Genomic DNA, 55,648 nt, shown 5'->3' with positions numbered 1-55,648 from the left:
AGCCGGAGGGGATCGCCGATCCCGGGGCCACGGGGGTGTAGTCGAACTCCTCGGCCCCCACGTCCTTGGGCACGTCGATCAGCACCGGCCCGGGCCGGCCGCTGGCGGCGATCAGGAAGGCCTCCGCCACGATGCGGCCGATGTCGGCGGGGTCGCGCACCACCCAGGAGTGCTTCACGATCGGCAGAGTGATGCCGAAGATGTCGGTCTCCTGGAAGGCATCGGTGCCGATGGCGGCCCGGGGCACCTGCCCGGTGATGACCACCATCGGCACCGAGTCCATCTGGGCGGTGGCGATCCCCGTGACCAGGTTGGTGGCACCGGGGCCGGAGGTGCCGAAGCAGACGCCCACCCGGCCGGTGGCGCGGGCGTAGGCGTCGGCGGCGTGGGTGCCGCCCTGCTCGTGGCGCACCAGGATGTGCTGCAGCCAGCCCCGGGCCTCCGCCTTGTGGAGCTCGTCGTAGATGGGAAGGATGGCGCCGCCCGGGTAGCCGAAGATGTGGCGGACGCCGTGGCGATGCAGGGCATCCATCAGGGCGTAGGCCCCGCTCACCCGCATCGGCGCTGACGACGGCGCCGGAGCCTCAGGGGTGGAGGCACTGGGGCTGCTGGTCCCGGCGGCGGCGATGGCGGAGGGAAGGGGCGTGAGCGTCACGGCGGCGGCTGGGGTCGGGCGAAGGGGAGGGAGTCGTCAGGATGGGAGAGCGGTCGGCCCGGGTGCCAGGCGTCCGGGCAGGGGTCTCGGAACCATCAGCGGAAGACGCCAAGGTTAGGTCGCTGGAGGGGGTTTGGGTTGCGCTGACGGCGGCTCTCCGCCATGGCCCGCAACACTCGGGCTGGATCCATCCAGGCGCCCCGATAACGCATGCCCCAGTGGAGGTGGGGTCCGGTGGTGCTGCCCGTGAGGCCCACATGGCCGATCACCTGGCCGGTGGCCACCCGCTGTCCCTCCCGCAGCAGGATGCCGCCGCTGCGGTAGACCCCGTTGCCGGCCTGGCCCCCGAGGTGGCAGTAGATGTGCTCGTAGCTGCCGGAGCGGATCACCAGCCCGTTGCCGCAGCCGCCGTCGACGATCACCTCGCTCACCGTTCCCGCCCACCAGCTGCGGATCGGCGATCCCAGGGGCGCCGCGATGTCGATGCCGTAGTGGGGTCGGACATCGCCGCTGAGGGGGTGGGAGCGCATGCCGAAGCCGCTGGTGTAGCCCGCGAAGCTCGCCACCGGAAATACCCCCCGGCCCCAGAGGCTGGCGTTGCGGGCCTCGGCGGGCAGCGCCTGACTGCTCAGCCCCAGGGTGGCGGCGATCACCAGCGACCGGCTCCGCAGGCCGGGACGCCTGGGGCGCTCAGAGCAGTCCAAGGGCATGCAGCGGGCCGTGACCGGTGAGCAATTCCAGCAGAAAAGCGGAGAATCCGACCATCGCCAGCCGGCCATTCCAGACCTCGGAGCTGTTGTTCCAGCCCCAGGCCCACTTGTCCTGGGGATAGAGCTTGACCTTCTTGGGCAGCTGGGCCGCCATGTCGAGATTCACCTCCGGGCCCGCCATGGCTTCCTGCACCAGGTCGGCGAGGCCCTGGATGAAGGTGGGGTCGGTGTCGAGGGCCGGCACCCGGCGGAAGTGGCTCACACCGGCTTCGGTGGCGATCTCCCGGTACTCGATGTCGATCTCCTCGAGGGTCTCGATGTGCTCGCTCACGAAGCTGATCGGCACCACCACCAGCTCCTGGACACCCTGCTCACCGAGCTCCCGCAGGGCGTCCTCGGTGTAGGGCTTGAGCCATTCCACCGGACCCACCCGGCTCTGGTAGGCGAGGGTGGAGGGGTTGGGGTGGCCCAGCAGCTGGGCGAGCCGCTCCATCACCAGCGCGGCGCAGGCCTCGATCTCCTTCTGATAGGGGTCGCCGGCCTCCTCCACGTAGCTCTTGGGCACCCCGTGGGCACTGAAGAAGATGTGGGCCGACTCCGGTGCCTCGCAGTGGTGGATCTCGCGGGCGATCAGCCCCGCCATGGCATTGATGTAGCCCGGATGGTCGTACCAGCTGCGGATGCAGCGGATCGGCAGGCGTCGGAAGGCCGGGTCGGCCTGACGCAGGCGCTGCAGCTCCCGGAAGCTGGAGCCGCTGGTGCTGATCGAGAAGTGGGGATAGAGCGGCAGCACCACCACCTCCTCCACGCCGTCGGCCTTGATGTCGCCCACCGCCGATTCGGTGAAGGGGTGCCAGTAGCGCATCGCCACGTAGCTGGTGGCATCGACACCCTCCTGGCGCAGGCGGCTCTGCAGCTCCCGGGCCTGCTGCTCGGTGATGCGGCGCAGGGGGGAACCGCCGCCGATGGAGCGGTAGGCCTCCTTCGACTTGCCGCTGCGGAGCGTGCTGATCAGCCAGGCCAGCGGCTTCTGCAGCGCCGGCGTGGGCAGGCGGATGATCTCCGGATCGGAGAACAGGTTGTAGAGGAAGGGCCCGACGTCCTCGATCCGTTCCGGACCGCCGAGGTTCAGCAGCAGCACGCCGACCCTGGCCATGCCTTCGATCAGAAAGGCAGAGCGTAACCCCGCCTCCCCACCGGCGGCTGCCCGAGGGTCACCGCCCCCTGCCCTGGCGGCTCACGGACGGCAGGGGTAGTTTCCGGCTCAGCTCCCCGATCGCATCGCCATTCCCCCGGCCGCTGATCTGACAGAACTGGTGCGGCAGCGGAACCGGCAGCTGGCGGCCTCCGGCACGGCCCTGCGGCTGGAGATCCGCCAGCAGCGGCTCGGTCTGCGCGGGCCCCTGCCCTGTGCGAAGGGCACGGCGGCGCGGCCCGTGCAGCGGATCAGCCTGGGGCTGCCGGCCACGGCGGAGGGGGTGGCCGCCGCCCTCGACCAGCTGGCCCGGGTGCGGGAGGCGGTCGAGCGGGGCCGCTTCTCCTGGGAGCACTGGCGCCGCCGGCCGGCCGCACCAGCGCCCTCCCCAGCCGCCGGGGCCGCAGGGGAGCCGTGCCCTGCGCCTGCGCCACTGGCCTCGGCTGACGCCCCCGCCGGGGCCGCGGAGCTCACCTCGCTGCTGGCCGGCTTTGAGGCCGCCTTCTTCGCCGATCCCCGCCGCCGGCGCCGGCCCGCCGGCAGCCGCAGCACCTGGAGCGGCGCCTACCGGCCCTACCTGCGGCGGCTGGCGGCGGTGGCCGCCGCTTCGGCGCAAGCGCCGGCGGCCGTGGACGTGCCCCTGCTGGAGCGGGTGCTGGAGACCTACCCCCTGGCCAGCCGCAGCCGCCAGCAGTGCGGCCTCGCCCTGGGGGCCCTCGCCCACCACCTGGAGCTGCCCCTGCCGCCCGACTGGAGCGAGCGCAGCGGCGGCTACGGCCTGCATGTGGCCCGCTTCCGGGGCCTGCCCAGCGACGGGCGCATCCTGGAGCTGGTGGAGGCCATTCCCAACCCCCGCTGGCGCCTGGCCTATGGCCTGATGGCCACCTACGGCCTGCGCAACCACGAGGTGTTCTTCTGCGACCTCTCCGCCCTGGCGCCGGGGGGCGACCGGGTGCTGCGGGTGCTGCCCACCAGCAAGACCGGGGAGCACCAGGTGTGGCCGTTCCAGCCCGACTGGGTGGAGCGCTTCGGCCTCGAGAGCCTGGGGGAGGGCGGCGCGGCGCTGCCCCGGGTCTGCACCGACCTGCGCCGCACCACCCTGCAGCAGGTGGGCCGGCGGGTGGCGGAGCAGTTCCGCCGCTATGGGCTGCCGATCACCCCCTACGACCTGCGCCACGCCTGGGCCGTGCGCACGATCCACATCGGCCTGCCCGACACGGTGGCGGCCCGGATGATGGGCCACTCGGTGGCGATCCACACCCGCACCTACCACCACTGGATCACCCGCCGCGACCAGCAGCAGGCGGTCGACACGGCCCTGGCGCGGCTCCGCCAGAGTGCCCCAAACGGACACGGCTCCCCATGACGGCGAACGCCTCCTCTCCCTCCACCGCCGCCGCGGATGACACCCTGGCCCTGGATCGCCAGGCCGAGGAGCTGGGCCCGGGGGGCGACCTGGCCCCCGAGGTGGACCAGGAGGCCTACCGCCGCCGCATGCAGCGGCGCCGCGAGGTGCAGCAGCAGCGGGTGGGGGAGCGGAACCTGGAGAAGGGCCTGGTGCTCGTGTTCACCGGCGAGGGCAAGGGCAAGACCACGGCGGCCCTGGGCCTGGTGCTGCGCACCCTGGGCCATGGCGGCAAGGTGGCGGTGGTGCAGTTCATCAAGGGCGGCTGGCAGCCGGGGGAGGCCCGGGCCCTGGAGCGGTTCGGCGACGACCTCCACTGGCACGCCCTGGGGGAGGGCTTCACCTGGGAGACCCAGGACCGGGAGCGGGACCGCCAGCTGGTGCAGAGCGCCTGGGAGCGCTCCTGCGCCTACCTCGCCGACGGCGAGCGCAGGCTGGTGGTGCTCGATGAGATCAACGTGGCCCTCAAGCTGGGCTATCTCGACCCCGAGACGGTGCTGGAGGGTCTGGCCCTGCGTCCGCCCCTCACCCACGTGGCCCTCACGGGCCGTGGCGCCCCGGCGGCCCTGCTGGAGCGGGCCGATCTGGTCACGGAGATGAAGGTGGTGCGCCACCCCTTCCGGGAGCAGGGGGTGAAGGCCCAGGCGGGCATTGAATACTGAGATCGTTCTGAAGTCGGGCCAGGCTGCAGACCAGCACCGACAGCCCGCTGACCAGCAGGGCCCGGTGCACCTCCGGCTCGCCCCAGAACCCCGGGCTGCAGCTGGCCCGGTCCAGGGCCGAGAGGGTGAGCCGGGCCATCACGTCACTGCTTCGGGGGCCGCTGGGGACGGGACATCCGGGCGGGTCGACGGCCATGGCGGTGCTCCTTTGCGGCAGTGAAGCGGCTGGCGCCGGCGACGGCAAGCTGGTGGCGGCGCGGGAGGGGTTGCTACTGTTCGGCCGATCGCACGAGTCGATGGCCTACAGGCGCGTTCTCCTCAAACTCAGCGGTGAAGCGCTGATGGGTGACCAGGGCTATGGGATCGATCCCGCCATCGTTCAATCGATCGCCAAGGATGTGGTCGAGGTGGTTTCCGGCGGCACCCAGCTGGCGATCGTCGTCGGCGGCGGCAACATCTTCCGGGGCCTGAAGGGCTCGGCGGCGGGCATGGACCGGGCCACGGCCGACTACGTCGGAATGCTCGCCACGGTGATGAATGCCATCACCCTGCAGGACGGGCTGGAGCGGGCCGGGGTGCCCACCCGCGTCCAGAGCGCCATCTCCATGCAGGAGGTGGCCGAGCCCTACATCCGCCGCCGGGCCATCCGCCATCTGGAAAAGGGAAGGGTGGTGATCTTCGGCGCCGGCTGCGGCAATCCCTTCTTCACCACCGACACCACCGCCGCCCTGCGGGCGGCGGAGATCAACGCCGACGTGATCTTCAAGGCCACCAAGGTGGACGGGGTCTATGACAAGGATCCCGCCAAGCACAGTGACGCGGTCCGCTACGAAACCCTCACCTTCCTCGACGTGCTGAGCGGCGAACTCGAGGTGATGGACAGCACCGCCATCGCCCTGTGCAAGGACAACGCCATCCCGATCGTGGTCTTCGACCTGTTCGGCTCGGGCAACATCGGCCGGGCGGTCGCCGGTGAGCCCATCGGCACCAGCATCGTGCCGGCGGCCCGCCGCTGACGTCCCCTCCCCACCACCCTTCCCCTGCCATGGATCTCGAAGCCAGCATGCGCAAGTCGGTGGAAGCCACCCAGCGCACCTTCAACACCATCCGCACCGGTCGGGCCAACCCCTCCCTGCTCGACAAGCTGACCGTCGAGTACTACGGCTCCGAAACGCCCCTCAAGGCGCTGGCGACGATCTCCACCCCCGACGCCCAGACGATCCAGATCCAGCCCTTCGACAAGGGCTCGATGGCGCTGATCGAGAAGGCCATCGCCATGAGCGATCTGGGCCTCACCCCCAACAACGACGGCCGGGTGATCCGCATCAACATCCCCCCCCTCACCGAGGACCGCCGCAAGGAGCTCTGCAAGCTCGCCGCCAAGTACGCCGAGGAGGGCAAGGTGGGCCTGCGCAACCTGCGGCGCGAAGGGATCGAGCGGATCAAGAAGCAGGAGAAGGACGGCGAATTCTCCGAGGACCAGAGCCATGACGAGCAGGAGAAGGTCCAGAAGCTGACCGATCGCTACATCGCCGAGCTGGAGAAGCACCTGGCCGAGAAGGAAGCCGACATCCTCAAGGTGTGAGCAGCCCTGCCGATGCCGACGTGATCGTCGTCGGGGCCGGCCCCGCCGGCGGCGCGGCGGCGTTCCACCTGGCCCACCTGGGCCGGCGGGTGATCCTGCTGGAGGCCCAGCGCCCGGGGCGCTCCAAGCCCTGCGGCGGCGGCATGGCCGCCTCGGTGCAGCGCTGGTTCCCCTTCGATCTGAGCCCCGCCGTCGACCAGGTGATCCGCCGGGTGCGGTTCACCTGGTGCCTGGAGGATCCGGTGACGGCCGAGCTGCCGGGGGAAGCCCCGTTCTGGATCGTGCGCCGCAGCGTTCTCGATGCCTTCCTGGCCGAGCGGGCCGTCGAGGCCGGCGGCGAGCTGCGCCACGGCTGCCGGGCCGAGCGGATCGAGCGCACTGGCGATGGCCTCTGGGAGGTCGCCGGACCGGGGGACCTGCGGCTGCGGGCCCGGGCCGTGGTGATCGCCGACGGCTCCGGCTCCCGCTTCGCGGCGCCCCTGGGCCTGGGGCCCTCCCGGCCCCGCTTCGCCGCCACGGTGTCGGTGGAGGTGGCGGCCGATCCCGAGCCCGCCGACATGGCCCGTTTCGAGTTCGGCCTGGTGCACCACGGCTTCTGCTGGGTGTTTCCCCGCCGGGGTGGCTACAGCATCGGGGTGGGTACCTTCGTCGGCCAGCAGGAGGCCGACAGCGGGGCGGTGCTCTCCGCCCTGCTGCCCAGCCTGGGGCTGCCGGCGACGGCGGGGGAGCGCCGCCACGGCCAGCTGCGCCTCTGGAACGGCCACCACCCCCTCCATGGCCCGGGCCTGCTGGCCGTCGGCGACGCCGCCTCGCTCTGCGATCCCTTCCTGGCCGAGGGCCTGCGCCCGTCCCTGCTCAGCGGCTGCGAAGCGGCCGCGGCCCTCGACCGCTGGCTCGACGGCGACGGCCCCGCCCTGGAGCACTACAGCCTGCGCATGCGCGAGGCCTGGGGCGATTCGATGGCCTGGGGCAAACGCATCGCCCAGGTCTTCTACCGGGTGCCGCGGGTGGGTTACCAGCTCGGCGTCAAGCGGCCCACCGCTCCGCAGCGCATCGCCCAGATCCTCTCCGGGGAGATGGGCTACGGCGAGATCGCCCAGCGGGTGATCCGCCGGCTGCTGTTCCAGCGGGGCTGAGGGCTCAGGAGCGGCTGGCGCCCTTCAGGTCCCGCAGGCGCTGGTCGATGGAGCCCAGCAGCTCGATGGCGAACATGGGCGCCTCCTGGACGGCGAACAGGAACTTCTCGCGGTTCATCACCAGCAGCCGGCAGGGGGTGAGGGCCGTGGCATGGCCGTAGCGGCGGTGGTCCTGGGTGACCAGGGCCCCGGCCCCGAAGACGTCGCCGGCCTGGATGTCCTCGTGGCCGGCATCGGCGTTCCAGCTCAGCCGCACCGTCCCCTCCAGCAGGCCGAACATGCAGTCACCGGGCTCCCCGGCCCGGAAGATGACGGAACCCGCCTCGACGTCCCGCACCTCACCCTTGTCGGCGAGGGCGCGCATGGTGTCGAGGGCGTGGACGGTGTGGGCCATGCGCGAACAGGGGGGAGGGTCCATCCTTGCCCATCAAGGTGAACAACCGATCAAGGCAGGGGCGGCGGCGGGCGGCCCGGGCTTCAGCGGCTGATCGCCAGCGGCGCTCCCAGGCCGCCGCGCACATCCTCGGGGGCGAGACGGCCGTCGTTGTCGGTGTCGAGGGCATCGAAGACCGCATCGCTGCCGAGCCATTCCTCCCTGGTGATGCAGCCGTCGCCGTCGAGATCGTTGAGCAGGAAGATCTCGTGCACCGCATGGGTGAAGGCGGCCCCGCCCTCGATCACGGCCAGACGATGGGCCAGCTGGCCTTCGAGGGTCTCGATCGCCTTGGAGAAGCCGCGGATGCCCTCATCGAGCTTCTCGCTGGCCATCGCATCCGCGGCCATCATCGTGCGGAAGGTGGCCTCATCGACGTGGATCCGCTCTTCGCTGGCGCCCGGATGGGCGGCATCCAGGCGGCGTTCCAGCGGAGCCTCGCTCTGGCGCAGCTGGTCCATCAGGGTCGGGGAGATGGTCAGAAGGTCGCAGCCGGCCAGTTCGATGATCTCGTCGATGTTGCGGAAGCTGGCCCCCATCACCTCGGTGCCGTAGCCGTGGGTCTTGAAGTAGTTGAAGATCCGCGTCACCGAGAGCACGCCGGGATCCTCCGCCCCGGGATAGCTGTCGCGACCGGTGGATTTCTTGTACCAGTCGAGGATGCGCCCCACGAACGGGGAGATCAGGGTGATGCCCGCCTCGGCGCAGGCCACGGCCTGGGCGAAGCCGAACAGCAGGGTGAGGTTGCAGTGGATCCCCTCGCGCTCGAGCACCTCCGCCGCCTTGATGCCCTCCCAGGTGGAGGCGATCTTGATCAGCACCCGGTCGGTGCCGATGCCCGCCTGGGCGTAGAGGCCGATCAGCTTGCGGGCCTTGGTGATGGTGGCCTCGGTGTCGTAGCTGAGGCGCGCATCCACCTCGGTGGACACCCGTCCCGGGACGATCTTGAGGATCTCCTTGCCGAAGGTGACGCTGATCTCGTCGATGGCCTCGCGCACCACGTCCTCGGCGGGGGCCTCGGCACCGATCACCTGCCGGGATTCGCGCAGGGAGCGGTCGATCAGCTCCTGGTAGGTGGGGATCTGGGCGGCGGCCAGGATCAGGGACGGATTGGTGGTGGCATCCCGCGGTGTGAACTGGCGGATCGCGTCGATGTCGCCGGTGTCGGCCACGACCACGGTCATGGCGGCCAGTTGTTCGAGAAGGTTGGCCATCGTGGAACGGTGTCGGGCGCGATGTCTGCTGGCCTTGACGCTAGCCATGGCCCCCCGCGGCGAGGCACGGGGGTTGTGGGAATGAGGACAGGCTGGCTCAGGAGCGGCTGGCCTTGGCGGTGATCCGGGCCGTGGGCTGGCTGGGGGGCACCTTCTCGATCACCAGCAGGGCCTCGGCGATCTGCCGGGCCACCGGCAGGGCCACGGTGGAGCCGTAGGCATTGCCCCCCTGGGGTTCGTCCACCACCACCAGCACCACGTAGCTGGGATCCTCCGCCGGCAGGATCGCCACGAAGCTGCAGATCCGGGCCCCGGGGATGTACACCCCGTTGCGGGCCTTCTGGGCCGTGCCCGTCTTGCCGGCGATCCGGTAGCCGGGGATCTTCATCCCCTTGCCGTTCTCCACCACCGATTCCATCCACTTGACCACGGTGCGGGTGACGGCCGGGTCCAGCAGCTGGACGCCCGTGGGGGCGGTGGCGCTGGCCAGGGCATCGCCGGAGCGCAGGCCGCGGGTGATGTGGGGGCTCACCAGCCGGCCGCCGTTGGCGAGCATCCCGTGCAGCTGCAGCAGCTTGAGGGGGGTCAGGGAGAAGCCCTGGCCGAAGGCGGCGACCGCCGGCTCGATCGGCGCCGAGGTGAACTCGCTGCGGCTCTTCAGCTGGCCGGCCACGGCCCCGGGCAGGTCGGTGTCCGGCATCTCGTCGATGCCGAAGGCCCGCAGCCAGTGCCAGAAGCGATCGCGTTTCACCTGGGCCATGGCCTTCACCATCGCCACGTTGCTGGACACCTGCAGCACCGTGGGGAAGTCGATCAGGCCGTTGGCGCGGCGATCGTGGTTGAAGATCGGCCAGCCACCGATCGTCAGCTGGCCCACGTCGTTCACCTTGTCGCCGGGGCGGATCGCCTTCTCCTGGAGGGCCAGGGCCAGGTTGATGGGCTTGAAGGTGGACCCCGGCTCGTAGAGATCCTGCACCGACCATTCCCGGAACAGGGCGGGGCTGTAGCTCCAGAACCGGTTGGGGTCGTAGGTGGGGGTGGAGGCCAGGGCCAGGATCTCGCCGTTGCGGGCATTCATCACCAGGGCCCCACCCTGCTTGGCCCGCCACTGCTTCACCTGCTTGGTCAGGGCCTGCTGGGCCACCTGCTGCAGACGGGCATCGAGGGTGAGCTGCAGCCGCAGGTCGTCGCCGTAGAGCGCCCCGGCCTGGAGGCCGTCGGGCAGGGGGGTGCCGTCGGCGCCGCGGCGCATGCTCAGGGTCACCTCCTGGCGGCGCAGGTCCCGGTCGCGGCTCTGCTCCAGGCCGGCCTGGGCCACCCTCTCCAGGTTGAGGAAGCCCACCACATTGGCGAACAGGGACCCCTGGGGATAGACGCGCTGGGGATAGGCCTCCAGATCGAGGCCGCTGATGCCCAGCTCCTTGACCCGGTGCGCCGTTTCCGGATCCAGGCCGGTGGCGAGCTTGACGCCGCTGCGGCGGCTGCCGATGGTCCGCAGCAGGTCGGCCGGCGGCTGGGCCAGCACCTTGGAGAGCTCCCTGACCACGTCGGCGGGGGGACGGATCTGCTGGGGTTCGTCGCCGGGAAGGTTGAAGTAACGGGGGTGGGCCCAGAGGGTGAAGCGCTCCTCATCGAGGGCCACCAGCCGGCCCATCCGGTCGACGATGGTGCGCCGCTTGCCGATGGGCGTGACCGCATGGGTCTGGATGGCCCGGGCCCGGGCCTGGAGCTCGGGGGACTTGACCACCTGCAGCCAGGCCAGCCGTCCCGCCAGCCCGACCAGGGCCGCGCACAGCAGCACATAGACGGTGAGCATGCGGCCGGTGGGGATCGGCTGGATCTCCACCACCCGACGGGTTGCCGTTCCCCTGGGGCGACGCCCACCCCCGGTGGCGGTCACCGGGGGGCGGCCCTCGCCGGGCCCGGAACGGGAGGCGGGGGGCATCAGTAGCCGGCCGGGATGGCCCGCAGCTGGAAGCCGGCGAGCAGCGGCAGGGGGGCGCGGGGGCGGCTGCTGCGGGGTTCGGGCAGATGGATGAGCTTGGCGCTGCTGGTGGGCTCCAGCAGGCCGGGACGCCGCACCAGGCTGAGGTGATGCTGCTCGAGCAGGGCGGACGACTCCTGCATGCGGTGCTCGAGGGTCTTGGAGGCCTCCAGCTTGGCGAAGCTGTACGCCCACTGGTTCTGCCAGTGCAGGGTGAGGGCGCTCAGGCCGAGCATGGACAAGCCCAGTCCCACCAGGGCGCCGCTGCTGATCCGATGCAGGCCGGCCAGCCAGGGGGCCTGCCGTTCGATCCGGCGTGCCGAGAGCGACCCCTCGATCAGCTGCAGGGGCCGCTGCAGGGACCTCGGATTCGGCAGCGGAGACTGGCTGCGTGGGGCGGGGGAGGCGGCCAAGGGACCTGATAGGCACTGCGCAAGTGAACCACCCATCGGGGACCGCAGCAAGCGCCGTCAGTCGGCGAGAAAGAGGAGATTCATGAAGGTCATCCCGTTCCAGAGGGCGTGCATCAGCACGGCGCTCCCCAGCCGGCCGCTGCGCCACCGCAGCCAGCCGAGGCCCAGGCCGAGCACGAACAGCGGGGCCAGTTCCGACAGGCTCAGGTGGGCGATCGCGAACACGGAGGCACTCAGCACCACGGCACCGGCTCCGCCGAGCCTCTGGCCCGCCACCGGCAGCAGCACGCCCCGGAACAGGACCTCCTCGAACAGGGGCGCCACCACCAGGGCGGTGACGGCGAAACAGACCAGTGCCAGCGGGTCGGCGCTGGTGAGCACCAGGTCGAGGAGGGGGTTGCTGCCTCCAGGGTCGGCCCAGACCCGGTCGATCGCCCAGCTCGAGGCCGTCACCACCGGCAGCACCATCAGCAGGCTGGCCAGCGCACCGCCCAGGGCCGAGCGGGCCGGCCGCCACCGCCACTGCAGCCAGCCCCCCGGCGGAGGGGTCCCCCGGCGCGGCAGCATCAGGGCCAGCAGCAGCAGCGGTGCGGCCATCAGGGCGGCGTAGAGCACCAGCACCTCGATGCCCTGGCTGAGGGCCCTGGGGGCGGCCAGGCGCTGCAGGGCGATCTGCAGCGGCGGCTGCACCACCATGGGAACGACGACTTCGCCGAGCACGACGAAGCCGCCGGCGATCAGCAGGGTCACATCGACGGGGCTCAGGGGCGGGCCCACCAGCGGCGGCGCGGCGCCCAGCCGGCCGCGCCAGGCCAGCCAGCCCTGACGCAGCAGCAGGGCGGCCCCCACCAGCAGGAACAGGGCCGGCAGGGTGGTCACCGCCAGCAGCATGAGCAGCAGCCGCAGGGACCGTTCCTCCGCCGGACAGGCCCCCGGGTCCCCCGGCAGCTGTTCGCAGACCAGCTGCTGCACCATCAGCGGCGCCGACCAGGGGGCGAGCAGCTGCTCGCGTTGCTCCGCCGTCACCGGCCGTCCGTCGAGCAGTGCCTGGATCAGGGGACGCCGCCCGGCGTCCACCTGGGTCGCCAGCTGCCCCAGCTCCGTGGCGTCGTCCAGGGCTGCCGCGCTCCCGGCGTCGCGCTCCAGCAGGGCGCTCTCGAGGCGGCGCAGGGCCAGCGGTGGCTCCTCGGCGGCCTCCATCTGCCGCCGCAGCTCATCGCCCAGCTCCCGCCGCGGATCCTCCCCGGTGAGCAGCGGCCGCAGCCCCTCCGGAACGGCCTCGGCCGCCAGGGCGGTCAGCTCGAGCTGCCGCAGGCTGAGGGAATCGACCACCGACGGGCGCTCGAGGCTGTCGATCAGGCCGCCCACCCAGAGCAGGCCGCACAGCGCCAGGCTGAGCAGGGCGAGAAGGCTCTTCCAGCCCGGTGGGGAGGCGGGCGGTCCGGATCGGGAAGGGGTTCCGTTCAACCGGACCACCTCGGCGGCGATGGGTGCTGATTCTCCCCTGCGCCCGTCCCATACGATGGCCGTGCCTGCGCCACAAGCACCTTGCCCCTTCGCATCGTGCTGGTCCGCCATGGGCTGAGCAGCTTCAACCTGGAGCACCGCATCCAGGGCCGTGACGACCTCTCCAACCTCACCGAGGAGGGGCAGCGCCAGGCCCGTCGCACGGGGGAGGCCCTGGCGGAGCTCGCGTTCACCGCGGTCTACAGCTCACCGCTGCAGCGGGCCAGCGCCACCGCGGCCGCCCTGCTGACCCGCCACGGCTCGCCGCAGGCCCCCGTTTTCGACGACGACCTGCTGGAGATCGATCTGGCGCCCTGGAGCGGCCTGCTGCGCAGCGAGGTGCGGGCCGTCGATCCGGAGCAGGAGCGCCGCTGGCGCGAGGCCCCCGAGACCATGGAGCTGCGGCGGGCCGACGGCTCCACCTACCGCCCGGTGCCCGAGCTGCTGGAGCAGGCGGGCCGTTTCGCCGATCGCCTGCTGGCCCGCCACGGCGATGACGACACCGTGCTGGTGGTGGCCCACAACGCCATCCTGCGCTGCCTGGTGCTGCACCTGCTGGGGCTGCCGGCGAGCGGCTTCCTGCGCCTCAGGCTCGACAACGCCTCCATCTCGGTGCTCAACCTGGTCCGCGGCGAGGGCGGGCGCCCCTCGGTGCAGCTGGAATCCCTCAACGGCACCGCCCACCTGGGCACGGCCCTGCCCCCGGCCGGACCGGGGTGCCGGTTGCTGCTGGTGCGCCATGGCGAGACCGACTGGAACCGGGAGGGCCGGTTCCAGGGCCAGATCGACATTCCCCTCAACGCCCACGGCCTGGCCCAGGCGGAGGCGGCGCGGGCCTTTCTGGCCCCGATCCCGCTGCAGCGCGCCTACAGCAGCGACATGGCCCGCCCCCTGCGCACCGCCGAGGTGATCCTGGGCTCCCATCCGGGGGTGCCGCTCACCACCGCCCGGGGCCTGCGGGAGATCGGCCACGGCCTCTGGGAGGGCCGGCTGGAGAGCGAGATCGCCGCCGGCTGGCCCGACCTGCTCGCCGCATGGAAGCGCACCCCCGAGACCGTGCAGATGCCGGAAGGGGAGACCATCGGCGGGGTGTGGGACCGGTCGCTGGAGGCCTGGAACCGGATCGTCGCCGGGCTGGATCCCCAGGAGACGGCCCTGGTGGTGGCCCATGATGCGGTCAACAAGACCATCCTCTGCGCCCTGCTCGGCCTCACCCCCGCCGACATCTGGGCCGTCAAGCAGGGCAACGGCGGCGTGACCGTGATCGACTACCCCCGGGGGGCGACGGCGCCGCCGGTGGTCAGTGCCCTCAATCTCACCGCCCATCTGGGGGGCGTGATCGACCGCACGGCCGCCGGCGCCCTCTAGCCGGCCCATCCCACCGAGGCCCCTGCCATGGTCCGTCAGCTGCTGATCCGCGGGGTGACTCTGCTGGAGGCCCCGGGGCGGCCGCCGCGACGGGCCGACGTGCTGCTGGAGGACGGGGTGCTGCGGGCGATCGACCCGCAGCCGGACGTGGTCCCGGGGGCGGCGGGCGTCGCTCCGTTCGACGCCGAGGGCTGCTGGCTGGCACCGGCCCTGGTGGATCCCCACAGCGTGCTGGAGGACCCCCTGCAGGGGCGTGCCGAAACCCTGGCCAGCCTCCGGGAGGCCGCCGCCTCGGGCGGCTACGGCACCGTGGCCCTGCTCCCGTGGGCCTCCAGCTGGCGCGATCGGCCCGAGCGGCTGGCCTGGAGCTGGCCGCACCCGATGCGCCTTCTCAACTGGGGCAGCTTCAGCGTCGACGGCCTCGACCGGGACCTGGCCCCCCACGGCGACCAGCTGGCCGCCGGCGCCTGCGGCCTGGCGGCCGGGGCGGCCCTGCCGCCGCTCGATCTGCTGGAGCGCGGCCTGCGGCTCGGGGAGATGGGGGACCGGCCGGTGCTGCTGCCGCCCCGGGACGGGGCCCTGGCCCGGCGCGGCTTCGTGCGGGAGCGGGTGGAGGCCCTGCGGGCGGGCTGGCCCCTCGATCCCCCCGGCAGCGAGACCCTCCCCCTCGAGACCCTGCTCTCCCTGGCCGACGATCTGCCCGCGGCGAACCTGCGGCTGATGAATGTCTCCACCGCCGAAGCGGTGGCCCGGCTGCGGCGCCATGGCCAGGCGCCCATGGCCTCGGTGGGCTGGTGGCACCTGGTCGCCGACAGCGGCGGCCTCGATCCCGCCGACGAGGGCTGGCTGGTGGAGCCATCCCTGGGGGGGCCGGCTGATCGGCGCGCCCTGATCGACGGCCTGGCCGACGGGGTCATCAGCGCCGTCGCGGTGCACCACATCGCCCTGGATGCGGAGGAGGAGCTGCTGCCCCTCGACCAGCGCCGCCCCGGCGTGGCGGGTCACGGTCTGGTGCTGCCGCTGCTGTGGGAGGAACTGGTGGGACGGCGGAGCTGGCGGCCGGAGCAGCTCTGGCAGGCCCTGTGCTGGGGACCCGCCCGCTTCCTGGGCCTGCCGGAGCCGGTGCTGGAGGCCGGCACGTCGCAGTGGCTGCTGTTCGACCCCCACCGCCCCTGGCGCTGGGAGGAGGCCCCCGATGGCTCCCTGGCGGCCAACCGGCCCTGCCGGGGGCGACCGCTGCAGGGTCAGGTGCTGGCGTGCGGACTCAGCGATCCGGCGCGCTGGGCTCTGGCAGCGGACCGGCCGAGCTGAACGGGAAGAAGCGCCAGAAGGCCCGGCCGATCAGCTCGCTCTCGGGCAGCAGCGGCCCCCCGGGCCAGAAGCGGGCATCCCAGCTGTTGGCCCGGTTGTCGCCCATCACCACCAGATGGCCGGGGGGCACCACCACGTCGATGGTGCGGCAGGGTCCGACCCCCTGACGGTCGACCGGGCAGTAGTTCTTCACGTAGGGCTCGTCGAGGGGACGGCCGTTGATGCTGACCCGGCCGCGGGGGTCGGCCACCACCCGTTCGCCGGGCAGGCCGATCACCCGCTTGATGTAGGCATCGCAGGCCGGCTGCTGGATCCCGGGCAGGGAGCCGATCAGGGGCAGGTTGACCAGCAGGCAGCGCAGAGCTCCCGGCTTGGTCGGGCCGGTGAGGATCGGATCGAAGTGGTACGGGGAGCGGAACACCACCACCTCACCGCGCCGCGGGGGACGCTGGCGGAAGGACAGCTTCTCGACAAGCAGCCGGTCCTGGAGCTGCAGCCCCGGCAGCATCGAGCCGGAGGGGATGTAGCGGGCCTCCAGCAGGAACTGGCGGATGCCCAGGGCCACCGCCAGGGTGATCAGCACGCTGCGCCAGAAGGCCCAGGGGCTCTCCTCCCGCTCCTCCTGGTGACGCTGCGGCTCCGGGCTGGGCGTCGGCTCGTCGTGGGCGCCGTGGTCGGCCGGTGGATCCGAGGGGCTCAAGGGGTTCGCGCGGCAGGTTCCATGGTCGGGAGGCAGATTAGGCACGCACCCGCCCGCCGCGTCCCCGATGGCACGCCCACGCTGGCACCAGAGCCTGGCCGCGCCCTCGAGCCGGCTGGAGCGGCGCTGGGATCGCTTCGTGGCCCTCTGGGCCGCCCTCAACCTGCTCTGGGTGGCCTTCGACATCAGCTACATCCCCCTGCGCACCTTCTGGCTGCAGCGCAATCTCTACCCGCTGCCGTCGGTGCCCCTGGCGGTGCCGCTCACCTTCATCCCCGACATCACCCCCTGGGTGGATCCGATCAAGGGGATCGAGCCGCACCGCGAGACCCAGGCCTACCTGCGCCAGTTCGACCGGCTGGACGCGGCCCTGGGCCAGGGCCCGACGGGTGCCGTCACCCCGATGCAGCGCCAGCTGCTGGCCGAACAGGCGCGGCTCACCGCCGAGATGATCGACTCCAACCCGATGCTGGCCTCGGGCACCTCCGGCACCCTGGAGAAGATCAAGAACCGCCTGCGCCAGCGCGCCGACCGGGACTCGGCCAAGCAGGCGGCGGCGGTGCTGCTGAGCCCGGAATGGATCGACGCCCATCCCTGGCCGCAGGAGCGGCTGTTCTGGCGCCAGCAGGTGCTGCCGCTGGTGGCCACCACCTACTGGCGCTCGATCGATGAGAACGGCCGCCCCACCGACCATTTCTGGCGCTACGACCTGCTCCTGTTCCAGAGCGTCTTCGCCCTCGACATCCTCCTTCGGGCCATCCGGCTGCGCCGCCGCCTGCCGGGCCTGAGCTGGGGCCGGGCCCTGCTGCGGCGCTGGATCGACCTGCCCCTGCTGCTGCCCTTCTGGCGCTGGCTGCGGGTGGTGCCGGTGCTGGAGCGGCTCCACACCAGCGGCCTGATCAGCATCGAACCGCTGCGGGCCGTGATCAGCCGGGCGGTGGTGGCCCTGCTGGCGGTCGAGCTGTTCGAGGTGCTGGCCCTGCAGCTGATCGACGGGCTGCAGCAGCTGATCCGCTCGCGCCGCTGGCCGATGCGGATCCGCGCCCTGCGCAGCCATCAGATGGTGGTCAGCAACGACGAGCGCGAGCTGGTGGAACTGGTGCGGATCTGGGGCCCCCTGCTGCTGGTGCGGGTGGCCCCGCGCCTGGCCCCCGAGCTCCAGGGGGTGCTCGGCCATGCCCTGCAGCAGAGCCTCCAGAACGCGATCGTGCCGCCGGGCCTGCGCCAGCTCCAGCCCCTGCTGCAGGTGGAGAAGGGGCTCAGCCGCCAGCTGGCCGGCGGGATGGTGGACAGCCTGCTCGACCTCACCCGCACCACCGGCGAGCGCCTCAGCCGCCGCGACGACCAGCAGCTGGAGCTGCTGCAGCGGTTCATCGACCGCTTCTGGGAGGAACTGGCCGATGCCCTGGAGAGCGGACCGGCCCTGGAGCGCTCCCAGCAGCTGCTGTGCACCTTCCTCGAGGAGTTCAAGGGCAACTACCTGAGCCAGATCAGCCGGGCCGGTATCGAGGGCCTGATCGAGGAGCTCGACCAGATCATGGTGAAGGGGGCCCAGGGGCCGGAGGGTCGCAACGACTCCCCTGACCCAGCAGCTCCTCCCAGTCCTGGGGACGGAACCCGGTGAGAATGCGACCGGAGGCGGTGACCAGGAAGGGACGCTTGATCAGGCGCCCGTCGGCCGCCAGGGCGGCCAGGGCCGTGTCCCGGTCCATCGCCTTGACGGTGGCGGCCCCCAGGGCCCGGTAGCTCTGGCCGCTGGTGTTGAACAATCGCCCGTAGCCCCCGGACTGGTCGTGGGCGGCGGCCAGCAGCTCCAGGGGCGGCGGGCTGGTGGTGATGTCGATGGCCTCGAAGGGAATCGCCCGTTCCCTCAGCCAGGCCAGCGCCTTCCGGCAGGTGCCGCAGCCGGCGTACTGGTAGAGAACGAGTGGGGCCCGGTCGCCGGCCATCGCGCCTACTTGCGGCCCACCAGCGCCTTGAGGGCCCCGACCAGGCTGTTGGAGCCCTTGCCCACACCGGCGTCCGGCCTGGTGCGGATGGTCACGTCGCCGTTGACGGTGGTGCGGCAGCTGAGGCGGTAGCTCGCAGGCCGATCCGCCAGGTAGACCTCCTCCACATCGCTGCGGGGGGAGAGGTTGCGGGCCCCCTCCACCACCTCCACCACGCAGGTGCCGCACTGGCCGAGGCCACCGCAGTTGTTGAGGTTGTTGAGGCCCGTGTAGGGATTCACCCCGGCGTCGAGGGCCGCCTTGCGGAGATTGGCCCCTTCGATGCAACCAACCTGCTGGCCTTCCTTTTCGAAACGGATGGTGGGCACGGTCGATCGGGGGTGAGGGGCGCCGCCCAACTTAGGTCACGCCCCGTCGTTTCGATCCCGGTTTCGTTGCCTTGAGAAAGGATCGGGGCGGCCGGGAGGGGCTGCCTACGATGGCCGGGTTGCCCGCAGACCTTGCTCTCCTCCGACCCCTCCCCGGCCCGGCAAGGCACCTACGACCTGGTGGTGCAGCAGCTGATCCCCGGCTACGCCAGCCTCGCCCGTCTCTCCGTGGCCCTGCTCTCCTCCTCCCCCCTGGCCTCGCGCCGGGAGGCCGCCGTGCTGGTGGCGGGATGCGGCACCGGGGCCGAGCTGCTGGAGGCCGACGCCCAGCGGCCGGACTGGCAGCTCACGGCCATTGATCCGTCGGCGGAGATGCTCGCGGTGGCCCGGCAGCGCCTGCAGAACCGCGGCCGGATCGACTGGCATCACGCCACGGTGGAGCAGCTCGGGGCCGAGGCCCGCTTCGATGGCGCCCTGTCGGTGCTGGTGCTGCAGTCCCTGCCCGACGACGGCACCAAGCTGGCCTTCCTCACTGCCCTGGCCCGCAGCCTGCGGCCCCAGGGGCAGCTGGTGCTGGTCGACCTGATGCGTCCGGAGCGCTCCCCCCTCACGGCCCAGGTGACCGAGGCCTGGCGCTGCTTCCAGCGGGCCAGCGGCGTGGAAGGGGGGGCGGTGGGATCCACCGCCCAGATCCAGGGATTCCACCCGATCGGCATCGCCCGTCTCACGGCCCTGGTGGAGGCCGCGGGACTCAGCGATCCGGCGCCCTTCTTCCAGGCCCTGGACTTTCAGGGCTTTCTGCTACAGCGACGGGCCTGAAGCGACGGTCCACCGATTCCTGCTGGCCGGGGAGCAGGGGGCGGTCCATGACCACACCGGCCAGGGGGACCAGCAGGGTGAGCAGACCCAGCAGGACACCCCCCAGGGTCCCGAAGGGCTGGTCGAAGAAGAGGGTTTCCGGATCTTCGGGGCCCGCACCGGGGGTTCTGCCGCCGCGGTTGGAGCCTCCGGACGTGGAGGGACGGGAAAGGGGCGTTCGGGGGCCCGGACTGTCCGGGTCTCCGCTGGAGTCAACCTCGCCGACGTCGGGGGTGGGGCAGAGTCCGGCGGAGAAGGGCCCCGGAGCGCCGGCGGCGGAAAGGCCGGCCGGGGAGGCAAGGGAGGCTGTTCCCCGATGGGAACCGGAGCGGGACTGGGGACGGACGGTTCGGACGTGATCCATGCGTTCGTGCAGCGGAGAGGCCCGGTGCACTGGACGGAGAACAAAGGTTGTTTGCAACGATTGTGCCACCGATCGGCTCGATCGGCCCCCCGGCGACGGCAAAACGACAGGGGGACCGGACGGCGGTGGTCCGCCTCCGTCCGCCCGTCAGGCGGCCGGCCGTGACTGGGAGTGTCTGTGGAGGTGCAGATCGGCGGGAGGCACCTCGGCCCCGTCGAGCCGGGCGCGGATGGCCCGCAGCTCCTCCAGGATCGACGCCAGCAGCTGCTGGGTGGCGGTGGAGGGCGAATTGAGCACCTCGACGGTCACCTCCTTGATCCGCAGCACATCGCGGGCGAAGCGGGCCACCTCGTGGGGGTGGAAGACCAGGGGCTCCTTCTGGTCGCTGCGGTACTCGGGATTGAGCTTGCGGGGATTGAAGGGGGGGTTGAGGTTGCGGGGATCGGTGTTGGTGTAGCGGTACACCGAAGCGCGGGAACGGTTCAGGGAGCGCTGCACCTCATCGATGCCGATCAGGGTTTCGGTGTCGGTGCGGGTCTCAGCCTGCAGGGCCAGCGGCGCGGCCGGCGAAGCGGTGGAACCGCCCGCTGGAGAGCCGACCTGTGCAGGGTGAGCAAGCATGAGACTGGCGTTGGACGCACTGGACTGACGGCTGACCATAGCAGAGTTTTTTCTCGTCAGCCGCCCGCCCACAGGGGCAGGGTCGTTGCGGCGACTCGCTCCCGGCGACAGCCCCCCGGTCCGTCGGGTCGGCGGTGATAGCGTCCAGCGCCGAACCGGACTTTCTCCATGCGCGTCTCCCGCCTGATGCTGGTGACGCTTCGCGACGACCCGGCCGAAGCCGAGATCACCTCCCACAAGCTGCTGCTCCGGGCCGGCTACATGCGCCGTCAGGCGCCCGGGATCTTCGCCTATCTGCCCCTGCTGTGGCGGGGGCTGCAGAAGATCTCCGCCATCGTCCGCGAGGAGATGGCCGCCGTGGACGCCCTCGAAACCCTCCTGCCCCAGCTGCAGCCCGCCGATCTCTGGCGCCGCAGCGGCCGCTGGGACGGTTACACCGCCGGGGAGGGGATCATGTTCCACCTGGTGGATCGCCAGGTTCGGTCCCTCGGCCTCGGCCCCACCCATGAGGAGGTCGTCACCGCGCTGGCGGCCGACCTGCTGCGCTCCTACCGCCAGCTGCCGGTCTGCCTGTATCAGATCCAGACCAAGTTCCGTGATGAGATCCGGCCCCGGTTCGGCCTGATGCGGGGCCGCGAATTCATCATGAAGGACGCCTACTCCTTCCATGCCGACGAGGCCTGCCTGCGGCGCACCTATGCCGCCATGGACGGGGCCTACCGGCGCATCTTCGAGCGCTGCGGCCTGCGGGCCGTGGCGGTCGAGGCCGACAGCGGCGCCATCGGCGGTTCCGCCAGCCAGGAGTTCATGGTCACCGCCGAGGCCGGTGAGGACCTGATCCTGACCAGCCCCGACGGCCGCTACGCCGCCAACCAGGAGCGGGCCGTCTCCCTGCCGGCGCCCGCCGTTCCCCTGCCGGCCGGCCCCTGCCGGAGCCTGGCCACCCCGGAGCAGACGAGCATCGAGGACCTCTGCGAGGCCCACGGCCTCGATCCCACCCAGACGGTGAAGGTGCTGCTGCTGCTGGCCCGCTTCGCCGCGGCCCCCGCCCGCGGGGTGCTGGTGTGCCTGCGGGGCGACCAGCAGCTCAACGACGTCAAGCTGGCCAACGCGGTGACGGCCCGCTGCCCGGACGCCGGCGCCCTGCTGGAGATCGGGCCGCTGCTGGTGGATCACCTTGAGGCCGCCACCGCCGTTCCCTTCGGCTTCCTGGGTCCCCATCTGGGCGAGTTGCCCCTGCGGCAGCCCGATCCCCGGGCGGCCGCCGCTCCCCTGCTGCGGCTCGCCGACCCCTCCGCCGCCGAGCTGGAGGCCTTCGTCTGCGGCGCCAACCGGGTGGATGAGCACCTGGTGGGGGCCCGCTGGGGCGAGCTCTGCCCGCTCCCCGAGGTCGTCGATCTGCGGGCGGCCCAGCCGGGGGAGCGCTGTGTCCACGACCCCTCCCAGCGGCTGGAGGCGGCCCGGGGCATCGAGGTGGGCCACATCTTCCAGCTGGGCCGGAAGTATTCCGAAGCCCTGGAGGCCCGCTTCACCAACGAGGCCGGCGGCGACGAAGCCCTGTGGATGGGCTGCTACGGCATCGGCGTCTCGCGCCTGGCCCAGGCCGCCGTGGAGCAGCACCACGACGCCGACGGCATCCGCTGGCCCGTGGCGATCGCCCCTTACACGGTGATCATCGTCATCGCCAGCAGCCAGGACCCGGTGCAGGTGGCCCTGGCCGAGGAGCTCTACGGCCGCCTGCTCGCGGCCGGGATCGATGTGCTGCTGGATGACCGGCCCGAGCGGGCCGGTGTGAAGTTCAAGGACGCCGATCTGATCGGCATCCCCTGGCGGCTGGTGGTGGGCCGTGGCGCCGGCGAGCGTGCGGTGGAGCTGGTGGACCGCAGCGGCGGCACCGGCAAGCGCGACCTGACGGCGGACGCCGCCTGCGAGCAGCTCGTCCAGTCGCTCGGGCTCCAGGGTGCATCCCCGTAGGATTTCGCCAGACGCCGTTCCTCCCTTGGTCGCCTTCCTGCGCCGCAGCCTGCTCCGTCCCCTTCTGGCCCTCGGCCTGTGCCTCTGCCTCGGACTGAGCGGCTGCAGCCAGGCCCCCGGCGGCCTTAGCGGCAACTACGTGGATGACACCGTCAGCGTGGCCCAGACCCTGCTGACCACCATCGCCCTGCCCCAGGACGACCCCGCCCGCCAGGAGGCGGAGGTGCAGGCCCGCCAGCTGATCAACGGCTACACCGCCCTCTACCGCCCTCGCCAGGACATCCACGGCCTGGCCTCGTTCACCACCATGCAGACCGCCGTCAACGCCCTGGCGGCCCACTACGCCGGCTACGCCAACCGCCCCCTGCCCGATCCCCTGCGCAGCCGCCTGGAGAAGGAGCTCAAGAAAGCTGAAGCAACGGCGGTGCGTGGCGCCTGATTCTTTGACGGAGGGGGCCTTGATCTGAGAAGCTCTCCCCTTGTGCTTAGAAGCGGCTCCGGGCCGCTGTTTCCTTGGCCAATGTTGTCGTCATCGGTGCGCAATGGGGTGACGAAGGGAAAGGCAAGATCACCGATCTGCTGAGTCGCTCCGCCGATGTCGTGGTCCGCTATCAGGGCGGGGTCAACGCCGGGCACACCATCGTCGTCGAGGACCGGGTCCTCAAGCTGCATCTGATCCCGTCGGGGATCCTCTATCCGGACACCATCTGCCTGATCGGCTCGGGCACGGTGGTGGATCCCAAGGTCATGCTGGGTGAGATCGACACGCTGCTGGAGCTGGAGATCGATGTCTCCGGCCTCAAGCTGGCCTCCACGGCCCACGTGACGATGCCCTACCACCGCCTGCTCGACCTGGCGATGGAGCAGCGTCGCGGCGACCGCCGCATCGGCACCACCGGCCGCGGCATCGGGCCCACCTACGCCGACAAGTCCGAGCGCAACGGCATCCGGGTGATCGACCTGCTCGATGCCGACTGCCTGCGCGACCGCCTGCTGGGGCCCCTGGCCGAAAAGAACGACCTGCTCGAGAAGGTCTACGGGATCCCCGGCCTGGATGCCGACGCGGTGATCGAGGAGTACGCCGCCTATGGCCGCCGGCTGGCCCCCCACGTGGTGGACTGCACCCGCACCATCCACGAGGCGGCCCGGGCCCGCAAGAACATCCTCTTCGAGGGTGCCCAGGGCACCCTGCTCGACCTCGACCACGGCACCTACCCCTACGTCACCTCCTCCAACCCGGTGTCGGGCGGCGCCTGCATCGGCGCCGGCGTCGGGCCCACCCTGATCGACCGGGTGATCGGCGTGGCCAAGGCCTACACCACCCGGGTGGGCGAGGGCCCCTTCCCCACCGAGCTGGAGGGCAGCCTCAACGACCACCTCTGCGACCGGGGCGGCGAGTTCGGCACCACCACCGGCCGGCGGCGCCGCTGCGGCTGGTTCGACGGGGTGATCGGCCGCTACGCCGTCCAGGTGAACGGTCTCGACTGCCTGGCGATCACCAAGCTGGATGTGCTCGACGAGCTGGACGAGATCCAGGTCTGCGTGGCCTATGAGCTCGACGGCCGCCGCATCGACTACTTCCCCAGCAGCTCCGATGAGTTCGCCCGCTGCCGGCCCGTCTTCCGCAGCCTGCCGGGCTGGCAGTGTTCCACCGCCGACTGCCGCAGCCTGGAGGATCTGCCCCCCACCGCCATGGCCTACCTGCGCTTCCTGGCCGAGCTGATGGAGGTGCCGATCGCCATCGTCTCCCTCGGCGCCCAGCGCGACCAGACGATCGTCGTCGAGGATCCCATCCACGGCCCCAAGCGCGCCCTGCTCAGCGTCTGAGCCGGCGTCCCCCAGCCCAGGGCCTCAGTCCCTCTCCTCCTCTCCCCGGCCCACCCCTCACCCCCTCCCCGACCCCCTTGACCAGCACCGCCAAGCGCTTCGACGTGGTCGGCATCGGCAATGCCATCGTCGATGTGCTCGTCCAGGCCGACGACGCCTTCCTCGAGGCCCATGGCCTCACCAAGGGCACCATGGCCCTGGTGGACGAGGCGCAGGCCGAGCGGCTCTACGCCAGCGTCGGCGCCGGCCTGGAGACCTCCGGCGGCTCGGCGGCCAACACCCTGGCGGGCATCGCCCAGCTGGGTGGCCGGGCGGGCTTCATCGGCCGGGTCCGGGACGACCAGCTCGGGGCGATCTTCGCCCACGACATCCGGGCCGTGGGGGCGAGCTTCGAGACCCCCCCGGCCACCGGCGGCCCCTCCACCGCCCGCTGCCTGATCCTGGTCACCCCCGATGCCCAGCGCACCATGTGCACCTACCTGGGGGCGTCGGTGGGCCTCGATCCCGCCGATCTCGACCTGGAGATGGTGCGCCAGGCGAAGGTGCTCTACCTGGAGGGCTACCTCTGGGACAGCGAGGAGGCCAAGCGCGCCTTCATCGCCGCCGCCGAGGTGATGCGCGCCAGCGGCGGCGAGGTGGCCCTCTCCCTCTCCGACGCCTTCTGCGTCGAGCGCCACCGCGAGAGCTTCCTGGAGCTGGTCGACGGCCATGTCGATGTGCTGTTCGCCAACGAGATGGAGATCACCGCCCTCTACGGCAGCGACAGCTTCGAGGCGGCGGCCGACCAGGTCCGCGGTCGCTGCAGGGTGGCGGCCCTCACCCGCAGCGAGCGGGGCTCGCTGCTGCTCAGCGGCGACACGACCCTGGCGATCGAGCCCTTCCGCCTCGGCCCCCTGGTGGACACCACCGGCGCCGGTGACCTCTATGCCGCCGGTTTCCTCTACGGCCACACCCGGGGCGAGAGCCTGGAGCGCTGCGGACGGCTCGGCTCGCTCTGTGCCGGCCAGGTGGTCACCCAGCTGGGTCCCCGTCCCCAGGCCTCCCTGCCGGAGCTGGTGGCCCGCCACCTGGGCTGAGCGCCAGCTGCACCAGCAGCCAGCGACCGTAGGGGCCGTCGCTGGCGGCCGGCCAGTGGATCCATTCGGGGGTGTCGTAGCTGTGCAGCTCCCCCAGGGCGCCGCGCAGGGCCGCCAGTTGCCCGGGGGTCGTCTTGAGCAGCAGCTGCACCTCCTCGTTCCGCTCCAGCCGGCCCTGCCAGCGATAGAGCGATACCACCGGGTGCAGGCTGGCGCAGGCCACCAGGCCCCGCTCCACCAGTTCCCGGGCCAGGGCCTCGGCCCGCTCCCGGTCGGCTTCGGTGGTGAGCACCAGGCTCAGGGGGGTGGGTTCAGGTCCAGGCATGGGCGGGGCCGGCTTCAGCCGTCCTGACCACTGTCGCCCAGCCGTGCCAGCAGCGCCTCCAGCGGCAGGGCCTCCACCCGGGCGGGCTCCCCGGGCCGCTCCAGGAGCAGCAGCCGCAGACCCAGGCCGGCGCAGATCCGATGCCAGCGGGCCTCGTTGGCGCCCCCGGAGCGGCGGCAGAGCACGGTGTCGATGCGCCAGTGGCGGCAGAGGGCGCGCTCGATGCGGCCATCGCCCCCGGGGCGCAGGGGGGCCAGCCGCTGCGGTGGTAGTCCGGCGGCCAGGGCCGTCGCCAGGGCCTCCCCCTGGGGCAGCAGGCGGGCGTGGTGCAGCACCCCCGGCGAGGCCGCCACGGCCTCGGCCAGGCGGCGGGCGCCGATCGCCAGCAGCAGCCGCTCCCCAGGCCGGCAGAGGCGCCCCAGGCCGGCCAGATCCTCCAGGGGCTGGGCACCACCGGCACCCAGATCGGGCCGCAGCAGCCGCAGCAGGGGCTGGGAGCGGGCGCTGCAGCCGCGGGCGAGGGCTGCGCTGATGCGGGTGGCGAAGGGGTGGGTCGCATCGATCACCCAGGTGTAAGGGGCGTCCCGCCGGCCGGCGTCGGCCAGCTCGGCGGCGACCCCGGCCTCCGGCCCCTCGCCCCCCCCGATCGCCCCCACGGCCAGCTCCAGGCGGGGATGGGCCCCATAGGCCAGGGCGGCGGCCCGGCTCACCAGCGACACCCTCAGGTGCCAGCCCCGGGCCAGGAGCCGCCGCGCCAGGGCCGGCCCCTCCCCCGTGCCGGCCACCAGCCAGATCCTGCCGCCACCGCCGGCGCTCCCGTCGCAGCCGCCGGCACGACCGGGCGGATCGGCCTGGATCCCGTCGGGCGGATGCATCAGGATGGGTCCTTCCATCCGTTGGTCAGGGCGTGAATCACTGCTTGCTGGAGGTGGAGGTCCTGGAGGCGCCCCAGGTGCGTTACACCCAGGACAACCAGACGCCGGTGGCCGAAATGGCCGTCCAGATCGAGGGGCTGCGGCCCGATGATCCCCCGGGGCAGCTGAAGGTGGTGGGCTGGGGCAACCTGGCCCAGGACCTCCAGAACCGGGTGCAGGTGGGCCAGCGCTTCGTGCTTGAAGGTCGGCTGCGCATGAACACCGTCACCCGCCAGGACGGGGTCAAGGAAAAGCGGGCCGAATTCACCCTGGCACGTCTCCATCCCCTCGGCCCCGGCACCGGCATCGCCCCGGCAGCGGCCGCGGCGCCGGCCCGCAGCCCGGCCCCCCTGTCGACGCCCCGCCCCGCCGCTGCCGCCGCCGGCCCCGCCCCACGGCGGGCCCCGGCGCCGGCTCCTTCCCGCCCGCAGGTTGCCGAACCCGCCGCGCCTGTCTGGGACACCTCCCCGCTGGTCCCCCTGGGGGACGATGACGACATTCCCTTCTGACCCTTCGGCTCAGAGCCGTTCGCCGGCCTGGTCGATCAGCTGGCCCAGTTCCCGCTCCAGGGCCGCCAGATCCAGCCGCCATTCGCTCCAGCGGCCGCTGTCCAGCTGGCGCAGCAGCCAGAGGCGGTCCTCCCCCAGCTGGGTGAGCAGCTCGGCGGTGCTGGGGGCCTCTGGCCCGCCCCAGGGCGTGTCCGTGCCGGCTTCGGCCCCCACGGGGCTGGCGGAGACGCCGTCTTCGGTGCTGGTATGGGGGCTGGCTTCTGAGCTGGCCATGGGGCGGCGGGGCGGAGCCTTGGACCGCCATCCTGGCCCCCGCTGACGGAGAATGGGGCGATGCAAGCGTTTCTCTCCCCCGGCAGCCTGGTGACCGTCGCCGGCGCCGTTCTCACTGTGATCGGATCGATCGCCTACGCCACCGACAGCCCCAACATCAGCCTGGCCGGGGTCTTCTACGGCGTGCCGATCCTGCTGGGGGGGCTGGCGCTGAAGTCCTCCGAGCTGCCCCCCGCCGAGCGGCTCACCCCAGCCTCCCGCCTGCGCGACCTGCGCCAGCAGCCCGGCAATGAACCGCTGCGCAAGCTGCTGGCCGACGTCACCCGCTGGCGCTACGGCCAGAAGGCCCACCTGGAGAGTTCCCTGGAGGCCCTCAGGCTCTGGGACGAGGACGCCCCGCCCCAGCTGGTGGCCGTCGAGGAGCTGGAGGCCGGCGGCGGCTACGGGCTGCGGCTCACGATCGAATGCCATGGGGTGGCCTTCGAGCGCTGGCAGGATCGGCGGGAGCGCCTCGGCCGTTTCTTCGGTCCCGGCCTCACGGCCGACCTCCGGCAGGACGGCCCCGGGCGCCTGCAGCTCAGCCTGCTGCCGGCTGCCGCCCCCTCCGATCCGTCCCTCGCCGCCCCCGTCCCTTGAGTCCCGATCGGTACATCAGCACGGAGGACACCCTGCGGGTGTCCGTGCTCAGCGAAGCCCTGCCCTACATCCAGCGTTTTGCCGGCCGTCGCATCGTCATCAAGTACGGCGGGGCGGCCATGGTGCGGGAGGACCTGCGGGAGGCGGTCTTCCGCGATCTGGCTCTTCTGGCCTGCGTCGGTGTCCAGCCCGTGGTGGTGCACGGCGGCGGCCCGGAGATCAACCAGTGGCTGGGGAAGCTGGCGATCGAGCCCCGCTTCCAGGACGGCCTGCGCGTCACCAGCCCCGACACCATGGACGTGGTGGAGATGGTGCTGGTGGGGCGGGTCAACAAGCAGATCGTCAACGGCCTCAACCGGGTGGGCGGCCGGGCCGTGGGCCTGTCCGGCAGCGATGGCGGCCTGGTGCTGGCCCGCACCATGGGTGACGGCACCCTCGGCATGGTGGGCGATGTCGCCCGGGTCGACCCCTCGGTGCTCGCCCCCCTGCTCGCGGCCGGCTACATCCCGGTGATCTCCAGCGTCGCCCCCAACGCCGATGGTCTGGCCCACAACATCAATGCCGACACCGTGGCCGGCGAGCTGGCCGCGGCCCTGCAGGCGGAGAAGCTGATCCTGCTGACCGACACGCCCGGAATCCTGCGCGACCGCCATGACCCCGCCAGCCTGATCCGCCAGCTCACCCTCTCCGAGGGCCGCCGGCTGATCGCCGACGGGGTGGTGGAGGGGGGGATGACCCCCAAGACCGAATGCTGCATCCGGGCCCTGGCCCAGGGGGTGAAGGCGGCCCACATCGTCGATGGCCGGGTGGCCCATTCCCTGCTGCTGGAGGTGTTCACCAACGCCGGCATCGGCACCATGGTGGTGGGCAGCCCCGGCCTGGTGCATGGTTGAGGAGGACCCCCTCGCCGAGGCCCGCCGGGCGCTGGATCGTGGTGAGTACGGCCAGGTGCTGCGGTTGCTGGAGCCCCTCCAGGAGGAGCGCTCCCCCCTGACGGCCGCCGGCGCCGAGCTGCGATTGCTGATGGCCACCGCCCTGATGGGCCAGGGGCGCACCGACCAGGCGGCGGCCTGCTGCCGCGGCCTCGTCCGCTGCCGCGATGCGACGCTGCGGGCCCAGGCCAAGGCCCTGCTGCTGGTGCTGGAGGCCCCGGAACTGCGCCGTCCCAGCAACTGGTCGCTGACCCTGCCGGACCTTGCCGGCACCACCCCCCTCGAAGGGGTCGGGGGCGGCGTCAGCCGCCGCTCCCGCCGCCGCCCCGAGCCGCCGCCGCCGCCGCCGGTGGGGCCCACCCGGGCGCCGGTCGGCTTCGCGCTCGTCGTGGCGGTGGTGCTGCTGCTGCTGGCCACCCTGCTGGGGGGCTGCATGCAGGTGCGCACCGAACTGCGCTTCGAGGGCCCCGGCCGGCTCCAGGTCAGCCACCAGCTGCGCAGCGACACCGGCACCGACAGCCCCTGGCAACGGCGGTTCGTCGCGGCGCTGGCGGGCCAGGCCGAGGGGATCGCCGCCCCCGGTCCCTTCCGCCCCTCCGGCGGCAGGGGCGACCGGCTGGTCTCCACCCCCGTGCTGCCCGCCGGCGAGGCCCTCGCTGCCCTGGTGGGCAGCCTGGAGCTGGCGGGCCGGCTGAGCGGCGTCCCCCTGGCGGCGCCGGTGGTGGTCTGGGAGGAACGCAACTGGCTGCTGGGGGTCCGCCAGCGCCTGCAGCTGGAGCTCGATCTCCAGGCCCTTGAGACGATTCCCGGGCTGGATCTGGCGATCGTGCTCGACCCGGTGCGGCCGGCGGCTGTCCTGCGGGCGAGCCCCGCTGCCGTCGCGGCGGCCCCACCGGCCGACGGCGGCCATCGCCGCCTGCTCTGGCCCCTCACGCCCGGCCAGGTCAATGTGCTGCAACTGCGCTGCTGGCGCTGGAGCGCCCTGGGGCTGGGGGCGGCGGCCGTGGGCCTGGCCCTGCCGCTGGTGCTCGGCCTGCAGGCGGTCCGGCGGCGGCTGGGTTTCGGCCTGCCGGAGCTGCCGGCCTGACCCCCCGCCCCTGGGGCCGGCCCCGATCTCAGAGTTCCAGGGGGTCGGGATCGATCGTCAGGCTCACCCCCGGGGGCAGGGCCCGGCGCAGGTCGGCTTCGGGGGGAAGGGGCAGCGCCGCATCACCGTCCGGCGCCCCATCGGCGGCGGCGTCCGCCCCGGGGCCGCTGCCGTGCAGCAGCAGCTGCCAGCGGCTGCGGCCCGCCACCCTGGCCACGGGGGCGGGGGCCGGGCCGATCACCACCCAGCCGGCCGCCTCCACGGCGGGACGGATCCGTTCGGCCAGGGCGGCGGCGGCCGTGGCCGTGCCGCTGGCGGATGGACCGGCCAGCCGCAGCAGGCAGGCCCGGCCGAAGGGCACCATGCCCCCCTGGCGGCGCAGCTCCAGTTCCTCGGCCAGGAAGGCCGCATAGCGGCCGTCCACCAGGTGGCGGATCACCGGATGCTCGGGGCTGTAGGTCTGCACCAGCACCTCGCCGGGGCGTTCGCCCCGCCCGGCGCGCCCGGCGAGCTGCAGCAGCAGCTGCAGGCACTGCTCGGTGGCGCGCAGATCGGGCCGGTGCAGCAGGCCGTCGGCCGCCAGCACCGCCGCCAGGGTCACCCGGGGCAGGTCCATGCCCTTGGCCAGCATCTGGGTCCCCACCAGCACGTCCGCCTCGCCGGCCGCGAAGCGCTCCAGGAGGCGGCGGTGGCCATCCCGGCCCCGGGTGGTGTCCCGGTCGAAGCGGATCAGCCGCAGACCCTCCAGTTCCGTCGCCAGCTGCTCCATCACCCGCTGGGTGCCGGCGCCGAAGGGCTTGAAGGCGGTGGACCCGCAGTGGCCGCAGCGATCGCCCATCTCCTGGCGGTGGTCGCACCAGTGGCAGCGGAGCCACTCCCGACCCTCCCGGCCGCCGGCCCGGGGGCCGCGGTGGACGGTGAGGGGCACGTCGCAGTGGGGGCACTGCACCACCTCGCCGCAGCTGCGGCAGCTCAGGAAGGAGCGGTAGCCGCGCCGGGGCACCAGCACGACGGCCTGCTCGCCCCGCTCCCGCAGGGTCTCGAGCCGGGCCATCAGGGGGCGGCTGATCAGGCGGCGGTGCCCCTCCTCCAGCTCCAGGCGCATGTCCACCAGCCGCACCGGCGGCAGGGGGCGTTGGCCGATCCGCTCCGGCAGGGGCAGCAGGCGGGTGTCGGCGGGCTGGCCCCCGGGGCGCGGCTGGCAGCGCCACCAGGTCTCGACGGAGGGGGTGGCAGTGCCGAGCACCAGCCGGGCCCCCGTCTGGCGGGCCCGCAGCCGGGCCACCTCCCGGGCGTGATAGCAGGGCATGGGACTCTCCTGCTTGTAGGAGGCATCGTGTTCCTCGTCGAGCACGATCAGGCCCAGCTGGCCCAGGGGCAGAAAGACGGCGGAGCGGGTGCCCACCGCCAGGCAGGGCTCGCGCCGCCGGGCGGCCTCGAGGCAGCGCCGCCAGGCCACGACCCGTTCCCCATCCCCCATGCCGCTGTGGTACTCGATCACCGCCGGACCGAAGCGGCGCCGGCAGCGGTCCAGCAGCTGGGGGATGAGACCGATCTCCGGCGCCAGGATCAGCACGCTGCGCCCCGCCGCCAGCTCCCGGGCCGCCGCCTGCAGGTAGACCTCGGTCTTGCCGGAGCCGGTCACGCCCCAGAGCAGCAGGTTCTGGCCCGGTGGCGCCCCGGCGATGGCGGCCATGGCCGCGGCCTGGGCCGGACTGGGTGGCCGGGCGCCCTCCAGGGGGGGCGATCCAGCGCCCGCCCCGCCGCCGGGGAGGCCCGGGGCGCCGCCGGCCCTCGACGGGCCGCGGCCCGCCTCCCTCAGGAGCAGGCCCCGTCGCTCCATCGTGGCGATCAGGGTGCGGCCGAAACCGGCCTCCTGCACCAGATCGCGCAGCAGCCGCGTCCCCCCGTGGCTGGCCAGGTGGTCCAGCAGTTCCTGCTGGCGGGGGGTGATGGACGCCATGGCCGCGGCCGGGTTGGGCCGCACGGTCCAGAGGGTCCGTCCCTGGCCGGGGGGACGGCGGGCCTGTCCCAGCCAGCCCGGCGGCAGCGCGCTCTTGAGGGTGCGGAACAGGCCGCTGTGGCACTGTCGGGCCACGCCCTCCAGCAGGGCCTGCCAGAGCGGATCGATCGCGGCGCTCTCCAGCACCGCGTCCACCGGCAGGATCGGCCGACCCTCCATCGCGCTCGGACAGACCGCCGCCGTTGCCACCACCAGACCGGTGTGGGGCCGCCCCTGCAGGCGGACCCGCACCAGATCTCCCGCCCCGATGGCCAGGCCCGAGGGGTTGGCGTAGGTGAAGGCCCGCCCCTCCCGGCCGGCCTCCAGCCACACCTCCAGCCAGCCCGGGGGGGCGGGTTCGGGTGGCGATGGTGAGGAGGTGGCTGGCAATCTTGCAAAGATCTCATGCCATTCCTAGGATGACGCTGTTGGGCCGCCCGAAAGGCTGCCGTCGGAACCGCGCAGAGTTCCGTCCACAGGGAAGACCCGCTGAGGATCCAGGGATTCACTCCCTCTTCATTCCTCCGGTCTGAGACCACCCGTGACAGCCCTGCACCGGCTCTGGCCGACTTCCACCATCCCAATCACGCTCCTGGAGCGATCCATCCACCATCCATCGGCATCGGCTCCGTGAGCGGGGTCCTTCCATCCCCCCACGTCCTGTTGTTCTCCTGGCCCTCCCGCCCGGCTCCGTACCGGCAGCATGGAGGATGGGATCGGGAGTCACGGACCCGGAGGGTAGGTACCGGCTGATGGAATTACGCCCCTGACCATCTGCGGGCCCCTCGCCCCACCCGCCTTTCCCTCGCCCGCTTCATTCCTCCGCACCCCCTCCCTTTCGCGTCGTTTCCATGAGCCCAGTCGCCGCCAAGGCCAAAGCCGCCGTTCCCGAGATCCTGGCCACCGTCACCGCCAACGGCGACGTGCTGCCCATCGAACCGACGGCGGCGACGGCCAGGAAGACCGCGGCCCGGGTCCGAACGGCGGCGCCCAAGGCTGGGGCCGCCAAGCCTGCGGCCAAGGCCGGCTCCCGGACGACCGCCAAGCCCGCCGCCGCCAAAGCCGCAGCCGAGAAGCCCCCGGCGGTGGTCCTCGACGACGGCCTCGACGGGGATGAGGATCTGCCCGAGACCGGCGGCGATCTCCGCAAGGACGCCAAGGGCGCGAAGGCCCTCGCCAGCATCAAGGTGGGTCCCAAGGGCGTCTACACCGAGGATTCGATCCGCGTCTACCTCCAGGAGATCGGCCGCATCCGCCTGCTGCGGCCCGATGAGGAGATCGAGCTGGCCCGCAAGATCGCCGATCTGCTGGAGCTGGAGGAGAAGGCCGCCGAGTTCGAGGCCGACAAGGGCCATTTCCCCGACACCAAGGAATGGGCGGCGATCTTCGACATGCCGCTGATCAAGTTCCGCCGCCGGCTGATGCTGGGGCGTCGGGCCAAGGAGAAGATGGTCCAGTCGAACCTGCGGCTGGTGGTCTCGATCGCCAAGAAGTACATGAACCGGGGCCTGTCGTTCCAGGATCTGATCCAGGAAGGCAGCCTCGGCCTGATCCGCGCCGCTGAGAAGTTCGACCACGAGAAGGGTTACAAGTTCTCCACCTACGCCACCTGGTGGATCCGCCAGGCGATCACCCGTGCGATCGCTGATCAGAGCCGCACCATCCGGCTTCCCGTTCACCTCTACGAGACGATCTCCCGGATCAAGAAGACCACCAAGACCCTCTCCCAGGAGTTCGGCCGCAAGCCCACTGAGGAGGAGATCGCTGAAAGCATGGAGATGACGATCGAGAAGCTGCGCTTCATCGCCAAATCCGCCCAGCTGCCCATCTCGCTCGAAACTCCCATCGGTAAGGAGGAGGATTCCAGACTCGGCGATTTCATTGAGGCCGATATCGAAAATCCTGAGCAGGATGTCGCCAAGAACCTGCTGCGTGAGGACCTGGAGGGCGTGCTAGCCACCCTCAGCCCCCGTGAGCGGGATGTGCTCCGCCTGCGCTATGGCCTCGATGACGGCCGCATGAAGACCCTGGAAGAAATTGGCCAGATCTTCGACGTCACCCGTGAGCGCATCCGACAGATCGAAGCCAAGGCCCTGCGCAAGCTGCGCCACCCCAACCGCAATGGCGTTCTGAAGGAATACATCAAGTAGCCTTCTTCCGCTGCAGGAGACTCAAAAAACAGTTCGGCGAGTGCATGGTCATCCTCTTCAGCGGCTCGCCGGGATTCCGATGACGGAACACGATCCGATGCTCCGCCTGACGGTCGTGCTGCCCACCTTCAATGAGTGCTCCAACGTGGAGCCCATCGTCGAGGAGCTGCTGCCCCTGAGAGACCGCTTCGACCTTGAACTTCTGTTCGTCGATGATGACTCCAGTGATGGAACAGCCGAAAGGGTGCGGATGCTGGCCCACCGCCACGGCTGCGTGCGGCTGATCCGTCGCGTCGGGCGCTTCGGCCTCTCCAGCGCCATCAAGGAGGGAATCCTGGACGCCACCGGCGATGTGGTGGTGGTCATGGACAGCGACGGGCAGCACGAACCCGCCTCGGTGGCCCATGCCGTCTCCGCCCTGCTCGACAGTGGCGGCGATCTCATGGTCGGCAGCCGCTTCCATCCCGCGGCCACGATCATGGGTCTGAGCGAACGGCGGGAGCGGAACTCCACCTGGGCGAATGCGGTGGCCCGCTTCAGCCTGCCCCGCTACCGCCATCTCACCGACTACATGAGCGGTTTCTTCGCGCTGCGCCCCGAGCGCTGCCTGCCTTATGTGCGGCAGGTGGATGTTAACGGCTTCAAGTTTCTCTATGAACTGCTGGCCCTCAGCCACGGCCATCTGGCGGTGGCCGAGGTGCCCCTGAGTTTCCAGCCCCGCAGCGCCGGCGAATCGAAGCTCAACCTGGCGGTGATCTGGGATCTGGGGGTCTCGATCCTTCACACCCTGCTGCTGCGCATGGTGCCGCGCCGGGCCGTCAGCTTCGCCCTGGTGGGCGCCACCGGCATCGGCATCCACCTGCTGGTGTTCGCCTGCAGCCAGGACCTGCTGGGTCTCGGTTTCGAGCAGGCCCAGGTGGTGGCGGTGGTCAGCGCCGGCTGCTCCAACTACCTGATCAACAATGTGCTGACCTTCCGCTCCCAGCAGCTCAGCGGCATCGCCCTGGTGTTCGGCCTGATCCGCTTCCTGCTGGTCACCTCCCTGGGGATGGCGGCCAACGTGGGGGTGTCTTCGGCGTTCTACCGCCAGGTCACCCCCCAGCCGCTGCTGGCCCTGCTGGCCGGCATCGCCGTCGACTTCGTCTGGAAGTACGCGGCGTCCTCCCGCTTCGTCTGGAACACGCCCTAGGGCCGCCCAGCCCGGGGCCCCGGGACCGGTCGGCGTGCCCTGGCCTTAACTTCGCCTTGATCTCGTCGTTGACCCAGCATGGCGTCTGCTGCCCGGGGGGCCCAGCCGGAGAGTGTCCGCGCCCGAAGCCACCGGCAACTGGTCTGGGTGCTGAGCGGCCTCTGGCTGCTGCTGATCTGCTGGCTGGCCTTCTTCCAGGGGCTGGGGAGCGTCGGCCTGATGGACAAGACCGAGGCCCTGTTCGTGGAGGTGGGCCACCAGATGCTGGAGCGGGGGGACTGGATCACCCCCTGGTGGAACGGCGAACGCTTCTTCGACTACCCCGTCTGGGGCTACTGGATGGTGGGGCTGAGCTTCCGGCTGTTCGGGGTCAGCGAATGGGCCGCCCGGCTGCCGGTGGCCCTGGCCGCCAGTGCCGTGGTGGTGGCGGCCTTCGGCCTGATGCTGGCCTGGTCGCCGGCGGGCGAGGCGGGACGGCCGAGGCTGCTCAGGGGCGTCGTGGCGGCCGGGGTGATCGCCACGACCCCGGGCTGGATCGGCTGGGGACGGACCTCCACCACCGACATGTTCCTCTCGAGCGCCATCAGCCTTTCGCTGTTCGGCTTCCTGCTGGCCCATCGCCATCGCTCCGACCCCTGGCGGGCCCCCCTCGGCCGGGTGGCCATGGCCCTGTTCGCCGGCATCGCCGTGCTGGCCAAGGGTCCGGTGGGCCTGCTGCTGCCGGGTCTGGTGGTGGTGGTCTTCCTGCTGCTCACCGGCCACTGGCGAGCCTGGCTGCGCTGGCGGCCCCTGCTGGCCATGGTGGCCCTCTTCCTCGGGGTGAGCGCCCCCTGGTACGCGGCGGCGGCCGCCGTCAACGGCGGCGACTTCCTCGGCGGCTTCCTGGGCTTCAGCAACCTGCAGCGTTTCACCACGGTGCTCTACGACCACCCCGGCCCCCCCTGGTTCTACCTGCCCTGGCTGGTGATCCTGGTGCTGCCCTGGTCGCTGTTCCTGCCCCTGGCGATCGCCGCCCAGGGCTTCTGGCGGCCCAGCCGCTGGCGAACGGCGGCGGCCGACCCCTCCGGTGACGGCTGCGCCCCGGCGGAACTGGGGCTGTTCCTGCTGCTCTGGCTGGTGCTGGTGGTGGCCTTCTTCTCCGCCGCCGCCACCAAGCTGCCGGGCTACATCCTGCCGGCCCTGCCGGCGGCGAGCCTGCTGGTGGCGCTCCTCTGGCGCCCCCTGCCGGAGGCGATCACCCCAGCAGCGGCGGCCCAAGGGCGGACGGGGGTGCGGATCGCCGCCGGCCTCGAGGTGCTGCTGCTGGCGGCCATGGCCGTGGCGGCCGCCCTGGCCCCGGGCTGGGCGGCGGGGGATCCCGCCTACCCGGAGTTCGGCGCCGCCCTGTCGCGCTCAGGGCTGCCCCTGGTGCTCTCCCTGTGCCTGGGGCTGACGGCCCTGGCCCTGCTGCTGCTGCTGCTGCTGCGGCCCAAGGCCACCGACTGGCTGTGGCTGCCCAGCCTGGCGGGTTTCCTGGCGGTGCTCGGACTGGTGATCGCCCCCCTCGCTCCCCTGCTGGACCGGGAGCGTCAGGTGCCCCTGCGCCAGATGGCCCGCACCGCCCAGGCCGCCGCCCGGCCCGAGGAGCCGTTGCTGATCGTCGGCACCTTGCGCTACAGCCTGCTGTTCTACGGCGAGCCGGAGGCGGTCTTCGTCTCCGACCGCCACCACATCAACCAGCTGGCCGTGCAGGGTCCCGCCGCCCTGGCCCTCTCGCCGGGGAGTCGTTCGGTGCGCCTGGTGGGTGACCGCCGCGATCTGGAGGCCCTGGCCCTGCCCCCGCAGGGGATCGAACGGCTGGCCCGCACCGGCGAGCTGGCCCTCTGGCGGGTGCCCCGCCACCACCTGGTGCCGTGATGGGGTTCCACCTGCTGCCACGGGAGAGGATCCTGCTGCCCGGCTGCCTGATCGTGCTGGTGGGGCTGTTCGTGGCGGTGGCCCCGGGCCGGCCCCTGGCCCTGCTGGACGCGGCTGTCCTGGACTGGCTGGGCAACCACTTCCACGGTCTGGTGGGCGGGGTCCTGACCCAGGTGTACCGGGCGACCGGCGTCGGCTTCACCGCCGTCCTGGTGGCGATGGCCCTGGTCCACCTGCTGCGGCGGCGCTGGTGGAAGGACCTGCGCCTGCTGGTGATGGCCACCGGCGGCATCCTGATCCTGGTGGATCTGGTGTTCAAGCCCCTGTTCAGCCGCCAGCGCCCGCCGGGCAGCCTGCTGCCGCTGGATGGCCACAGCTTCCCCAGCGGCCATGCCGCCGGGGCCGTGGCCTTCTACTTCGCCATGGTGGTGATCCTGGGATCCCACCATCCCCGGCAGCGCCGCACCCTGGCGGTAGTGGCCTGCGCCCTGGTGGGTCTGGTCTGGCTCAGCACCCTCTACGTGCGGGCCCACTGGCCCACGGATCTGCTGGCGGGTGCCGCCGTCGGGCTGGCCTGGCTGACGGTGTGCCTGGCCTGCTGGCGCGATCCGCCCCCCGCCGACCCCCAGAGTGGAACGGCCCGACCGCTGCGATCCCCTTGACCACCGACCTGCCCAGCTCCGGCCTGGCCGCTCTGCGGGGCCTGCGCACCGCCCCGGCCCTCGACGGCGAGGGAAGAGCGCTGCTGCGCCAGGAGCTCACCCCCCGGCTGCAGGCCTGTGGGTGGTTCACGATCGGGATCATGGCGCCCTCGGCGGCGGCGGCCCTGACGGCCCTGCGGCAGCTGGAGGCGGCCCAGTGCTGGACGGCCCTGCAGCCGGGGGAATCCGGCGCGGGGGAGCCCGGCCCGGTGTTCCTCAAGGGCAACCAGCGAACGGGACTGTTGCATCTGCGCCACGAGGAGGGCCTCGGCGAGGGCCTGCTGATCACCGGCCATGGCGCCGCCGATCCGGAGGCCGAGGACACCTGGGGGCCCCTGCCCCTCGATCTGTTCGCCTGATCCCATCAGCTGATCACGTTCCGTCCGCGGGCTGGGGACCGGGACGGGCCGATGCCTAGGCTGGGCGGCTGTTGCCTGGCAGCGGTCGCTGCCGCCCGAAGCCGCCGATGACCAGCTCCACCCTGCGCATCGCCTCCCGCCGCAGCCAGCTGGCCATGGTCCAGACCCACTGGGTGCGGGATGAGCTCTCCCGCGCCCACCCCGAGCTGGCGATCACGATCGAGGCGATGGCCACCCAGGGGGACAAGATTCTCGATGTGGCCCTGGCCAAGATCGGCGACAAGGGCCTGTTCACCAAGGAACTGGAGGCCCAGATGCTGGTCGACCGGGCCGACATCGCCGTCCACAGCCTCAAGGACCTGCCCACCAACCTCCCCGAGGGGCTGATCCTGGGCTGCATCACCGAGCGGGAGGATCCGGCCGATGCCCTGGTGGTGCATGGGCGGCACCGGGACCGCACCCTGGCCACCCTGCCCGAGGGCAGCGTGGTGGGCACCAGCTCCCTGCGCCGCCTGGCCCAGCTGCGTCACCATTACCCCCACCTGGTGTTCAAGGACGTGCGGGGCAACGTGATCACCCGGCTGGAGAAGCTCGACGCCGGCGTCTACGACTGCCTGATCCTGGCGGCGGCCGGCCTCACCCGCCTCGGCCTGGGCGACCGCATCCACGAGCTGATCGACCCCGCCATCTCGCTCCACGCCGTGGGCCAGGGGGCCCTGGGCATCGAATGCCGTGACGGCGACACGGCCGTGCTCGAGACGATCGCCGTGCTGGAGCACCAGCCCACCGCCCGCCGCTGCCTGGCGGAGCGGGCCTTCCTGCGCAGCCTGGAGGGCGGCTGCCAGGTGCCCATCGGCGTCAACACCCACTTCGAGGCCGACGAGCTCGTGCTCACCGGCATGGTGGCCAGCATCGACGGCCAGCGCCTGCTGCGCGAGAGCTGCCGCGGCCCCGCCAGCGATCCCGAGGCGATCGGGGTGGCGCTGGCGGGCACGTTGCGGTCCCAGGGGGCCGGGGAGATCCTGGAGGAGATCTTTGCCAGCGTCCGCCCCGAAAGCTGAGGCCTCCGGCCCTCGGGCCTCCGGTCCCCGGACGGCCGGGGCCGAAGCCGACCTGCGGGGGCTGCCCTTCCAGTGGAACCTGCTGGCCTGGGCGGCCCTGGTCGGCACCCTGACGGGCCTGGCGGTGGTGGCGTTCCACGAGCTGCTGGGCTTCATCAACAACTTCCTGTTCGGCCCGTTCGTGGAGGGGCTGCTGGTGATCGGCCGCTCCTCGCCCGCCACCCCCGCCGACCTGCCGCCGATCGACCTGCCCCCGCTGGCCCCCGACAGCGGCACCCCCCTGCGGGCCCTGCTCCAGCTCGGACTCGACGGGATCGGCCTGCTGGCGGCGGCACCGCCGCCGCCCCCACTGCCCGAACCCCCGCCCATCAGCCTGCCCACCCCGCCGGACTGGCTGGCCCTCTGGCCCGTGGTGGTGGTGCCGACCCTCGGCGGCCTGGCGGTGGGTCTGCTGCGCCATGTGGCCGGCAGCATCGGTCCGGGGCTGTCGAGCCTGATGGCGATCGCCGACGGCCGCCAGGGGGGCGAACCGCGTCTGCCCTGGCTGCGGCTGGTGGCGGCCTCCCTGAGTCTGGGCAGCGGCGCCTCCCTCGGCCCCGAGGGCCCCAGCGTGGAGGGCGGCGGCAACATCGGCCTCTGGGTGGCCCTGCGGGGCCGCCTCTCCCCCCAGGCCCAGAAGGCCCTGGTGGGGGCCGGGGTGGCGGCGGGCCTGGCGGCCGGCTTCAAGGCCCCCATCGCCGGGGTGTTCTTCGCCTTCGAGGGCAGCTACAGCGCCATTCCGGGTCGCCCCAGCCTGCGGGCGGTCCTGGTGGCGGCGGTGGCCTCGGCCCTGGTTACCCAGCTCTGCCTCGGCGACACGCCCATCCTGCGCCTGCCCGCCTATGAGGTGCGCTCCCCGCTGGAGCTTCCCCTCTACCTGGGGCTGGGGCTGCTGGCCAGCCTGATGTCGTGGCTGCTGATCCGCCTGCTGGCCGCCGGCCGCGACGAGCGGATCCAGGCCGTGGTGCGACGGTTGCCGCCCGGGCTGCCCACGGCCCTGGGCGGGGCGGCCCTCGGCGGGATGGCCCTGGTGTTCCCCCAGGTGCTCGGGGTCGGCTACGACACGATCGAAGCCCTGCTGGGCCGGGACGGCGGCATTCCCCTGCTCACCCTGGTGGCCCTGATCGGCGTCAAGCTGGTGGCCACCACTGTCAGCAACGCCACGGGCTTCGTGGGGGGCGGCTTCGCCCCCTCCCTGTTCCTGGGGGCGGTGCTGGGCAGCTGTTACGGCCAGGCGCTGGGCAGCGGCGGCCTGAACCTGCCGGTGGCCGAACCCCCCGCCTACGCGATGGTCGGCATGGCGGCGGTGCTGGCCGGCAGCGCCCGGGCACCGCTCACCGCCCTGCTGCTGCTGTTTGAGCTCACGCGGGACATCCGCATCGTGCTGCCGCTGATGGCGGCGGCCGGCCTCAGCGCCGCCCTGGTGGAGCGCTGGCAGGGCATTCAGGATCCGGGTCTGATGGGGCCGGATCCCCAGGAGGAGCGTCGCCGCGGCGAGCTCGCGGCCATTCCGGTGGAGGAGGCCTTCGACCCGGAGGCGCCGCTGGTGCTGCCGGCCGCCATGGCGGCCTCAGCGGCCCTGGCCCGGCTGATCGACAGCCATGGCCATTGCCTGCTGGTGGAGCGGGCCGGTCTGGCCCTGGGGCTGGTGACGATCGGCGACCTGCAGCGTGGCCTCGCCTCGGAGCTCAGCCGTTCGCAACCGCCGCGCCTCGAGGATTGCCTGCGGACCGACCTGGTCTGGCTGCCGGCCGGGGTGCATCTGGACCGGCTGGAAGACCAGCTCAGGCCCAATGGCCTGCGGCAGCTGCCGGTCTTCGCGGTGCCGGAGGGAGCGGGGGGCCATCTGCCCCATGGTCTGCCCCCCGGGGGGCTCGCCGTCGAGCTGCTGCGGGGGGTGGCCAGCCGCGACGGCATGGCCCGGGCCCTGGCCCGGCGCCTTCAGGCCGCTTCGGAGCGGCCCTCCATCAACGCCTCGGCGACGGGATCGACCTGAGAGAGGAGACCCAGAATCCGCTGCAGGTCCAGTTCGGAGAGCTCACCGTCATGGCCCCACTTCAGCGACGTGCTGTTGAGCTGGTCGGTGGTGGGTTCGTGAGTGGAATCGAACATGGGAAGGAAATCGGCGGTTCTGGAGCGCGCCGCTGTTGATCGAGTTTGAAGACATTAGGTGTTTGCACCGAGACATCAAACCCTTCCTGAACAATCTCCAGAATCTCTTCGGTCGCTCCCTGTGTTGCCGCAAACGCCCTTCGGCGCTCAGGGTTTGATCACCACCGGTGTGCCCACCTCCACCTGGTCAAACAGGGCGCGGACATGGGGCGTGAGCATCCGGACACAGCCGTTGGTGACGGCGGAGCGGGAGGTGACGGTCCAGGCCCAGGCGCTCGGGGTGCCGTGGATGCCGTACTGGTTGGGGCCGCTGCGCTTGAAGCCGATCCAGCGGTCGCCGAGGGGACCATTGGGCCCCTTGGTGGGGCTGATCTTGCCGCTCACCGTGCTCTGGTACTGGGGGTTGACCACCTTGGTCTCCACCAGGAACCGCCCCTTGGGGGTGGGGGTGCGGGCGTCGCCGATGGCCACGGGCCAGCTGCCCAGCACCTTGCCGTTGTCCCGCAGGCTGATCGTGCGCTTGCCCAGCTCCAGCACGATCTCACGGGTGCTGGTGACGGTGGCCTTGGCCGGAGCCGGAGCAGGGGCCGGACCCGGGGCGGCGGTGGCGGGGGCCGCCACGGCGGGGGCAACCGCAGCGGGGGTCGCCGGGACCGTCACGCTGGCGGGTGCGGTCGGCGCCGCGGCGCTGGGAAGGCCTGTGGTCGCAGGCGCCGGGGCCGGCGCTGGCACCGGGGCCTCGACGGCTCCGGCGGCCTCCGCCATGGCGGCCCCCCAGCCGGCGGTCAGGAGCAGGGACAGGACCAGGGAGCGCGACATGGGCGGAACGGGATCGGAGGGACCGCGGCGGGGCGGCTGCCGGTGGAGGTCAGTCGACCAGGCGGGGATCGACGACGGAAAGATAGCGATCTTCGCATTCCTTGATGATGCGAACCGCCTCGCCACTGTCACGGAATCCGTTCACCTTGCAGGTGCCGGGCTTTTTCAGATCCTTGTAGTGCTCCCAGTAGTACTGGGTTTCCTTGAGCCAGTGCTCTCCGAGCTGGGTATAGCTGGTGATGTGGTCCATGCGCTTGTCGTCGGCCAGGACGGCGATCACCTTGTCGTCCACCTCGCCGCCATCGTCGAAGCACATGATGCCGATGATGCGCGCCTCCACCAGGCTGCCGGGCACCAGGGGCTCGGTGACGCCGACGATCTCGATGTCGAGGGGATCGCCGTCCTCGTCCCAGGTGCGGGGAATGCAGCCGTAGGCGAAGGGGTAGGCGAGGGAGGAATAGCCCACCCGATCCAGCTTCAGGTGGCCGGTTTCGGTGATCAGCTCGTACTTGTTGATCGTGTTCGAGTTGAGCTCCACGATGGCGTTGAGCCGCAGCTCGGCCTCATCGGCGAAGGCCGGCAGCACATGCAGCAGGTTGAGCATGGTGCGGCTGGGGGCGTGGTCGATGTTCGCCATGGTGGGGGCTTTTCTGCGGCGGCATCTTAGGCATCGGGCCCCGGCTGGCCTGCTCAGCCCTCTCCGCTCAGCTGGCCGACCTTGGCGCGCAGGTAGGAGAGGAAGGGCCGCGCACCCAGGGGCCGGCCGGTGACCCGCTCCACCAGCTCCTCGGCGTTCACCGAGCGGCCGTGGGGCCAGATGTGGCTGGCGAGCCAGCCCTGCAGGGCGGCCGTCTCCCCCGCACCGATCAGCGTCTCGATGGAGCCGATCTCCCTTTCCAGGGCCTCCGAGATCTGGGCGCTGATCAGGTGGCCGAGGGCGTAGGAGGGGAAGTAGCCGAACAGCCCCTCGGCCCAGTGGATGTCCTGGAGGCAGCCTTCGGCGTCCGTGGCCGGCTGCAGCCCCAGCAGCTCCTTCATGCGTCGGTTCCACGCGGCGGGCAGCTCCTCCACCGGCATCCCCTGCTCCAGCAGGGCCAGCTCCAGCTCGAAGCGCATCACGATGTGGAGGCTGTAGCTCAGCTCATCGGCCTCCACCCGGATGAGCCCCGGCCGCAGGGGATTGAGGGCCCGCCAGAAGCCGAAGGCGCCGCCCCACGGGTCGGACCCCAGGCCCCGCTGGAAGCGGGGATGCCAGCGCTCGGCGAAGGCCCGGCTGCGGGCCACCCGGCACTCCCAGAACAGGGACTGGGATTCGTGCACCCCCATCGAGGTGGCTTCCCCCAGGGGCCAGGGGAAGTAGTGGTCGTCGCCGCGGGGCAGGCCCTGCTCGTAGAGCGAGTGGCCCCATTCATGGGCGGTGGCCAGGAAGGCCGAGAAGGGTTGGCCCTCCACCACCCGGGTGGTGATGCGGAAGTCCTGGGGGCCCACCGTGCAGGAGAAGGGGTGGGCGGATCGGGACCGCTGACAGCGGGCCGCGTCGTAGCCCCAGCTGTCCAGCAGTTCACCGCACAGCTGCTCCTGCAGGGGCTCCGGCACCGCATGGGGCTCCACTGGGGTCGTGGCGGGCGCGGCCGCCACCGACTCCAGCAGTCCGGGCAGTTCCGCCGCCAGGGGGGCGAACAGCTCCGTCAGCCGGGCCTTGCTGATGTCGGGTTCGAACGGCTGGGCCAGGATCTCCCAGGGGCTGCGGGCCACGGGTTCGGCGTCCGCCAGCTGGCCGGCCTGCTCGCGGCGCAGCCGGATCAGCTCCCGCAGCGCCGGGGCGAAGGTGGGGAAGGCGTTGGCCGCCCTCGCCTCCTGCCAGACGGCGTTGCCGTGGGACTGGGCCCGGGCCAGGGCGGTGACCAGGTCCGGATCGAGGCAGCGCTGCCGGTTCAGCTCCAGCCGCAGCAGCTGCAGGTTGCGGCGCCGCTGGGGCGGGGCGGTGCCATCGAGCTCGGCTTCGGCGGCGGCCACCAGATCGGCGTAGGCGTCACTGCTCTGGCGCTCGTGCAGCTGGGCGGCCAGCAGGGCCAGCTGCTCGCCGCGCCAGGGGGCCCCGGCGGCGGGCATCACCGTGTTCTGGTCGTAGTAAAGGGTGCTGCTGATCGAGCCCAGCAGGCGAGTCGTGTGCAGGTGCCGCTGGAGCTGGTCGAGGGCCGGAGCCGCTGCAGACATGGGATCGGTGGAGCCGGTGCCGCCATGCTGCCCCCACCGCGGCCCCGATACGGATCGCACCACGGCTGTCCCGGCCGGCCGCCGGCGGCGCCATGGTGGAGGTCGACCCTTCCGGCGCCGGATCGATGCATCCCCCCTCCCCGGAGCAGGCCCTGGTGCTCGCGGCCATCGAACGGTTCATGGCTGACCCCGACCTGGCCCTGGAGGGGCAGCCCGCCGGCAGCGGATCCGGCGATGTGCTCAGTGCGATCCTGCACGCCCTGGCCAGGGTGCTGCCGCTCGAGGAGATCGAACTGGCGGTGACGGGCCTGCTCACGGTCCACTGCGACCAGCTCGATGACGACACCCAGCTGGTGCTGGAGGCCCTGCTCACCGCCATCGAGCGCGACGACGACGAAATGGCCCTCGACAGCCTGCTGGCCAGTGAGGCCAGCCTGCTGGAGGCCAATGCCCTCGACGGCAACGACCTGCTGGTGTGGGATCCGACCGAAACCCCGCCGCTGCAGGAGGTGGAGATCCTCGACGTGCTCGAGCGCTACCCCTGCCGCGGCGAGGGGGCCCGCTGGAGCTGCGACGACTTCGTGGCCCTGCTGGAGGGCAAGATCCTGCAGTGGCGCAAGACCATGGTGGCCCTGGACATCCTCCAGGAGCAGCCCGGCACCCGGCCGTCCGCCAGCACCATGGTGCTCCTGGTCCCGCAGGATCCCGCCGCCCCCATCGAGCAGCTGGAGGTGGGCGTCACCCTGCGGCCGCCGCCACCGGAGTCCAGTGGAGACGCATCGGCACGCAGCCTTCCAGACTGACCTTCACGGGGCAGCGCTCGCCGGCGCTGATCAGCAGGTCGCGCTGGTCGGCCCCGAGGCCGTCGGGCAGATCGATCCAGGCCTCCAGCAGGGCGATGCGGCGCTCGCCGCTGCTGCTCATGCCCTTCTCCACCCGCACCCGGGCGCCCTCAAGGGGAATCCCATGGCGTTCGGCCACGATGCCCATCACCGTGAGCAGGCAGGTGGCCAGGGCCGTCGCCACCAGATCGGTGGGGGAGAACGCCTCCCCCAGGCCCTGGTTGTCCACGGGGGCATCGGTGATCAGCCGCGACCCCGACGGGGCGTGCTCCGCCGCGCAGCGCAGGGCGCCCTCGTAGCGGCAGGTGATCGTGGTCATGGCGGGCGATCGGATAAAGGAAGGCAGCGCCAGGGTGGCAGGGATCCGGGCCCTACATTCGTCCCCCTCGCCGCGGATCCTTGTCCCTGATCCCCATGGTGGCCACCCAGCCGGCCGGGGCGCTGCCGGAGACGATCCGGCTGGCGGTCACACCGGTGTTCCTGCTGGCGGGCATCAGCGGTCTGCTCGGGGTGATCACCACCCGGCTGGCCCGCATCGTCGATCGGGCCCGCCTGCTCAAGGAGCGCAAGGGGGCCGCCACGGTGGCCCAGGAGCGGGAGCTGCAGGAGGAACTGATGCTCCACCGCCGGCGGATGTTCATGGCCTCCCGGGCCTTCGCCTGCGCCACCACCAGTTTCCTGCTGGTGGCCACCGTGGTGGTGGTGCTGTTCGTGAGCACCCTGGCCACGGTCGATCTCACTCCGCTGGTGGCGCTGCTGTTCGTGCTGGCGATGGGTTCGCTGATGACGGCGGTGGTGCTGCTGCTGCGGGAGGTGCAGCTGGGCAGCCTGGCGCTGCGACGGTTCTGAGGGCCGGGCCCCTCGCTGGACGCCCCGGCTCAGGGGGCCGCCAGGCCCATCTCCTCCAGCAGCCGCCGCTGCTGCCGCGCCTCCACGAAGCGGTGGGCGGCCATCGCCCCGCTCACCGCCACCGGCGGCACGCCGATGCCCGGGAACACGCCGGCCCCGCAGAGCACCAGCCCCTCGACCGGGGTGGAGCCACCGGGGAAGGGCCCGCCGCTGGCCGGCCAGGCGGGGCCGTAGCTGCCCTGGTGCATCCGCAGGTAGTGGCGATGGGTGAGAGGGGTGCCCTGCAGTTCCAGCACCACCCGCTCGCGCCAGTCGGGCAGCACCCGTTCGAGCGCCTCGCCGAAGACGGCGCAGCGTTCCCGCTTGAGGCTCTCATAGGCGGCACTGCCCCGCTCCAGCCCCTGCCACAGCTCCCAGGGCTCGTTCGCCGGGGTGTAGCCATGCAGCACCTGGTGGCCCGGCGGCGCGCAGGACGGATCGAGCCGGGAGGGCATCGAAAGCACCACCATGTTGCGCTCGGCCCCGATCCCCCGTTGCCAGTCGCCCACCCAGACGTGGTGGATGGGCAGGTGGTCGAGGTCGTCGCCCCGCAGGGCCAGGTGCCAGTGCAGGAAGCCGGCGCAGGCCGGCGTGGCCGTCTGGCGCCGCCGCCAGCGGGACGGCACCGCTTCCTCGGGCAGCAGGGCGAGCAGGTCCCAGGGGCTGGTGTTGGCGATCACCCCGCGGCCCGCCTCCAGGCGCTCCCCGTTGGCGAGGCGGACGCCCACCGCCCGGCCCTGCTCCACCAGGATCTCCTCCACCGCCGCGCCCGTGCGCAGCCGGCCGCCGTGGCGCTCCATGCCGCGCACCAGGGCCGCCGCCACGGCCCCGCTGCCGCCGATGGGGTAGTCGAGGCAGGCATCGGTCTCGAACCACTCCCCGAACAGGGTCGCCATGGCGGCGGCGCTGGTCTGGTCCATGGGCAACCCGGAGATCAGGAAGCAGAGCAGGTCGACCCAGTGGAGCAGGAACGGATCGCTGAGGTGGCGGCGCGCGATCGGCCCGAAGGCGCCCCCCAGGGCCGCCAGCCGGCCCGCCTGGCCCAGCAGGCGCAGGGCGTTGCCGCCGCCGAGGGTGGTGGCCAGACCCGCCCCGGGCCGCAGGGCCAGCAGGGGCAGGGAGCGGGCCGCTTCGCAGCTGGGTCGCAGGGCCGTGAGGAAGCGGTCCCACTCGGCCGCCACCGCCGGGCCGCGGAGATCCCTCAGCAGCTCCAGGAAGGGAGCCTGGCCCACCCCCACCCGCAGGGACCCCTCGGGCAGCAGCAGGCCCCAGTCGCGGTAGGTGGCCACCGGCAGGGATTCCCCCACCGCCCGCAGCACCTGGGCCAGGGGATTGGTGCTGGGCCACCGGCCCAGACCGCTCCAGAGCGACGGACCGGATTCAAAGTGGAAGGGACCGCGCCGGAACCCGTGGGCCGCCCCACCGGGGGTGGTGTGGGCCTCGAGCACCAGCACCTCCAGCCCGTGACGGGCGGCGATGGCCCCGGCGCAGAGGCCGCCCAGACCGCTGCCCACAACAATCAGATCCACCTTGGAAGGCCCGGGGCCGCGCCGCAACCATGCTGTGGATGTGATTCTATTCAGATTCCCTTCGGATTGAAGCCAATCGCTGGCGCCGATCTCTGACTAGGATTTTTCGAGAAATCAAAGGTTTTGCATTGTCGCAGGGTTTTTCCACCACCACCCTGCCCGAGAGCTTTCCGGCGCTTCCGAACGCCACACCGCCTGGGGCGGAGGCCGGGATGGCAGAGAACGCAGCCACGACCTCACCTGAGGGGCCACCGGTTCGTCAGCCCATTCGGGGTGATTTCGAGCTGAAGCCGTTCATGGACAGTTCGGATCTTCGGGCTTCCTGGCAGATCGCCAACACCGTCCTCCCCTATGCCGCCCTCTGGTGGGTCGCCGACTGGAGCCGTCAGCACGCGCCCCTGCTGCTGATCCCCACCCTCGGGCTGATGGTGCTGCTGCTGGCCCGCTGCTTCTCCCTGATGCACGACTGCGGCCACGACTCCCTGTTCCGCCACCGGCGCGCCAACCAGGTGTTCGGCTTCCTGCTGGGCGTGCTCAGCGCCATCCCCCAGTACCCATGGTCGCGGGGCCATGCCTACCACCACCGCCACAACGGCGACTGGGAGAAGTATCAGGGCCCCTCGGCCCTGGTCACCACCGGCGCCTTCGCCGCCCTTCGGCCTGGGCAGAAGCGGGTCTACCGCTGGCTCCGCCACCCGCTGATGCTGTTTCCCGGCGGTTTCTTCTACCTGGTGATCAAGCCCCGCCTGGCCCTGCTGCTGGGGCTGGGGGGCTTCTTCCCCCATCTGGCGGCCTGCCTGCGCGCGCCGGAGCCGATGGGTCCGGGCCGGATCCTCAGCAGCTACCGCTCCCGCCACTGGTACACCCAGGGGGAATTCCGCCACCTGCTGGCCAACAACGTCGCTGTGATCGGCTCCTGGTGGCTGATGGCCCACTGGCTGGGCGCCGGCGTCTTCTGGTCGCTCTACGCCCCGGTCATGGCCTGCGCGGCGGCGATCTTCATCTGCATTTTCTTCGTGCAGCACAACTTCCCCGGCTCCTATGCCCATGCCACCGCCGGCTGGAGCGAGATGACGGGGGTGCTGGAGGGCACCAGCGACCTGGAGCTGCCGCCCCTCCTCAACTGGTTCTCCGCCGACATCGGCTGCCACGCGATCCACCACCTCTCCTCGAAGATCCCCAATTACCGGCTGCGGGCCTGCCAGGAGCGCAATGCCCACCTGCTGCAGGGCGTCCGGCGCCTGTCCCTGGCTGACATCCCCGGCTGCTTCAGCTACATCCTCTGGGATCCCCAGGCCTGCCGCCTGACCACCATCGAGGGGCTGGCCACTGCGCCGGTGGCTCCCGCTGCGGCCTGACCGCCCGTTCCCTGGCTAGGGATGGGTGCCATTGACAGCCGCGCAGGCGGGGCCGGCATGCTGCGTCAGACCCTGAGCCGCCTTCAGGTCACCACCCGGGGGGAGGGCTTTGATGACATCACCGGAGCGGTCAACGGCCTGATCGCCGCCAGCGGCCTGGTGCTCGGTACCGCCACCCTCGCCAGCCTGCACACGTCCTGTTCCCTGACGGTGAATGAGAACGCGGACCCCGGGGTGCTGGTGGATCTGGCCGCCTTTCTGCGGGCCCTGGTGCCCCCCGAGGGGGTGCGGTCCCTGAGCGGCCAGGGGGAGCGGCGCCCCTGGGTGCACGATGACGAAGGGCCCGACGACATGCCGGCCCACATCCGCACCGCCCTGACCTGCACCAGCCTGGTGCTGCCCTTCGAATCCGGCCGCCTGCTGCTCGGCACCTGGCAGGCGGTGTATCTGTGGGAGCACCGCGCCCGACCCCACCACCGCAGCCTCAGCCTGCATCTGGTCGGCGAATGACACTGACTGCCACCCACTGCCCCCCACCGCCATGGCCGCTCGACCGCTGACCCCCGCCCAGATCGCCGCCCTGCCCGGTGACCTGCCTCACTGGACGCTGCGGGAAGGCAAACTGCACCGCGAACTGCGCTTCAGCGATTTCTCCGCCGCCTTCGGCTTCATGGCCCGGGTGGCCCTGGCGGCCGAGGCGATGGGCCACCACCCGGAATGGTGCAACGTCTGGAACCGGGTGACGATCAACCTCACCACCCATGACACCGGCGGTCTTTCGAACCTCGATGTGGATCTGGCCCGCCGCATCGATGCGTTGGTGGGCTGACCCAAACGGCGTGTCTAGCTCCCCTGGGTGCACCCCCGCCGCACCCATGGGATTTCGCTACCTCGATCGGATCGCCACCAAGGAGAACATCCAGGCGTTCCTTGAACTCGCCGATCTGGCCGCCGGCGCGGGTGCCTCGGCCAACAACGTCTTCCTGCTCTCCCATCGGCTGCGCCAGTCCCGTCCGATGCAGGTGTGCCGGGCGCTGCTGGGACGGGACTCGGCCGCCGCAGCCCTGATCGAGCAGCGGCGGCTCAGTGGCCCCTACGACGCGGCCGCCCTGCGCGCGCTGCCGAAGGGAACCCTGGGGCACACCTACGCCACGGTGCTGGAGACGATGGGATACGACATCAACTTCTTCCCCGCTCCTGAGTTCTACGCCAATCTGGAAACCGACGCCGATTACATCAACTACCGCGTCTACGCCACCCACGACATTCATCACATCGTCAGCGGCTTCAGCCTCGATACCTTCGGGGAACTCGGCGTCATCAGCATGAGCGTGGCCCAGTTCTCGCATCCCGGGCTGGCCTTCACTGATCTGATGGCCCTGCTGCTCAACTGGTTCCGTAACGACACCCCGATCGACGAACTGACGACGCCGGCGGAGCAGGCCCGTACCGCCAGCTACGCCTTCGGCATGATCAGCAAGGGTCTGCACATCGGCGTCGAGGCCCAGCCGCTCTTCCCGGTGATCTGGGAGGAGCGGATGGGCCAGGACCTGGAGGAGCTGCGGGCGGAACTGGGCATCGTGGCGGCGCGGGAGGGGACCTGGAGCTGGTACTCCGACCCCTCCCTCATGGCAGCCCTGGCTGCCTGAGGCCTCAGACCATCGCCGGCGCGGCTGGCTGGATCTCGGCCGGCTCGGCCTGGCGGAAGCGCAGCCGCTCCAGTTCCACATCCACCGCGATGGTGCTGCCGGCGGGGAAGGTGCCCGCCAGGATCGCCTTGGCGATCGGCGTCTCCAGTTCCCGCTGGATCGCCCGCTTCAGGGGCCGAGCCCCGTACACCGGGTCGTAGCCGACGGCGGCCAGCCAGTCGAGGGCCTCGCCATCGACGCGCAAGGCCAGCTTGCGTTCCTCGAGGCGTCGGGCCAGGCGCCGCACCTGCAGCTCCACGATCTGGCGCAGCTCCTCTTCCCGCAGGCTGCGGAAGATGATCGATTCGTCGAGGCGGTTGAGGAACTCCGGCCGGAAGTGGCCCCGCAGGGCCTCGTTGACCCGCTTCTCCATCTCGCCGAAGCGGGCCGGATCGCCGGCCAGATCGAGGATCGAGGCACTGCCGATGTTGCTGGTGAGGATCAGCACCGTGTTGGTGAAATCCACCGTGCGGCCCTGGCCATCGGTGACACGGCCGTCATCGAGGATCTGCAGCATCACATTGAACACATCGGGGTGGGCCTTCTCCACCTCATCGAACAGGATCACGGCGTAGGGCCGCCGCCGCACCGCTTCGGTGAGCTGGCCGCCCTCCTCGTAGCCCACGTAGCCGGGAGGGGCTCCGATCAGCCGGGACACGGCGTGCTTCTCCATGTATTCGCTCATGTCGATGCGCACCATCGCTTCCTCGCTGTCGAACAGCTGGGAGGCCAGGGCCTTGGAGAGCTCGGTCTTGCCCACACCGGTGGGGCCGAGGAACAGGAAGCTGGCGATCGGGCGGTTGGGGTCGGACAGGCCGGCCCGGGAGCGCTGGATGGCATCGGCCACCGCCGTCACGGCCCGCTCCTGGCCGATCACCCGGGTGTGCAGTTCGTCCTCGAGATGCAGCAGTTTCTCCATCTCACTCTGGACGAGCTTGCTGACCGGAATCCCCGTCCACTTGGCGATCACCTCGGCGATGTCGTCCTCGGTGACCTCTTCGCGCAGCAGGTTCTTCTGGCCGGCATGGGCGCTCAGCTCGGCCTCCTTGGCGGCCAGCTTCTTGTTCAGTTCCGCCAGGGTGCCGTACTCCAGTTCGGCGGCCTTGTTGAGGTCGTAGTTGCGCTTGGCCTGCTCCACCTGCAGCTGCACCTGCTCGATCTCCTCCTTGATGGCGGAGAGTTCGTCGATCGAGCCCTTCTCCTTCTGCCACTGGGCGTTGAGGCTGCTCTGCTGCTCCGCCAGGTCGGCCAGTTCCTTCTCCAGCCGTTCCAGACGATCCTTGCTGGCGGGATCCGATTCCCGGCCCAGGGAGAGCTTCTCCATCTCCAGCTGCAGGATGCGGCGGTCGAGCTCGTCGATCTCCTCCGGCTTGGAGGTGATCTCCATCTTCAGCCGGGCCGCCGATTCATCCATCAGGTCGATGGCCTTGTCCGGCAGGAAGCGATCGGCGATGTAGCGGCTGCTGAGCACGGCCGCCGCCACCAGGGCGTTGTCGGCGATGCGCACGCCGTGGTGCACCTCATAGCGCTCCTTGAGGCCCCGCAGGATCGAGATCGTGTCCTCCACGGTGGGCTGGTCGACGAACACCTGCTGGAAACGGCGCTCCAGGGCCGGGTCCTTCTCGATGTGCTGGCGGTGCTCGTCGAGGGTGGTGGCGCCGATGCAGCGCAGCTCGCCGCGGGCCAGCATCGGTTTGAGCAGGTTGCTGGCGTCCATGGCCCCGCCGCTGGCGCCGGCGCCCACCACGGTGTGGATCTCGTCGATGAACAGGACGATTTGGCCCTCGCTGGAGGTGACCTCCTTGAGCACGGCCTTGAGACGCTCCTCGAACTCGCCGCGGTACTTGGCACCGGCGATCAGGGCGCCCATGTCGAGGGCGATCAGCTGGCGGTTCTGCAGGGCGGTGGGGACGTCGCCGTTGACGATCCGCTGGGCCAGCCCTTCGACGATGGCGGTCTTGCCGACGCCGGGTTCACCGATCAGCACCGGGTTGTTCTTGGTGCGGCGCGAGAGGATCTGCACGGTGCGGCGGATCTCCTCGTCGCGACCGATCACCGGATCGAGCTTGCCTTCCCGGGCGGCGGCGGTGAGATCACGGCCGTACTTCTCGAGGGATTCATAGGTGCCCTCCGGGTTCTGGTCGGTCACGCGTTGGCTGCCCCGCACGGCCAGGACAGCCTCGCGCAGCCGGCGCTCATCGGTGCCGGCCTGGGAGAGCAGCTGGCGGCCGCAGCGGTCATCACCGGCCAGGGCCAGCACCAGGTGCTCGACGGCGATGTAGCTGTCCTGGAACTCCTTCTTCAGGGCCTCCGCCCGGTCCAGCACGGCGTTCAGTCCCTTGCCCAGGTAGACGTTCTCAGGGGCGGCGGCCAGGCTGGGCTGGGCAGCGATGAAGGCCTCCAGCTTCTGGCTCAGCACCCCCAGGTCCACGCCGGCCTTCTCCAGGATCCGACTGGCCAGGTCCTGCTGGGCCAGCAGGGCGGCGAAGAGGTGCTCGCTGTCCATCTGCTGCTGGCGCTTCTGCTGGGCCAGTTGCTGGGAGGCCACGACGGCGCCCCAGGCCTTCTCGGTGAACAGGTCGGCGGTGGGATGCATGGGTGACGTTCTCCTTGCGGGCAGTGACTGAAGCCAACGTATGAATCCCGTCGGGATCGGCCGAGTGGGAGGACCGAACCGCGGCGTTCGGCCCTCCTCCCCGGTGGCGGGCGGGCCGTACCGCCGGGTGGGGCGAACCGACCTGCGAGGGGCTCAGCCGCTCAGGGTCCCCCCAGATCGGGCATGGGCACCTGGAAGCCGCGCTGCTGACCGCAGAGCTGGGTGGGGCAGCCGTCCGGGCCGTAGAGCGCATCGGCCGCCGAAAGACAGCCCATGCCGTTCTTCTGGGCCACCTGGGACGGATGGATCCGCAACGGCTGGAGCACGGCCTCGCTTCTGGGCACCACCAGTCGACAGGGGGGAGGTGAGAGACCGGGCCTGGCCTCGATGGCCAGGGGCTGGTTGGGGGTCTGGCCCTGGGCCCGGGCCGGCGCCGCGAAGGGCACCACGATGGCGGTCATCAGGGCCAGGGGCACCCCTGCCGAGGACAGGCCCCCCAGCAGGCCCGGCCGCAGCCCGGCAGAGGTGGGGATCGCCATGATGGGAACTCGGCTGTGCCCCATTCTCGCCTCTGCAGCCCTTCCGTCTCCGATGTCCTCCCCCGCCGACGACCAGGCCCTGGTGGCCGACCTGGCCAGAGCATCCCTCAGCCTTGGCGGGGCCGGGGAGCCGGAACGGGACTGCTGGCGGGTGGTGCACCGCCACGTCCATGGAATGTTGCCCAGCGAGTACGACATCCGTGAAATCGACGAGGATCTGTTCCTCGCCGTCCTGGCCAGGCGCAAAGCCGACTCTGCTGCTGCAGCAGACGATCCGGCCTGACCGTCGACCCTGCGGAAGGTGACAGCAAGGGACAGCAGATGACCCCATGCACGTACGTTATGCACCGCCCGTCCATCGGGCACCTCCGGGCCGTTTGTCGTTTTCGTATTCGCCATGGCCAGCGTGAACATCGCCCGCGGCCGCCTCTACCTCCTGGCCAAGGTGCCCAGACGCGACGGTTCCCCGGGCCTTCACCAGACCCGCATCGCCCTGCGGCTTGATGACACCCCGATCAACCGGCGCACGGCCGCCAAGCTGTTGCAGACCCTGGAGAAGCAGCTCGCCTCAGGATCCTTCGACTGGTCCTACTGGAGCGACGATGCCGCTGTCGGCGTGACGTGGCGGGAGGCGATCGCCAGGCTCTACAGGAAGAAGGTCGTGCTGGGTCGCACGTCAGAGAGCACCTGGGAGGTGAGCTACATGGGCCGGCTGCGGCAGATCCCCCAAGGCAGCACTGTCACCACCGACTCGATCGCCGCAGCGCTGCAGCGGTACGACCGGGGCAGCTGCTCCTACAAGGAGCTCTGGTACCTGCTGCAGCACCTCGCCGGACTGGTGGGCGTGCCGTTCCCCGAGCTGCCGGTGCCCACCTACGGCCAGGCCGAACTGGTGGCGGTGCCGACCGATGAGGAGATCATCAGCTGGCTTGAGGCCACCCCACAGCCGGCGCGGTGGTACCTGGCGATGGCCGCCACCTACGGCCTCCGGCCACATGAGATCGAGGGGGCGGTACTGATCGATCGGGACTACTGTCAGGTGGCCGAGCGCACCAAGACCGGATTCCGCACCGTGGTCCCGTTACCGCGAGAGTGGGTGGAGCGGTTCCAGCTGCACGACCGCCAGCACCGCTCCGGGCCCAGGGTCAGCAGCCGGCCTGATGCCGTGTCGAAGTGGCTGTCGAAAGCTTGCAGGGGCGTACCGTGGCGGCCGTACTCGCTGAGGCACGCCTACGCCGGGCGGCTCTGGCGCGAGGGTGGCTCGCGGCTGGACCTCTACACGGCGGCCAGGTTGATGGGCCACACCCCGCAGGTCCACGCCAGGACGTACAGATCCCACATCCAGCCGCATCAGGTGGCCGAGGCGGCGGAGAGGGCGTTAGGGGGTGGGTGAGCTGGGAGGTGCTACTCGTTGCCCCATGCTTCCAGTTCATCGGCAATGGCCAAAATGTCGGCTTGACGAATAAACAAGCCATCGCCGTCACTACTGCCGCGAAGCAGATCCTTGCTGTTGGCAAGTGCCCGCAGGCCAGCGGCAGCGGGATCAGTGATCTCCGAGCGGAACCAGGGCCTGGTGCGAAGCTGACCAAAGCATGCGGAATGGATCGCGTCAGCGGTTGGGCTTAGGTCGCTCATCGTTGGTCTCCAGCTGGTGCCGGCACCACCGCCGCCAC

The 55,648-nt window shown here is 71.5% G+C and carries 57 protein-coding genes (1 of these 57 cut by a window edge); 32 read left to right on the top strand and 25 right to left on the bottom strand.

Annotation, left to right across the window (positions count from 1 at the left end):
* The 3 genes from ilvB to hemH all read right to left on the bottom strand — a co-directional run.
* Positions 1–559, bottom strand: partial view of a biosynthetic-type acetolactate synthase large subunit gene (gene ilvB, locus L107_RS13040; protein ID WP_159819713.1) — the start only. 1,241 nt of this gene lie to the left of the window's left edge; 559 of the gene's 1,800 nt are visible here — the first part of the coding sequence; it begins with the start codon at positions 557–559; its stop codon lies off the left edge, out of view.
* 191 nt (positions 560–750) lie between these two features.
* Positions 751–1,308: a M23 family metallopeptidase gene (locus L107_RS13035; protein ID WP_236550688.1), complete on the bottom strand. Its 558-nt coding sequence runs from the start codon at positions 1,306–1,308 to the stop codon at positions 751–753.
* Between the two features lie 37 nt (positions 1,309–1,345).
* Positions 1,346–2,521 carry a ferrochelatase gene (gene hemH / locus L107_RS13030; RefSeq protein WP_159819507.1) on the bottom strand — a complete coding sequence of 392 codons (1,176 nt, stop codon included), beginning with the start codon at positions 2,519–2,521 and terminating at the stop codon, positions 1,346–1,348.
* A gap of 160 nt (positions 2,522–2,681) precedes the next feature.
* Here hemH and L107_RS13025 point away from each other — a divergent pair, with 160 nt between their 5' ends.
* The 5 genes from L107_RS13025 (at position 2,682) to L107_RS13005 (ending at position 7,348) form a co-directional block, all read left to right on the top strand.
* The gene (locus L107_RS13025; protein WP_201295895.1) at positions 2,682–3,926 is read left to right on the top strand and encodes a site-specific integrase; all 1,245 of its coding nucleotides are present in this window, start codon (positions 2,682–2,684) and stop codon (positions 3,924–3,926) included.
* Entirely contained in the window at positions 3,923–4,627 is a 705-nt protein-coding gene (gene cobO / locus L107_RS13020; protein ID WP_159819505.1) for a cob(I)yrinic acid a,c-diamide adenosyltransferase, read from the top strand. The genes L107_RS13025 and cobO overlap by 4 nt, the downstream gene beginning before the upstream one ends.
* A gap of 296 nt (positions 4,628–4,923) precedes the next feature.
* On the top strand, positions 4,924–5,643 hold the full coding sequence (gene pyrH / locus L107_RS13015) for a UMP kinase (protein ID WP_159819709.1): 720 nt from the start codon (positions 4,924–4,926) through the stop codon (positions 5,641–5,643).
* Between the two features lie 29 nt (positions 5,644–5,672).
* Positions 5,673–6,212, top strand: a complete 540-nt coding sequence (gene frr, locus L107_RS13010) for a ribosome recycling factor (RefSeq protein ID WP_159819503.1) — start codon at positions 5,673–5,675, stop codon at positions 6,210–6,212.
* Positions 6,209–7,348 (top strand): NAD(P)/FAD-dependent oxidoreductase, encoded by a 1,140-nt coding sequence (locus L107_RS13005; protein ID WP_159819501.1) that lies wholly within the window; start codon positions 6,209–6,211, stop codon positions 7,346–7,348. Before frr ends, L107_RS13005 begins: the two co-directional genes overlap by 4 nt.
* A gap of 4 nt (positions 7,349–7,352) precedes the next feature.
* Here the strand turns inward: L107_RS13005 and L107_RS13000 are convergent, their stop codons facing one another.
* The 5 genes from L107_RS13000 to L107_RS16935 all read right to left on the bottom strand — a co-directional run bounded on the left by L107_RS13000 (position 7,353) and on the right by L107_RS16935 (position 12,868).
* Positions 7,353–7,742: a Crp/Fnr family transcriptional regulator gene (locus L107_RS13000; protein ID WP_015107737.1), complete on the bottom strand. Its 390-nt coding sequence runs from the start codon at positions 7,740–7,742 to the stop codon at positions 7,353–7,355.
* Between the two features lie 83 nt (positions 7,743–7,825).
* A complete protein-coding gene (locus L107_RS12995) occupies positions 7,826–8,995 on the bottom strand; it encodes a transaldolase (protein ID WP_159819499.1) in 1,170 nt (389 codons plus the stop codon).
* 97 nt (positions 8,996–9,092) lie between these two features.
* Positions 9,093–10,940, bottom strand: coding sequence for a penicillin-binding protein 2 (locus L107_RS12990; RefSeq protein ID WP_159819497.1), 1,848 nt, complete (start codon positions 10,938–10,940; stop codon positions 9,093–9,095).
* A complete protein-coding gene (locus L107_RS12985; RefSeq protein ID WP_159819495.1) occupies positions 10,940–11,392 on the bottom strand; it encodes a hypothetical protein in 453 nt (150 codons plus the stop codon). Before L107_RS12985 ends, L107_RS12990 begins: the two co-directional genes overlap by 1 nt.
* Before the next feature lie 57 nt (positions 11,393–11,449).
* Positions 11,450–12,868 (bottom strand): CPBP family intramembrane glutamic endopeptidase, encoded by a 1,419-nt coding sequence (locus L107_RS16935; RefSeq protein WP_304523562.1) that lies wholly within the window; start codon positions 12,866–12,868, stop codon positions 11,450–11,452.
* 72 nt (positions 12,869–12,940) lie between these two features.
* On the opposite strand from L107_RS16935, the gene L107_RS12975 reads away from it, so the two are divergent.
* Together L107_RS12975 and L107_RS12970 are read left to right on the top strand one after the other, a co-directional pair.
* Complete coding sequence (locus L107_RS12975) at positions 12,941–14,266, top strand: histidine phosphatase family protein (RefSeq protein ID WP_159819491.1); 1,326 nt, start codon at positions 12,941–12,943, stop codon at positions 14,264–14,266.
* A 27-nt stretch (positions 14,267–14,293) separates the two neighbouring features.
* Positions 14,294–15,577 carry a dihydroorotase gene (locus tag L107_RS12970; RefSeq protein WP_159819489.1) on the top strand — a complete coding sequence of 428 codons (1,284 nt, stop codon included), beginning with the start codon at positions 14,294–14,296 and terminating at the stop codon, positions 15,575–15,577.
* On the opposite strand, the gene lepB is transcribed toward L107_RS12970, so the two are convergent.
* Positions 15,531–16,277 carry a signal peptidase I gene (gene lepB, locus L107_RS12965; protein WP_159819487.1) on the bottom strand — a complete coding sequence of 249 codons (747 nt, stop codon included), beginning with the start codon at positions 16,275–16,277 and terminating at the stop codon, positions 15,531–15,533. The genes L107_RS12970 and lepB overlap by 47 nt on opposite strands.
* Before the next feature lie 67 nt (positions 16,278–16,344).
* Here lepB and L107_RS12960 point away from each other — a divergent pair, with 67 nt between their 5' ends.
* Positions 16,345–17,901, top strand: coding sequence for a hypothetical protein (locus tag L107_RS12960; RefSeq protein ID WP_159819485.1), 1,557 nt, complete (start codon positions 16,345–16,347; stop codon positions 17,899–17,901).
* Here the strand turns inward: L107_RS12960 and L107_RS12955 are convergent.
* Positions 17,813–18,226, bottom strand: coding sequence for a Spx/MgsR family RNA polymerase-binding regulatory protein (locus L107_RS12955; RefSeq protein ID WP_159819483.1), 414 nt, complete (start codon positions 18,224–18,226; stop codon positions 17,813–17,815). The two genes, L107_RS12960 and L107_RS12955, sit on opposite strands and share 89 nt — an antisense overlap.
* Positions 18,227–18,231: 5 nt before the next feature.
* Positions 18,232–18,594, bottom strand: a complete 363-nt coding sequence (locus L107_RS12950; RefSeq protein ID WP_015107747.1) for a 2Fe-2S iron-sulfur cluster-binding protein — start codon at positions 18,592–18,594, stop codon at positions 18,232–18,234.
* 132 nt (positions 18,595–18,726) lie between these two features.
* Between L107_RS12950 and L107_RS12945 the strand changes: the two genes are divergently transcribed.
* Complete coding sequence (locus tag L107_RS12945; RefSeq protein ID WP_159819481.1) at positions 18,727–19,413, top strand: class I SAM-dependent methyltransferase; 687 nt, start codon at positions 18,727–18,729, stop codon at positions 19,411–19,413.
* A 550-nt stretch (positions 19,414–19,963) separates the two neighbouring features.
* Here the strand turns inward: L107_RS12945 and L107_RS12940 are convergent.
* Complete coding sequence (locus tag L107_RS12940; RefSeq protein WP_236550687.1) at positions 19,964–20,437, bottom strand: resolvase; 474 nt, start codon at positions 20,435–20,437, stop codon at positions 19,964–19,966.
* Positions 20,438–20,605: 168 nt separating this feature from the next.
* Between L107_RS12940 and L107_RS12935 the strand changes: the two genes are divergently transcribed.
* The 4 genes from L107_RS12935 (at position 20,606) to L107_RS12920 (ending at position 25,314) form a co-directional block, all read left to right on the top strand.
* Positions 20,606–22,411, top strand: a complete 1,806-nt coding sequence (locus L107_RS12935; protein ID WP_159819477.1) for a proline--tRNA ligase — start codon at positions 20,606–20,608, stop codon at positions 22,409–22,411.
* Positions 22,412–22,436: 25 nt separating this feature from the next.
* Positions 22,437–22,850, top strand: a complete 414-nt coding sequence (gene psb27 / locus L107_RS12930) for a photosystem II protein Psb27 (protein WP_094587393.1) — start codon at positions 22,437–22,439, stop codon at positions 22,848–22,850.
* A 74-nt stretch (positions 22,851–22,924) separates the two neighbouring features.
* Entirely contained in the window at positions 22,925–24,238 is a 1,314-nt protein-coding gene (locus L107_RS12925; protein WP_159819475.1) for an adenylosuccinate synthase, read from the top strand.
* A gap of 77 nt (positions 24,239–24,315) precedes the next feature.
* The gene (locus tag L107_RS12920; RefSeq protein WP_159819473.1) at positions 24,316–25,314 is read left to right on the top strand and encodes an adenosine kinase; all 999 of its coding nucleotides are present in this window, start codon (positions 24,316–24,318) and stop codon (positions 25,312–25,314) included.
* On the opposite strand, the gene cutA is transcribed toward L107_RS12920, so the two are convergent.
* Together cutA and L107_RS12910 are read right to left on the bottom strand one after the other, a co-directional pair.
* A complete protein-coding gene (cutA, locus tag L107_RS12915; RefSeq protein WP_159819471.1) occupies positions 25,250–25,639 on the bottom strand; it encodes a divalent-cation tolerance protein CutA in 390 nt (129 codons plus the stop codon). The two genes, L107_RS12920 and cutA, sit on opposite strands and share 65 nt — an antisense overlap.
* Before the next feature lie 14 nt (positions 25,640–25,653).
* Positions 25,654–26,514, bottom strand: a complete 861-nt coding sequence (locus tag L107_RS12910; protein WP_159819707.1) for a precorrin-6A/cobalt-precorrin-6A reductase — start codon at positions 26,512–26,514, stop codon at positions 25,654–25,656.
* Between the two features lie 32 nt (positions 26,515–26,546).
* On the opposite strand from L107_RS12910, the gene L107_RS12905 reads away from it, so the two are divergent.
* On the top strand, positions 26,547–27,062 hold the full coding sequence (locus tag L107_RS12905; protein WP_159819469.1) for a single-stranded DNA-binding protein: 516 nt from the start codon (positions 26,547–26,549) through the stop codon (positions 27,060–27,062).
* A 9-nt stretch (positions 27,063–27,071) separates the two neighbouring features.
* Here the strand turns inward: L107_RS12905 and L107_RS12900 are convergent, their stop codons facing one another.
* A complete protein-coding gene (locus L107_RS12900) occupies positions 27,072–27,275 on the bottom strand; it encodes a hypothetical protein (protein ID WP_159819705.1) in 204 nt (67 codons plus the stop codon).
* A 120-nt stretch (positions 27,276–27,395) separates the two neighbouring features.
* On the opposite strand from L107_RS12900, the gene L107_RS12895 reads away from it, so the two are divergent.
* From L107_RS12895 to L107_RS12885, 3 genes are read left to right on the top strand one after another with little or no spacing between them, the layout of a single operon-like run.
* Positions 27,396–27,971: a DUF2854 domain-containing protein gene (locus L107_RS12895; RefSeq protein WP_159819467.1), complete on the top strand. Its 576-nt coding sequence runs from the start codon at positions 27,396–27,398 to the stop codon at positions 27,969–27,971.
* Positions 27,968–28,864 carry an acetylglutamate kinase gene (gene argB / locus L107_RS12890; RefSeq protein ID WP_159819465.1) on the top strand — a complete coding sequence of 299 codons (897 nt, stop codon included), beginning with the start codon at positions 27,968–27,970 and terminating at the stop codon, positions 28,862–28,864. The genes L107_RS12895 and argB overlap by 4 nt, the downstream gene beginning before the upstream one ends.
* Positions 28,857–29,990, top strand: coding sequence for a DUF3153 domain-containing protein (locus L107_RS12885; protein WP_159819463.1), 1,134 nt, complete (start codon positions 28,857–28,859; stop codon positions 29,988–29,990). Before argB ends, L107_RS12885 begins: the two co-directional genes overlap by 8 nt.
* Before the next feature lie 28 nt (positions 29,991–30,018).
* Here the strand turns inward: L107_RS12885 and priA are convergent, their stop codons facing one another.
* Positions 30,019–32,382, bottom strand: coding sequence for a primosomal protein N' (priA, locus tag L107_RS12880; RefSeq protein ID WP_159819461.1), 2,364 nt, complete (start codon positions 32,380–32,382; stop codon positions 30,019–30,021).
* A 461-nt stretch (positions 32,383–32,843) separates the two neighbouring features.
* Between priA and rpoD the strand changes: the two genes are divergently transcribed.
* From rpoD to L107_RS12845, 7 genes are all read left to right on the top strand, one after another.
* Complete coding sequence (gene rpoD, locus L107_RS12875) at positions 32,844–34,142, top strand: RNA polymerase sigma factor RpoD (RefSeq protein ID WP_159819459.1); 1,299 nt, start codon at positions 32,844–32,846, stop codon at positions 34,140–34,142.
* Positions 34,143–34,221: 79 nt separating this feature from the next.
* Entirely contained in the window at positions 34,222–35,331 is a 1,110-nt protein-coding gene (locus L107_RS12870) for a glycosyltransferase family 2 protein (RefSeq protein WP_159819457.1), read from the top strand.
* Positions 35,332–35,409: 78 nt separating this feature from the next.
* Entirely contained in the window at positions 35,410–37,227 is a 1,818-nt protein-coding gene (locus L107_RS12865) for a glycosyltransferase family 39 protein (RefSeq protein ID WP_159819455.1), read from the top strand.
* Positions 37,227–37,889 carry a phosphatase PAP2 family protein gene (locus tag L107_RS16930; protein ID WP_159819453.1) on the top strand — a complete coding sequence of 221 codons (663 nt, stop codon included), beginning with the start codon at positions 37,227–37,229 and terminating at the stop codon, positions 37,887–37,889. Before L107_RS12865 ends, L107_RS16930 begins: the two co-directional genes overlap by 1 nt.
* Positions 37,886–38,287 (top strand): DUF1824 family protein, encoded by a 402-nt coding sequence (locus L107_RS12855; protein WP_159819451.1) that lies wholly within the window; start codon positions 37,886–37,888, stop codon positions 38,285–38,287. The genes L107_RS16930 and L107_RS12855 overlap by 4 nt, the downstream gene beginning before the upstream one ends.
* A gap of 107 nt (positions 38,288–38,394) precedes the next feature.
* Complete coding sequence (gene hemC, locus L107_RS12850; protein WP_159819449.1) at positions 38,395–39,348, top strand: hydroxymethylbilane synthase; 954 nt, start codon at positions 38,395–38,397, stop codon at positions 39,346–39,348.
* Positions 39,323–41,383 (top strand): chloride channel protein, encoded by a 2,061-nt coding sequence (locus L107_RS12845; RefSeq protein WP_159819447.1) that lies wholly within the window; start codon positions 39,323–39,325, stop codon positions 41,381–41,383. The genes hemC and L107_RS12845 overlap by 26 nt, the downstream gene beginning before the upstream one ends.
* Here L107_RS12845 and L107_RS16390 read toward each other — a convergent pair.
* From L107_RS16390 to L107_RS12830, 4 genes are all read right to left on the bottom strand, one after another.
* Entirely contained in the window at positions 41,329–41,499 is a 171-nt protein-coding gene (locus tag L107_RS16390) for a hypothetical protein (protein ID WP_015107769.1), read from the bottom strand. The genes L107_RS12845 and L107_RS16390 overlap by 55 nt on opposite strands.
* A 147-nt stretch (positions 41,500–41,646) precedes the next feature.
* On the bottom strand, positions 41,647–42,318 hold the full coding sequence (locus tag L107_RS12840) for a L,D-transpeptidase (protein WP_159819445.1): 672 nt from the start codon (positions 42,316–42,318) through the stop codon (positions 41,647–41,649).
* Between the two features lie 49 nt (positions 42,319–42,367).
* Positions 42,368–42,955, bottom strand: coding sequence for an inorganic diphosphatase (locus L107_RS12835; protein WP_159819443.1), 588 nt, complete (start codon positions 42,953–42,955; stop codon positions 42,368–42,370).
* 53 nt (positions 42,956–43,008) lie between these two features.
* On the bottom strand, positions 43,009–44,535 hold the full coding sequence (locus L107_RS12830; RefSeq protein WP_159819441.1) for a carboxypeptidase M32: 1,527 nt from the start codon (positions 44,533–44,535) through the stop codon (positions 43,009–43,011).
* A 125-nt stretch (positions 44,536–44,660) separates the two neighbouring features.
* Between L107_RS12830 and L107_RS12825 the strand changes: the two genes are divergently transcribed.
* Positions 44,661–45,338, top strand: a complete 678-nt coding sequence (locus L107_RS12825; RefSeq protein WP_159819439.1) for a hypothetical protein — start codon at positions 44,661–44,663, stop codon at positions 45,336–45,338.
* On the opposite strand, the gene L107_RS12820 is transcribed toward L107_RS12825, so the two are convergent.
* Positions 45,274–45,696: an OsmC family protein gene (locus tag L107_RS12820; RefSeq protein WP_159819437.1), complete on the bottom strand. Its 423-nt coding sequence runs from the start codon at positions 45,694–45,696 to the stop codon at positions 45,274–45,276. The two genes, L107_RS12825 and L107_RS12820, sit on opposite strands and share 65 nt — an antisense overlap.
* 80 nt (positions 45,697–45,776) lie before the next feature.
* Here L107_RS12820 and L107_RS12815 point away from each other — a divergent pair, with 80 nt between their 5' ends.
* Positions 45,777–46,226, top strand: a complete 450-nt coding sequence (locus tag L107_RS12815) for a DUF2721 domain-containing protein (RefSeq protein WP_236550686.1) — start codon at positions 45,777–45,779, stop codon at positions 46,224–46,226.
* A 29-nt stretch (positions 46,227–46,255) separates the two neighbouring features.
* Here L107_RS12815 and L107_RS12810 read toward each other — a convergent pair whose 3' ends face one another.
* On the bottom strand, positions 46,256–47,794 hold the full coding sequence (locus L107_RS12810; RefSeq protein ID WP_236550685.1) for an NAD(P)/FAD-dependent oxidoreductase: 1,539 nt from the start codon (positions 47,792–47,794) through the stop codon (positions 46,256–46,258).
* Positions 47,795–48,090: 296 nt separating this feature from the next.
* Here L107_RS12810 and L107_RS12805 point away from each other — a divergent pair, with 296 nt between their 5' ends.
* Genes L107_RS12805 through L107_RS12790 form a run of 4 tightly spaced genes read left to right on the top strand, consistent with a single transcriptional unit; the run spans position 48,091 to position 50,801 of the window.
* Positions 48,091–49,152 (top strand): fatty acid desaturase, encoded by a 1,062-nt coding sequence (locus L107_RS12805; protein WP_201295894.1) that lies wholly within the window; start codon positions 48,091–48,093, stop codon positions 49,150–49,152.
* Between the two features lie 57 nt (positions 49,153–49,209).
* Positions 49,210–49,662 carry a secondary thiamine-phosphate synthase enzyme YjbQ gene (locus L107_RS12800; protein WP_159819432.1) on the top strand — a complete coding sequence of 151 codons (453 nt, stop codon included), beginning with the start codon at positions 49,210–49,212 and terminating at the stop codon, positions 49,660–49,662.
* A gap of 31 nt (positions 49,663–49,693) precedes the next feature.
* Positions 49,694–49,981, top strand: coding sequence for a 4a-hydroxytetrahydrobiopterin dehydratase (locus L107_RS12795; protein ID WP_159819430.1), 288 nt, complete (start codon positions 49,694–49,696; stop codon positions 49,979–49,981).
* 46 nt (positions 49,982–50,027) lie between these two features.
* A complete protein-coding gene (locus L107_RS12790; protein WP_159819428.1) occupies positions 50,028–50,801 on the top strand; it encodes a Coq4 family protein in 774 nt (257 codons plus the stop codon).
* A gap of 4 nt (positions 50,802–50,805) precedes the next feature.
* Here the strand turns inward: L107_RS12790 and clpB are convergent, their stop codons facing one another.
* Positions 50,806–53,436 (bottom strand): ATP-dependent chaperone ClpB, encoded by a 2,631-nt coding sequence (gene clpB / locus L107_RS12785; protein WP_159819426.1) that lies wholly within the window; start codon positions 53,434–53,436, stop codon positions 50,806–50,808.
* A gap of 161 nt (positions 53,437–53,597) precedes the next feature.
* Positions 53,598–53,975, bottom strand: coding sequence for a hypothetical protein (locus L107_RS12780; protein WP_159819424.1), 378 nt, complete (start codon positions 53,973–53,975; stop codon positions 53,598–53,600).
* 52 nt (positions 53,976–54,027) lie between these two features.
* Between L107_RS12780 and L107_RS12775 the strand changes: the two genes are divergently transcribed.
* The gene (locus L107_RS12775; protein ID WP_159819422.1) at positions 54,028–54,258 is read left to right on the top strand and encodes a hypothetical protein; all 231 of its coding nucleotides are present in this window, start codon (positions 54,028–54,030) and stop codon (positions 54,256–54,258) included.
* Positions 54,259–54,372: 114 nt separating this feature from the next.
* Positions 54,373–55,368: a hypothetical protein gene (locus L107_RS12770; RefSeq protein WP_159819420.1), complete on the top strand. Its 996-nt coding sequence runs from the start codon at positions 54,373–54,375 to the stop codon at positions 55,366–55,368.
* An 11-nt stretch (positions 55,369–55,379) separates the two neighbouring features.
* On the opposite strand, the gene L107_RS12765 is transcribed toward L107_RS12770, so the two are convergent.
* The coding region (locus tag L107_RS12765) for a hypothetical protein (RefSeq protein WP_236550684.1) at positions 55,380–55,648 on the bottom strand (269 nt) is incomplete at its 5' end.

The sequence above is a fragment of the Cyanobium sp. Copco_Reservoir_LC18 genome, assembly GCF_009834675.1.
GTDB classification, from domain to species: domain Bacteria; phylum Cyanobacteriota; class Cyanobacteriia; order PCC-6307; family Cyanobiaceae; genus Cyanobium; species Cyanobium minutissimum.
The sequence above is the reverse complement of the archived record's forward strand: the minus strand, read 5'-3'. Positions and strand labels throughout refer to the sequence as shown.

Excerpts from the sequence above, each read along its gene's own strand:
- L107_RS12935 (WP_159819477.1), top strand. The coding sequence starts at position 20,606 with ATGCGCGTCTCCCGCCTGATGCTGGTGACGCTTCGCGACGACCCGGCC.
- L107_RS12770 (WP_159819420.1), top strand. The coding sequence starts at position 54,373 with ATGGCCAGCGTGAACATCGCCCGCGGCCGCCTCTACCTCCTGGCCAAG.
- L107_RS16390 (WP_015107769.1), bottom strand. The coding sequence starts at position 41,499 with ATGTTCGATTCCACTCACGAACCCACCACCGACCAGCTCAACAGCACG.
- L107_RS12840 (WP_159819445.1), bottom strand. The coding sequence starts at position 42,318 with ATGTCGCGCTCCCTGGTCCTGTCCCTGCTCCTGACCGCCGGCTGGGGG.
- L107_RS12940 (WP_236550687.1), bottom strand. The coding sequence starts at position 20,437 with ATGCTTGCTCACCCTGCACAGGTCGGCTCTCCAGCGGGCGGTTCCACC.
- L107_RS12865 (WP_159819455.1), top strand. The coding sequence starts at position 35,410 with ATGGCGTCTGCTGCCCGGGGGGCCCAGCCGGAGAGTGTCCGCGCCCGA.
- cobO (WP_159819505.1), top strand. The coding sequence starts at position 3,923 with ATGACGGCGAACGCCTCCTCTCCCTCCACCGCCGCCGCGGATGACACC.
- L107_RS12895 (WP_159819467.1), top strand. The coding sequence starts at position 27,396 with ATGCAAGCGTTTCTCTCCCCCGGCAGCCTGGTGACCGTCGCCGGCGCC.
- pyrH (WP_159819709.1), top strand. The coding sequence starts at position 4,924 with ATGGCCTACAGGCGCGTTCTCCTCAAACTCAGCGGTGAAGCGCTGATG.
- L107_RS12830 (WP_159819441.1), bottom strand. The coding sequence starts at position 44,535 with ATGTCTGCAGCGGCTCCGGCCCTCGACCAGCTCCAGCGGCACCTGCAC.
- L107_RS12820 (WP_159819437.1), bottom strand. The coding sequence starts at position 45,696 with ATGACCACGATCACCTGCCGCTACGAGGGCGCCCTGCGCTGCGCGGCG.
- L107_RS12870 (WP_159819457.1), top strand. The coding sequence starts at position 34,222 with ATGACGGAACACGATCCGATGCTCCGCCTGACGGTCGTGCTGCCCACC.
- clpB (WP_159819426.1), bottom strand. The coding sequence starts at position 53,436 with ATGCATCCCACCGCCGACCTGTTCACCGAGAAGGCCTGGGGCGCCGTC.
- rpoD (WP_159819459.1), top strand. The coding sequence starts at position 32,844 with ATGAGCCCAGTCGCCGCCAAGGCCAAAGCCGCCGTTCCCGAGATCCTG.
- L107_RS12825 (WP_159819439.1), top strand. The coding sequence starts at position 44,661 with ATGCATCCCCCCTCCCCGGAGCAGGCCCTGGTGCTCGCGGCCATCGAA.
- L107_RS12800 (WP_159819432.1), top strand. The coding sequence starts at position 49,210 with ATGCTGCGTCAGACCCTGAGCCGCCTTCAGGTCACCACCCGGGGGGAG.
- L107_RS13000 (WP_015107737.1), bottom strand. The coding sequence starts at position 7,742 with ATGGCCCACACCGTCCACGCCCTCGACACCATGCGCGCCCTCGCCGAC.
- L107_RS12780 (WP_159819424.1), bottom strand. The coding sequence starts at position 53,975 with ATGGCGATCCCCACCTCTGCCGGGCTGCGGCCGGGCCTGCTGGGGGGC.
- L107_RS12790 (WP_159819428.1), top strand. The coding sequence starts at position 50,028 with ATGGGATTTCGCTACCTCGATCGGATCGCCACCAAGGAGAACATCCAG.
- L107_RS12910 (WP_159819707.1), bottom strand. The coding sequence starts at position 26,514 with ATGCATCCGCCCGACGGGATCCAGGCCGATCCGCCCGGTCGTGCCGGC.
- L107_RS12990 (WP_159819497.1), bottom strand. The coding sequence starts at position 10,940 with ATGCCCCCCGCCTCCCGTTCCGGGCCCGGCGAGGGCCGCCCCCCGGTG.
- hemH (WP_159819507.1), bottom strand. The coding sequence starts at position 2,521 with ATGGCCAGGGTCGGCGTGCTGCTGCTGAACCTCGGCGGTCCGGAACGG.
- L107_RS12955 (WP_159819483.1), bottom strand. The coding sequence starts at position 18,226 with ATGGCCGGCGACCGGGCCCCACTCGTTCTCTACCAGTACGCCGGCTGC.
- L107_RS12885 (WP_159819463.1), top strand. The coding sequence starts at position 28,857 with ATGGTTGAGGAGGACCCCCTCGCCGAGGCCCGCCGGGCGCTGGATCGT.
- L107_RS12835 (WP_159819443.1), bottom strand. The coding sequence starts at position 42,955 with ATGGCGAACATCGACCACGCCCCCAGCCGCACCATGCTCAACCTGCTG.
- cutA (WP_159819471.1), bottom strand. The coding sequence starts at position 25,639 with ATGCCTGGACCTGAACCCACCCCCCTGAGCCTGGTGCTCACCACCGAA.
- L107_RS12805 (WP_201295894.1), top strand. The coding sequence starts at position 48,091 with ATGGACAGTTCGGATCTTCGGGCTTCCTGGCAGATCGCCAACACCGTC.
- L107_RS12970 (WP_159819489.1), top strand. The coding sequence starts at position 14,294 with ATGGTCCGTCAGCTGCTGATCCGCGGGGTGACTCTGCTGGAGGCCCCG.
- L107_RS16930 (WP_159819453.1), top strand. The coding sequence starts at position 37,227 with ATGGGGTTCCACCTGCTGCCACGGGAGAGGATCCTGCTGCCCGGCTGC.
- L107_RS12775 (WP_159819422.1), top strand. The coding sequence starts at position 54,028 with ATGTCCTCCCCCGCCGACGACCAGGCCCTGGTGGCCGACCTGGCCAGA.
- L107_RS12795 (WP_159819430.1), top strand. The coding sequence starts at position 49,694 with ATGGCCGCTCGACCGCTGACCCCCGCCCAGATCGCCGCCCTGCCCGGT.
- frr (WP_159819503.1), top strand. The coding sequence starts at position 5,673 with ATGGATCTCGAAGCCAGCATGCGCAAGTCGGTGGAAGCCACCCAGCGC.
- hemC (WP_159819449.1), top strand. The coding sequence starts at position 38,395 with ATGACCAGCTCCACCCTGCGCATCGCCTCCCGCCGCAGCCAGCTGGCC.
- L107_RS12995 (WP_159819499.1), bottom strand. The coding sequence starts at position 8,995 with ATGGCCAACCTTCTCGAACAACTGGCCGCCATGACCGTGGTCGTGGCC.
- L107_RS12960 (WP_159819485.1), top strand. The coding sequence starts at position 16,345 with ATGGCACGCCCACGCTGGCACCAGAGCCTGGCCGCGCCCTCGAGCCGG.